Raw genomic sequence first — 54452 nt, 5'->3', positions numbered from 1 at the left:
TACGCAAACCCCGGTCGGGTCGGTCATGGTGCCGAAAATGCGGATCATGGTTACCCCTGATTGGTTTGGAACTTGTCATCACGCACAGCAATGACAGCTCGCTCCATCTGCAGCTTGATGCCAAGGTACTGAGCAAATGCCTGGAGGTGCAGCTGACCGCGGGCGGAGTTGGCGGTGTCGTCAGAGTCGCGCAGATAGGCGCGGTAGATAATCCAGTCCATGCAGGGGGTGAGGAAGGTGTCATCCACCTGCAGAGCAACGCCAGACTCCACCTGAGCCACGTCAACCGGCGCAGGTAGTGCACTGAGCACCAGATCCACTTTGACGCCAGCAGCCACCCCAGGGTACAGCCAGAAGGTGCGCGGGTTGGTGGGCTCATGAAGGTAGGCTTCTGCCGCCGCAGCCCCGGTGCCGGTCATCCACTCCGGATCAAGGTCATCCAGCTCACCGCGCTTGAAGAAGCGGATCTTGCGACCACCGGTATTGCGCTCCACCTCGATGAGCTTTACCGCGCCAGCCGGCATGGCTTGGCGGGTACCGGCCACACAGGTGAACTCCTGTGTTTGGGCGAATACATCAGGGCGATAGTTGGCGATCGCCGCGATGGCGCTGTTGTAGTAGCTCACCAGGTCTGCGACAGACCAACTCGTTCTGGTTTTGTCGGTGAGCTCGATAGAGATCCGCTCTAGCAGGGCTTTGATGGTTGACATGTGACTCTCACCTAAAAGAATTGCCGACGGCGCACCGGGTTCTGGATCTGGGCGTTCGGGGTTTGCTCCACGCGAAAGCGGTGCGCATCCCTCACGGCCTCGTTGAATCGCATCTGATTAAGCTGCGCCAGCTCCGGGCTTGCCCACGGCTTGCCTGGCTGGAGCTGCAAAATGGCCGCGGCACCGTCCGCCATCGCCTCGGCGTAATCCTCAACCAGCGCAGCGGGGATCAGCTTTGCTGTCGGTAGCGGCTCAATGGCACCAATGATGCAGACGCCCTGCAGCGTCACCAGAAACCGCACAGACTCGGCTGACTGAACGTGATAGTGAATGCCAGGCTGCAGCGGCACCCCTTGTGAGGTGATGCGGTGAATGACCGAGCCAGTTACTTGTGGCTCTCGCACATCCTGGCGGGCCTGTCGGTTGATGCTGCTCGCCTTGGCAAAGCTCACCGTCTGCCCCTCCAGCACCTCATCAAACTGGCGCTCGAGGTGGATAAGGGCGCTGCGTTTGCAGAAGTCGATAGAGGCGCGAATGATGGCCTGCCGGATAATGCTGTCGAGCGGGCCAGAAACCCGCTGGCGAACCAGCGGGATCAGGGTGTCCGGACTAACCAGACGGCTATCCAGAACCGGCACCATTACTCACCACCTTGACCGGCAGCCATCTTGATTTTCAGGGCGTCACGCACGCGAACGCGGAAGTCGTCCACCTTCTCCTGCGGCCCCTTCTGCTCGATACCCAGATCTTCACCTTCGGTCAGGGTCGCCAGCTGGGCAGAGGTGAGCTTGGCCAGATCGATATCACCGACCACCATGCTCTGCTCTTCGGCCAGGCGGGCAGCTTCGGCAGCAAGGCGCTCCTGCTCTTCCGCTTCCATTCGTGCGATGGTCTCCTGCCGCTCCAGCGTGCCAGCCAGCGCTTCTTTGCTGACCCAGACGGTGGGGAACTCCAGCAGCTGCATGGCGATGTGGCTCTCCACATCAACTGGCGTGTGGCGCGGGAACACCAGGCGGGATCCGGTCACGGTGTCTTTCTTGCTCGGCTTGTCGCCGATATAAACCACGGCAATTTTGTCGCTCACGGCAATATCTCCAATCCAGAAATGAAAAAGCCCGGCGCTGGGCCGGGCGTGGCGTGACGGGCAGCCTTACAGGTTGCCGATCACCTCATAGTGCAGCTTGAGCTTGACCGTGCCCGTTGCTGCTCCGCCGCCGACGGTGAGGGTGATCTCCTGGTCGGGCAGCGTCATCAGATCGTCCACCGGGAAATACTTGGATACCGCCGTTGCCGTGCCTTCGGCGTTGATGATGGTGGTATCGCCAATCTTGACGGTCAGCGTGGTGCTGGCGCCCAGCGCGCCGCTGATGAGGGTGGCGCCGACCACTTTCAGGTTTGGCTCCACCTTGTCACCAAAGGCGATAACGTCGCCGGACGGCACCGCCGCCAGCTTGGCCACCAAGGTCGGGGAGATAGAGAGGTTGCCGAACGAACCAATAAACCAGCGGTACGCTCGGGCGATCAGGGTAGTTTTGGCCATGATAAGGCTCCTTGTCTGGTCAGATTTCAACAGGAGGGGGCATCAACCCCCTCGCTCGGGTGGGTGGCTTAGCGGCCGACGGCGCTGACGGCGGTATCCAGCACCATGCAACCATGGTCCTGAACGTTGCCGTTGCGTTGCTTGAAGCGGATCTTCTGCAGGCCGGATACCCAGCTGATGGAGATCTCGGTGCTGTTGCCGTGGTCGGTTTTCTCTTCGTGCATGCCGAAGTGACTACCCTGTTCGCCGGAGCCGAAGGCGTTGGCCAGCGCCTGACCGCCCAGCAGCACGGCGCGGTCGATGGTGGTACCGGCAACCTTGTCCACTTCCACGCCGGTCGCGGAGTTGGCTGCGCACACCTTGACGGTGCTGCCCTGGTTGAAACGGATCGGCATGCCCTTGTATGGCTTGACCAGAATGCCACGCCACATCGCACCTTCACCGCGGAAGATGGGGTGATTCCAGCCCTTGCTGCGCTCCATCGCGGACGCCAGCATCGCTTGCCAGTCTTTGCCGGAGCTGGAGGTGTAGAAGTCGTGCCACTGGCGCGGGGTGACATAGAGCACGTAGAGCGGCTCGCCACCGGACGGATCCGCCACCATGCGGATCGGCTGGATGGGGTTGGCCATCTCGGACAGGAACAATGCCATATTGTCCACGCAGCCAAGATTGAAACGGTCAGCCGCGTCGATGGCTTCGAAGCTGGTCGCATCACCGCCGAAGAAGTGGCGTTCGTAGGTTGGGGCGGTCAGAGGGTTGATCATGATGTCGGCAAATTCCGGGTCATCCGCCAGCGGCAGAATGATATCGGTCGCGGAGTAGTCGCCGCGGGCACCTGCCAGCTGGGTAAAGCCACGCTGGTCAACCAGGCGGCCGTAGTAGCCATCAGCAAGCAGTGTGCGAGCTGTCTTGATCAGATCGTGCCGAGTGCGAGACTGACTCATCTTTCCAGCAGCATCCACGCCGTGACGGGTCTGGTTGACCTTGAGGCCGAAGTCAGCGAAGGACAGGGACTCAAGGCGGCCATCCAGCTTCTTGTCGCCCATGGTCGGGCGGCCAGAGAGCTGATGGAACAGCTGCATATCAACGGACTCGCCTTTCTGTTTGGTCAGGTCAGTGATGCGAACCACCGGAGCGCCCGGGCTGGTTTGCTTGCCGCCGTTGACCTTGGCATCCTTGTGAGCCTCGTCAGTAAGCATGTTCACCAGCGAGTGGGAGCGGTTTGCCGCGGTAAACAGGGCAACCTGCATAATCTTGTTGGCTTGCGCCGAGGTGACTTGGGTCATGATCCTCTCCTACATGAAAACAAAAACCCCGACACAGTGGCCGGGGTTGGTTGATGTAAACGGGGTTGTTGGTTAGAACCCGGACTGCGCCAGCAGCGCCTCGATCTGGGCCTCTGTCATGTTGCCCATCTCGCCGATTAGATCGGCTTGAGACATGGCACCATAGCGCTCGATGCCAGTTGCCGGTGCGTGATGGGTTTGGCCGAGTTCTGAAGGGCTGGACGGGATATGATCGGCTGGTTTCTCTGCCGCCTTGCCGGGTGCCTTGGCGGGAGGCGCTTCAACCTCGTCGCCAAAGGCCAGCTTGGTGCGGCGAGCCACTTCTGCGAATCGCTCCGCCAGCGGCTTGTTGCTCCACGCGGGGTCGGCCTGCAACTTGTCATCGATAGTGAGGGCCATATCGAAGCGGTCTTGGTCGCCATCACGCCACGCCACCAGATCGGGGATCGTCTGCATCGCATCCCGCGCCGGGTTGGCAGATGGCTGAACCTGTTGCGGCGCGGCTTGCGGCTCCAGCTTTTGGAGCTTGCTGGCAACGGCCATCAGGGCCTTACCGATATCCGGATAGTCCTGCGCCAGCTGCTCAAGCTCTTCCTTGCTGATGTTGTCAGGGTCAACAGATGGGTCGATCCCGTTCTTCTCCAACAGCGCCTGCAACTTATCCCGCTCCGCCTGGGCCTGCTGCGCCTGAGCCAGCTGCTCACGCAGTTGCTTGGTCTCGTTGCGCGCCTGTTCCAGCACTTCATACGGGATGGTGTGTTGACCGTTCTTGGCCATAACGACCTTTTCAGGTGCGTTGGCCTGTTCCTCAACCTGATTGGCCGCGGCTTGTTCGTTACCGGCTGCCACCTCGCCCGCCGACGGCGCGGGTTCTACGTCCGTTTGCTTGGTGCCAGTGCCATTGTCCAGCTCGACATCGGGCGCTTGCTCAATCTCGGCCAGCATGGCTTCCAGTTCGTCCAGGCTTTCAGTTCCGGTCAGGTTATCGATGCTTGTATTCATGGTCGTCCTCGTGGGTTTTCAGTGGGTGGTATCGCTGCCCAAGCGGGGGAAGGCTCTCGGTGAAAGCGCTCCCCGGCTGGGGCTGGGCATAAAAAAGCCCGCACAAGGCGGGCAAATGCTGCTGTCGTCTATCGCTAGGGATTTGTTGCGCCACCGACTCGCGGCCCGCTCATTTCTTCAAGGTGGCACTTGAGTCGCCAGCCTTCCAGCTTCCACAGCTCTTGGCGGGCCTTTGCTTCGGCATCCTTGATGGCGTACTTGGCGCCAAGCTCTGCATTGAAGTTGGCCGGGTCGGCGCAGGCGGTCATGCCGATGGCAAGGGTGAAGCCGTTGGCAGCAATGGCGGTGGCCAGCGTGGTTGTGGTGCCTGGTACAACCTGCACCTCATAGCGAACACCGCGCATCAGTGCCTCGATCTGGTCAGGGGTAACGCGCGGAGCTGTCAGTCCGAGCGCCTCAATGTCTCGCTCCATTTCGGCATCAATCTGCTGGCGGTCAGTCATGGCATGCTCCAAATAAAAAACCCGGCGCTATGGCCGGGTCTGGAAATGAAAAAGCCCAATCTCGAAAGACTGGGCCATGATGGAGAAATCCTAACGCTGGGCGATTAGGAAAGCAACTATCAGAGCGCGATCGCGTCTATCTGCTGCTGAATGGTGTCCAACAGCTGGGCCTGCAGGGCTGCCTGTTCGGCCTGCATCGCCTGCTGCTGGGCTGCCAGCTGCTCCATCTCCTGCAGGGTCTTGCCGGTCTGGGCCTGCTTGAGGCCGTCATCGTAGCGAATGGAGTCGGTCAGCTTGGTGATGCGCTGGGCCTCTGCCTGCAGCTTGGCAGACTTTCCTTCCAGCTCCGCCAGCTTGGCCTGCATCTCGCGCATGGCCATCTGCTGCTGCATCTGGGCAAGCTGGGCTTGCTGCTCTGCTGCGGCGCGTTCCTCGTCACTCATCTCGTCAGGGTCTTTCTGGATGTTCAGAGCGTTGCGGATCCGCTCCACAAACTCAGCTTTGCGCGGTACATCCATCAGCTCGACCAGCAGATCAAAGCAGGCGGCGGCGGCCTCTGGCGGCAACTGGGACATGGCTTGCGTCATTCGCTCGGCCAGCTGCTGCTTGTAAGCGGCAGTCTGCTGGATCGGCGCTAGGGCGATATGAGCTCGCAGCCTGGTCACGTCGTTGGTCAGCTTGCCGTCCTCTTGCTCCACGTTGACGACCACCGCCTTGCGCCGGCGCGGGTCGTCGCGATTGATGGTCACCTTGTAGTTGCGCTTGCTGGCCATATCCTCCAGCAGATAGGCCAGTGCCAGTTGCCCAACTTGCTGGCAGCCCATCCGGTAGTTGTCGTTGATCTCCGACAGGGTGGTCGCGCCCTGCTCCACCAGGTTGCTGATGGCAACGCCAGATTGGCCGGTCGAGCCCTGCCCCAAGAAGGCGGCATAAACCCCCATGGTGTCCTGGATCAGCTTCACCGAGTCTTGCATCACCTGGAACTGCTGGGCCGCCACGTTGAAATCCTGCTCCACCTTGAAGGCGTCGCTCACGCTGGTTTTGTTCTGGCGGTCAGGGTTGAGCTCGATATAGCCATCCGGGCGTTCTACCTGCTCCAGCACCTGATCCCGGCTCATGTTGGTGGCGTCCTTATCCATGATGACGCGCTTGGCCTGCAGCAAGAAGGTGAGCTTGATACGGCGCAGGTTCACCTCATCCTGTGCCGGCATGGCGCGGGCAATCAGGCCATAGGGCTCGCCGGTGCGGTCCTTGCGGTACCCCCAGAACGGCACCAGCGGATACATGTTGTGCGGGGCGGTACAGGGGCGATCGACCAGATGATGGGGGCCTACGAACCATGATTCGCGGATCGCGGCTACCGGACGGCGCTCCAGCCTTGCTCGTCCGATGGATAGAGCGGCTATATGCAGCTGATTGGTCTTGTCGAACTCCAGCGCCCGCCCGGAGTCGAGCAGCAGCACCTCGCGCAGGTCATAGGTGCGGTAGTAAACCACCTGCAGCAGGACGCGATCCCGCTCTCGGCTGCACCATTCAACCTCCTTGCCGCTGAACTGGCTCCATTCGTCATAGGCGCTGACAAGGTTGGGTTCCAGCCCCTCTATGGCGGTCAGGCTGACCATACCGGCCCAATCGTTGACGCCCCACTCCAGTGCCTCCGCCTTGCTCGGGAACATGGTCTTGGCCTCATCCAGATCAACCCAGCGGCGGCGCATCAGCCAACGGCAGTCGCTCAAATCGGGCTCCCGGCTGTACCAATCCCAATACACCTCGTCCCGGTGGACGCTGCTGAACTTGTAGCGCGGGCCGAACGGGTCACCGCGGCGGCTTACCTCCACCCAACCCAGCCCGGTCTTGATTTGGCCGCCATATGCCTCGCCACGGGCGCGATCCAATCCACCAAGGCGGCACATGTCGGAATATTCGGCATTCACGGCCTCGGCCAGCTGCTCGAGCTCATCATCGTGATCATCAGCGACAACCATCAGATCGGTGCGGCTCTTGGCCTCCATCCCCAGCACGCCGTCGATAGTCGGGGCGACCAGATTGTGGATGGTAATGGGTTGCCCCCGCTCTTTGAGCACCTTAACCACCTCTGGCGGAAGCTGATCGCCGTCATAGTAGGCACAGGCACGATTGGCAAGGCTTCGCCAGTCAGGCTGGCCATTGATATCGCTCATCATCTTGAGCAATTGCTGGGTGTCGAGACCGCCTTTCTTGGGGGCCTTTGGTTTGGCGTTGATCATCAGTTGGCCATCCAGTGCTTGGGTTTACGGGAGGATTCTGGTTTGACGATGCGGGCTGGCATGCGGGCGCGCATCTCTTGGGCAATCATGTAGCTCATCAACTGGTCGTCGTAGCAACCGTCCTGAGCGTTCATGCTGCCGCTCTTGTCGTAGACGTAGGTGGTTGCTTCTGAAATGGTGCCTATCCAGCGGATCCCGGCCTGACCGGCTCGCAGCAGGGCCTTGAGGCCATCCACCACGATCGGCTTGGATTGGCGTGTGGTCAGCCAGCCGAGGCGCTGGGTCTCATCATCCCGATCCCGGTCGATATACTCCTGGGTGTAGATGCGGCGGGTAGGGTAGAGCTCGCGCAGCTTGAGTAATACAGCGTGGCCGTGGTTGTTGCGCTCGGGGCCGATATAGGCAGGGCCATGCTCTGCACTGCCGTAGAACTTGCCGACGTGGGCCAGCAGCTGGGCAAAGAGACCGGGATCCAGATGGCCGAACCAGTGGGCCACCTGACGCCCGTCACTCTTGGCGATCACATCAAAGCTGGAGCGGTCGCCGTGCTCGAGACCTTCCGCCACGTCGGCGCCAATGGCGTAATCCTCATCGGGATCGGGCAACTCCCACACCAACAGCATGTTTTCGAGGGAGCGCTGTCCCTGCTCGTCCAGTTTGTCCGGCTTGCGGGCCTTCTCACGCTTGCCGGTAACGGGATCCATGTCATAGACGATGAGAGGCGGCATGCAGTCGCCCTCTGCCTCCATTGTGGCGATGGGGTCAAATACCCTACGGCCAGAGGTCAGAAACGCTTCCAGCGGCGTGCTGGGGAACTCCTGTTTCATCTCTGCGCCCAAGGTGGACTCTTTCAGCACGTACCACTGACGCTGCTCATCGCTGATGGTGCAGTTCATCGCCTTCTCAACCGCGGCGAAGTATTCAAGCTGTACCTTGCTTGCCACCACGCCAGACACCGGAACGTCGGCGCGATACTTGGGATCTTGCCACCAGGCGAAGAAGTGGAACTTCCAATCCAGCTTACTGAGTTCACCGGATGCACGGGCCAGCTCGAGGGACTTCATGCTCATGGCGTGGAAGTCGCCGCCCACACCTTCGGCGGTGGATTCAATGAAGGCCACGGCGCCCGGGTGAATGGCCTGCAGGGTACCGGTTCGCACCTCCTTGGCCTTCTCCGGGTACTTGGCGCAGATCTTGCCGTGCTCTGACACATGCAGGCGCTGGACGGTGCCGGAGCGGAAAGAGGTGGCCACCTGAATGCTGGAGCCATGCCGGAACAGGATATGACCGCCATTGGCCCCGCCGCGCCGAGTAACCACCTTGAACTGGGCCTTGAGCCAGCCGGGCAGGTTATCGAAAGGGACTTCAATCTTGGTGCGGTATATCTCGCCTGCGGCAGCCAAGTCCTGGGCGATGATCCCGCACTTGAGGTTCTTGTTGAACAGCGCCTCATCCAGCAGATAGATATCGATGGCCGTGGAGAGCCCGAGCTGACGCGCCTTGAGGATGATGTTCAGCCACCACATGGTCTTGAACAGCAGCTCTTGCGCCGGACGCAGACGAAAGCGCACCAACTGGCCTTGCTCATTCTCGATCATGTAGAGGTTGTTCATCCGCCACCACTTATCGCTGAGCTTTTCGCGGATGCAGGCAATCTGCTCCTGCTCAGTCATGGCGGAGATGTCGAGTTCGATCATTGGATGGTCTCAGGCAATAAAAAACCCGCCGAAGCGGGTTGGGCTTTTAACTTATCTTTATATGGTTACACCACTTTCCATCCATCAACATTTGAAAAGTCTAGATACTTTTTCATTTTTATTTCCAAAACTTTTAGTTTCATATTAAAAAGAGGGTATGAAGTATTATATGAATCAAGCAGGGTTAATAAGTCACTACGGTCTTCAACGTTCTTTGCATCACACTCTACCCTTCTCTTGATATAGCATGACATGCTGCTGCCATGGTCTTGCATTTCCCCAAGAACCTCATATATACCGCTATCTGTGTCGAATAGAAACTGTGCTTCCCTATAAGCTTTCACAAAAGCAGCATACTTCAAATTGATATCTTTTACGCTGTCCTCAGAAAACTCTTGCCACAACGACTGATAATAATCGAGTGCGACCAAGTATATTGAAAATCGTTTATTGTAAAGATCCAACCTTGTTTTAGCGCTTGCGATTCTCATCTGAGAAAACGAAACCAATAATGTACATATACTGACAAGGAGAATAGCTAGGCTCATATATTCTGATTTCATGTGTACCATTCCAGTGATTGGGTTCTTGAATATTAACAGAATCATTATGAACTCATCACCCCGCCAGTTCCCATTATCTGCAGCTCGGTGACCATCTCGCTGACCGGAGTGGTATCACTGCCGCCATCCTTCTCCAGCCGATCGGCTTCGGCCGTCAGCTTGCGGGTGGCCGCCTTGATGCGCTTGGTGTCTGCCTCAATCTTGGGGCCGGTTACCGCATCAATCATCAGGGCGCTCAGAGTGCGCTCGATGGACTCAATCCGCTGAATGTTGCGATCAAGGGCCTGCTCCGCCCGCAAGATCTTGTCATAGAGCCCAATCCGGTCGGTCATCTCGGTGGCATCGACCAAATCCTGATGCAGGTTCTTCAAGGTCTTGGTGACAGAGATAACGCGAGCCCGGGTGAATATCAGCTCATCCCGCAGCCTCAACTCCTCGGCCTGGTCGAACAGCTCAGGCGAATCGAGGAACTGAGCGTAACCGCCGTGGGTCAGCGCGGGGCGATCGCCTGGCTTCCACTTTGCGACAGGGCTCGGATTTCCGGGGTTGCCGACGGACTCACGATTGCCCACGCCAAAGCGGCCATCTGGCTGGCGCCCCGATTTTCTTTTCGGGTTTTGACCTGAGTCGTCAGGGGTTTGTGTGGATGAGGATGACCTTTCCCCTCTTCCCTCTCCCCTCTTGGCCTTGCCTTCATTCCCCTTGGGTTGCGCACTTTGCGCAGATTGCGCAGTTTTGCGCACTTCGGATTGCGCAGATTGCGCAGCTACGCGAGATTTTTCAGGTTGTGCAGGGGATTGCCCCCGAGATTTCAAATAGCGACGCGCCGAGTTGTAGTTCAGGCCGCGGCTGTCACACCAGTCTTTTGCACTGATGCCGGTCGCTTCGTGCTCCTGCAGGAATTCTGCATTGAGCTGTGCCCAGTCGGTCTTTGCCATTTAGAGAGATAGCTCGCCTTCGACAACGGTGTCGCCGGGTACGGGCTGATGGGTTGCCGGTACCACTACGGAAACGCCGGTATTGAGAACAACCAGGGCATGACTGCCGTCATACTCCTTCACATGAGTGATAACCCCGGTCACGGTAACGCCATTAACCACTTCACTACTCCAATTCATCTGCATCACCTCCTCCCTCGCCCCAGAAAGACAAACCCCGCCGTTATGGGCGGGGCTTCATGGTCTCAGTGCGCAGGAAGTCATAGGCCCGCTCGCAGGCTAGTCCTGATGCTCGAGCTCGGTCATACGCTGCTGCCAGCTCACCCGCTCTTTCGTCAGCCCGGCTGAGCAGGTCGGCGAGCACCACGGCAGGCTGTTCGGCTGCCGGGCCTCCTTGGGCAGTGCTGGGACTGCTGGCGCACTGACTTGCTCGGGCTGCCAGTCGGCGGGCTTGCTCGCGCAACCGACCAGACTCAACGCCAGCAGCAGCGGCATCAGCTTGTGCTTGGGCGATTTGTTCTTGTGCATGGTCTCTTACCTCATCGATTTCTGCCTGCCGGCGCAGCTCTTCCTCCCGAGCCTTCAGCTCAGCCTTGGTCCTGGCTGTGGCGAGGCGGGCAGCCTCTTCATTCCACTTTGCCTGCCAGGTCTTGCGCTCCCCCTCCTCCCCAGCAGCATGACCGGAGCGATAGATCGCCATCCCACCGCCGGCCAGGGCGGATATCACCAAGGCGCCGGCTAGGAACGGCAACACCTTGCTCTGCGGGGTTGTCGCCATCACTCCCCCTTACACTTCGCATTGAGGCGCAACCGGTCTTTCCAAAGCCCAGGGCATGTCCGGTTACCCGGCGCCGAGCAGTCCTGATTACCGGAGCGCTTGAACAACAGGATCGCCTCGCAGGCACCGGGGTAGTCGCCGACGTTCAGGCGTTTCACGATGGTTGAGCGACAAAAGGCTCCTGGGCCGATGTTGTGGGAGAGTTCGACGTAGGCATCGAACTCATACTGGTGAAGTGGCACCTTGATGCAGGTCTTGAGGGCATTCTCGAACACCCGCACTTCCCGAAGGCTCCTGTTCACCGCAGCTACGGGTGTGATGGTGTCACCCATCTTGACCCCTTCGGTACTCCCAAAGCCGATGGTTGGCAACTTGGTCCCGTGTACCGGGTCAGGGTAAGCCACCGGCTCAAACCCCTCCCGATTCAGGACACCCACAAAGCCTGCGGCGCTCAGTGTGAGAGCTGCGATTGCAATGCGGACCTTGCTCACTATGCACCTCCCAAACGCGGCTTAATGATGTTCGACCAGACAAACCACCCCATCTGGACTGCAATCCACAACAGAGTGGCAACAAGCACCCAGTCATTGAGCGAATAGCCAGCCAGGGTCATGCCGGACACCACTACCGGCGGTGCGGACTTTGCCACACCGGCCGCAGCCGCAGCGGTCGCGAACTCCTCTTCCTTCCCCATTTACTCCCCCTCCAGAAACGACAAAGCCCGCACGATGGCGGGCCGGAAATGAAAAAGGCCAGAGTCCCGGTGGAATCTGGCCATCTTTGATAGATACTAACGCTGGGGCGACTGGGATTCAACCAGCAGCTTTACCAGTTAATCTTGCACAGCGATGTCGCTAAGTAGTCGATGGTGCTCCATCCGCAAACCTGCTGACCAGATATGCAGAATCCTCCATCATCAAAATAGCCATGGGCCATTGCATCATTTCCTACTTTTGTGACGAAGTAGACGGAGAACATGTCGTCTCCAGCAGGCTCTATGCGGATATAGTGAACCTCTTTCCCCTCACCCGCTGGCGGGATCAGCTTCACGCCTCCCCTGTTTGGCTTAGGTGTAACCTGAAATATCCGCTTTAGAATGGCAACTTCGACAATGCCAAGCTCCATCACTTCATCTTCCGATAGCGTTCGACCTGCTGCAGGAAGTAAGCCTGCATCTCACCCTTGTAGTTCCCGGCCTCACTCTCGGCTGGTGTTTTGATCTCAGGGTTTCGCTCCTTCCATACCGCATAGGCGGCAGCCTTCTCCACTTCAACACGCTCTTGCTGATCTTTCGGCAGGGAACACAGATTGAACGACATTGGCGACTCCACACTCTGAATTTGCCAAGATCTTACCTCAATCTGGAGTCGATCGCTCCATGATGATCTTCTTTACGGGGCCAGATATACTGTATTTATATACAGCACAGTAGAGTTCCAAACATGTACGCAGTTCCCGACCTTGACGCCCCAGCATTAGAAATCCCTTTGTTCCTCTCCCCTGCTGCCTGCGGCTTCCCATCCCCCGCTCAGGACTATGTGGAACAGACCATCGACCTGAATCAACTCTGCATCGCGCACCCGGCGGCGACTTATTACGTTCGGGCTGCCGGAGACAGCATGGTAGAGCACGGGATCCACGATGGTGACATGCTGGTTGTAGACCGCAGCAGCAAGCCAGTGCATGGCAGCGTGGTCGTTGCCGCTGTTGATGGTGAGTTCACTGTGAAGCAGCTCCAGCTCACCCCCTCCGTCTGCCTTCTCCCGGGAAACCCGGCTTATCGCCCTATTCATTTCAGTGACGGACAGCACCTGGAGATTTTCGGCGTGGTTACCTTCGTCATCCACAAGATGCCAGCTCCATGAACAAGTGCTGCGCAGTTGCCCTTGTCGATGTGAACAACTTCTACGCCTCTTGCGAGCGGCTGTTCCGGCCTGATTTGAAGGGGCAACCTATCGTTGTGCTCTCCAACAACGACGGCTGTGTGGTGGCCCGTTCGGCGGAGGCCAAGGCGCTCGGCATCAAGATGGGGGTCCCCTACTTCCAGATCCGCCAGTTCTTTGAGGCCATAGGCGGCACCTGGTTCTCCAGCAACTACGCGCTCTACGGTGACATGAGCCAGCGCGTGATGAGTATTCTGGAGGGTATGGCGCCAGCTGTTGAGGTCTACAGCATTGATGAAGCGTTTATTGAGCTGAGCGAGAGATGGGCTGGCGATCTGGTGGAGTATGGTCGCCAAGTCCGTGAGCGAGTACAGCAATGGACAGGTCTGACCGTAGGGGTCGGCATTGGCCCCACCAAGACCCTGGCCAAGCTGGCGAACTATGCAGCAAAGAAGTGGCCCGCCACGGGCGGCGTAGTGGACCTACGTGATGAAGCCCGGCGCGCTCGCCTGATGACCATCACCCCAGTGGATGAGATATGGGGCATCGGCCGGCGGCTGTCTGCCAAGCTGGAGGCCCAGGACATCAAGACAGTAGCCGACCTGGTAGCTGCCGACCCTAAGGCACTACGGAAGCGCTATGGGGTAGTCGTCGAGCGCACGGTGCAGGAGCTGCGGGGGATCCCCTGCGCCGAACTGGAGCAAGAGGTCCAGGCCAAGCAGCAGATCATCTGCTCGCGCAGCTTTGGGGAACGCATCACCCAAATTGGTCCCATGCACCAAGCGCTGGCAGGCTACATGGAGCGGGCGGCCGAGAAGTTAAGGGGAGAAGGCATGTGCTGCCGGCATGTTACCCTGTTCATTCGCACCAGCCCGTTCAGCGACAAGGCCCCCTACTACGGCAACCAGGTGAGCACTAAGCTGGCCATGCCCACCAATGACACCCGGGCGCTGCTGGCCCTGATCCCCCAACTACTTGCCCACATCTGGCGCGACGAGCAGCGATATCAGAAGGGCGGCGTCATGCTGGCCGACTTCTCCCCCATCGGCATGCAGCAGGGCGACCTGTTCGCAGCCGAGCAGCAATCACCGCGCAGCGAGGCGCTGATGCAAGTCATCGACAAGATCAACCAGGGGCGACTGGGCAAAATCTACTTTGCAGCCAGGGGGCAGGACACCAAGGAATGGATGATGAAACGGGAGCAACTCAGCCCCCGTTACACCACATGCCTCCAAGAACTCCCTATCGTTTCTGCATAGTCTCTGTTTGGGCTGTCTCAGAATGAATAGCCAGCACCTTGATGAAGATCCTGCGCGCTGACATCTTCCCTGGCTCTGGGATGCAAGGCCTGGTTTCGGCGAGCTTTTCAATATTGCGAAGCGACCTCAGGTACAGCATCACCTTGCCAGCCTCGTGATGTGGGATCCCCAACCTGTATGCCACATCGTAGAGGTCGAAGAACTCACCATGCTGCAGCCCCCACCTTGCCACCTTCATCGCCGGCCACTTCCATTTGCTGTCCATTGAGTCCCTCCATAGGCAACATTTTTCAATTTAGCGGGTGTGTGGCCGTTCGGCACACCCGGAGATGCTCGAAATCAGCTTGTCGTGATGTCACGATTGATGTCAATGGTGCCGCGGAAATCCCCCAGGAGGGCTTGGCCTCATGATGAAGGCATCATAACTGCGCTGAGTTCGAGATTGCAGGACAAATGCTGTGCGAAGAGACCGTAATCTTGGTGTGAGAAACGCGATCTGATTTGCCGCAGACACCAGCTTTCTGGTAGCTTCTGGCTATGGATTCAGTGGGGCCATAAAGCGAAACAAAGTGATTGATAATCATGCCTTGTCCCCGCTGACGAATGATCGGAAAATGCAGTGATTGGCCACAAGGCTTCAACAACACCAAACAGCGAGCGAGGTGAACATGATTTTGCATGAACGACTTTATCAACCGCCTAATAGAGAGGAACTATATGGCACCACCAAGACGTCCGAAAGGGCGAAAGCTTTCGGCTCACGCCGAAAAGACAAAGACCCCACAGCTCGCAACTGAAGGGTCTTCTAAACTAACTGATAAACTGCTCGCAACAGTTCAATCAGTTGAACAACTCCTCAAACTAGCCAGAGAGATTTTCAGACTTTACAGGCTAGCGCTCGAGTTTCTCGAGCAAATAAAGGAGACATTTCTGTAAAAACAGGGGCTTAGGCCCCTTTATTATTCATTGCTTCAAGCCAACAAAGCTGCCCTTGTTAAACCTGAAATATCACAATTTGTGATACAAATAATCGTACGGTTTGACGCCTCCGTCAACAGTAACTTTTAGTTGTGGTACGGTTATCAGCTAAAACTAGTAGTCCGCGAGTACACTTAGCACCTACGACTTACAGCCAGCCCATACCCCCCCCCGCACTAAAACTAATAGCCTACACATACATGCTACAAACCGCGCATCAGATTTTGATAAAAAGTGATTAATGCGGCCACTCATGCCGCCCGCATCTGGCGCACCTGTCGGTCCATAATCTTGGACAGGTCTGACGCCTGGTGGATCACCTCATCAACCAGTTGCTCTACGCGCTGGCGCATCTCCTGCCCGAATCGGCGCGCCACCATATCGGCATGGGGCACCACTCGCCCGGTGCCGTGGCACTTGGGGCACTCGTCACCCTTGCGGGGGCGGATCCCAGTCCCCTTGCAGTGCGGGCAGCGGCCGGATTGCAGCATCTCGGCGACACAGTGGTCGTGGGCGAGAGACAAGATCCCGTTGCGCTCAGCCAGCAGGCGCTGATATTCGTGGCCATTACCGGCCCGGTGGGCGCGCTTGGCCTTCTCCATCACCACGGCGGCGCGGCGGCGTTCCTTGTCGTAATGGGGGTGAGACAGCACCAGTCTGTCCAGCTGCTCAGGCAGCGGGCGGCGCAGCAGGATAGCCAACGCCATTCCGCCGACCTCGGCATTACCTGTCGCCCCCTCAAAATGCGCTGCCAGCTCAGAGATGGCGGCGGCATCGAGCTGGTGATCGGCCATCAGGAACTGGAGCCCCTGCGGGTTGTTTTTGGCGGCCACCTGCAGGGCGCCGATAAAGTCATCACGCCCCAGTGCGTTGAAGTTGCTGGATGTCGGCTCATGCAGCGCCCCCTTTGGTGAGAACAGGCGCAGTGCCATTTCCAGTGAATTGCTCATGGGTTGGTCCTCTTTTGGTCTTGGTCCTGATTGAAAGCGGCGAGCAGCCAAGCTCTCAGCTGGCCGGATTTGACGTGTTCTGGGGTAACTTCCAGCACGGTCCACCCCAAGAGCTGGGCTGAGTTCATTTTTTCCCTGTCTTTTGTGAACCCAGTTCCTCTGGTGTGCCTGCCACCAATGTGTACCCCACCATGGAATTCAATGGCCAACTTAATCTCGGGCCAGGCAGCATCAAAGCGCCACCTCCTTGACTGGTGGAATCTGTACTCAGTGCGGTATGGAGGAAGATCAGCAAGAAGCGGAGCAGCCTCCAAAGGAACACCTGGGTTGGCTATCTTCTTCCCTTTGCTACTCTTCGCGCTGGCTTGGATGAGGCGAGAGGCTTCTAATGAGGATAGATGTATCACACCATCCTCCCTACGGCCCTTTCTACGCACAGGGTAAGCCCAGGTTTTATTTTTTCTATCTCAGGCGACATGACGCTAAGGTGTTCAAGCTTTCTCCGCTTCCACGCCGCGTGCGCTTTATCGGGAGAATCAAACCTCCCTATTGACTCAACTTTTTTAGTGACAGGATTGTTGCATTTAGCACGAAATTTAGACGACTCTCTGTCAAAATAAACACCGATTGGATATTTCCCTCTGGTTCCTTTGCTGTCTGTGATGAATTTATTCAGCCAGCCTGGGATAAAAATACAATTGCTCGGTGAGTAAACCCTTGATCCTGACAGCATATCTTTGTCGAGCTGAAAACCATCCACATAGTTCTCATCAAACCATTTCTTAAATGACATGAAGTGGTGCCATTCATCACACACTGCAACCCCTATGTATGCTGGATATCTTGCTTGATAGACCTGCGAATACGCCCTCCGCAACATACTGTGCCATGCGCTGTAAGCTGGACATAAAACAGTTTTACCAGCAACCAGATGGCTAACCTGATAATCGGCATCATTAACTCCCACGCCGAAAACAAGACCTTTTTTACCTCTAGTCATGCGGCCCCCTTCACACTGACAAGCCCACGCACCACCCAGCTGTGCAGCTGACGGGTTAGGGCGCTATAGGTGACCTCTTCACGCTCCCCTGGCTGCCAGTCGTAGGCAATACGGCCATCAATGGCGTCATGGCAAGCGCAGCACGCCTCAACCGCCACCAAATCATCCCCCTTGAGGGCCATTCCATGCGGAGCACTGGGCAGGTGAGCCAGCACAGTGGTTTCAGTGCCACCGATGCAGACCCCGGCAAGCTGGATCTTGCAGAGCTGGCCGCGAGCACCATCGCGCAGGTCGCTGGAGCGGATTGGGCTGGTCTCGAATCTCATCCGGCAAACCCCATCAGCTGGGCGCAGGCGTTCTCAGCCTCCTCCTCGGTGGCAAACTGCTTGCTCAGCACATAGCGCCAGCAGACCCCGAACACTGCACGGTACAGGTCGGAGAACTCGGCCTGATCCATCTTGGCGAAGCTGACGCTCCTGGCCTCCTTGCGCATACCGCCATCAGGAAGCATCACCAAGGTGTAATAACCGGCCTCGACGGTGAGCCACTTGCGCATCACCTCAAACGACTTCTCAGCCTGGGGGCCATGGCGCTCAACACGACTACTGGCCAGTTGGTCGATAAACTCATCCTTGGCCTTGTCCAGCACGCTGCCTGCGCCAAACTGGGCGAGGTAGCGAACGAATCGGGACAGGATCCCCTGCTCGGCTGGCGAGACCATGCCGCCAGTTGGCTCCCAGTAATCGAAAGTCAGGTTGAGCAGGGCGAAGAAACGGCGATGAAACGCCAGATTGCGGCGCCCCTTGCCCTTGGCCAGGATGGTGGTACCGATCGGCATCAACTTGATGGCTTCGGCATCGGCCGGAGTGGACGGGGCGAGCACCCCGCCGGACATTTTCAGAAGGGTAAGCTCCATGGTTATGCCGCCACCTCGCCAGTCAGGTTCAAGCACAGCTGGAGCTTGGCGTGGATAGCTGCCTGCTCCTGGCTCAGCGCATACTTCTCGATACGGCGACGGGCCAGACCCTGTCCGTGCACTGTGCCGTTGGCAACGGATACCGCCTCTCGGCGGGTGAAGTCATGCTGCCAGTGGGTAAGCGCATGGGTGGTGCGGATCTGCTCAGCCATCCAGTTGAAAGCAAGAATGTAGAGCTCTTTGAGCTGGGCAGCCTGCTTGCCGGTGAATCCCATCACGAGGAAGACCATTCCGTCTTTGGTGAGGCTGTAATACTTCAACGGCTTACCGTTTTGTAACTCACTGTTTTCAAAGCAAACCTTAAAATTGAGTTCTGCAAACTCATCACTACATTCAAGGTTTTCAATAGCAGCGAGCACGTTGTCATGTCGCTTACCAAACAGCTCAGCGACTTGGCGGGAGGTGGTAAATACCTCCCCATGCTGAGCAATGACCAGCTCTCTGAAATGGGCTACTTGGGCTTGTGTTAGAGTAGTCATGCTGCCACCGCCTTAGCCGCAACGGCTTCAGCAGTGGGAAACGGGCTCAGGTGGTAGTGCCAAACCTGCTTGCCGTCGATGGTCTGGCAGTTGGAGTGTTTTACCCAGCCGTGGCAGCACACTTCGCGCAGGCGGGCGCTGATGGCGGCTTGGGTGTCAGCTTGGCCATAGCGGCTCCAGCACTCGCGCTCGATATCGCGCAGGGTACGGGCCTTGCCGTCGCTCATGATGGCGATGACGCGGCCCAGTTGGGTCGCAACGGATAGATCTCGGGTATTCGATTTTGCGGTCATGGTCGGGTCCTTTTGGTCAACGGCCGGGTGGTCTAGGTCCGGCCTGAAACATGTTACGGCGCGATATACCGATTGTCACGGGTTGGCAAGCGCCTCCTTTCCAGAGTTATCCACAGCTCCATTTGCAACACCACCTCTCAACACCAGCACTGGCGCGCCTCTCAGCCGTTCGGCCTCCTCCGCCACTTGCTCAGGCGTCGTGTCGAGCACCAGCCAATGCCCTGCCCCGCGCTGGCAGTCGGTGTGTCCCAGCACGGCGATCTCGTCTGCCACCTCCAGCAGCACACGCTCACCGCACCAACCCCGAACGGGCGGATAGATCACCACCCGGCAAAACTTCGCGGCCTTGACCGCGGCGATCACGTCTTGGTTGAACATCCCTAAATCCTCCCTGTGATGGTAAAACCGCGCTGGCGGCGTTCGGTGAGTATCCTGTCCAGCTCAACCTGCACCGCCTCGCTCGTCACGTCGCCGTCACGCTGCAGCACGATCACGGTCGCCTCCATCTCGCATGCCCTGATGGAGATCTCCAGCCGTGGCGCCCGGGTTGGTGCGGCCGTGACTGGCTGCCGGCGCAGTATCTCTGCCCGCACTTCTGCCGGGCGCGGAGCGAACTGGCGCTCCACATCGGCCGCCATGTCCTGCACCACCTCCCGGATCTGGGCTGGAGTGAATCCGCGCAGTACGCCACCCCAGGCCAGCGCCACGCCGCGGGCATTGGCATCCAGCTGGTTGGCACTGGCAGGCCAGCTCCCGGCCATCAGCGGCAGCAGCTCCTCAGCGATGAATGCGGCCATGCGGGCGCTCATGGCTGGCGCATCCTGGTTGGCTGGCAGTGCGGTCACGTTAGAGGGGAGTGTCGTCGTCATAGTTGACAACTCCCGATTCGATGAGACTGCGCGCCTGCTGCTGGGCGGCGGCAATGTTGGACAATGGGCGCTTGCTGGTCGGCGGCGCAGCGTTGCGCTTGGCCTGCAGCTTGTCCCACTGCTTGCGCAGGGTCTTGGGACACAGCACGTTGGCAGACCAGAACTGGTCGAGGTTGGCCCATTTGAACAGCGAGCAGATATCGTGATGGGTGTACCCCAGCTGGGTTCGCATCAGGCGGATATCGTTCGCCCACTGCGCCCAGTTGGGGGCCTTGGCCGTTGGGTTCACTACCAGCACCCTGCCGTGGATGTATTCAGCGCATGTCAGGTCATCCTGAGTGCCCCAGAATTTCCCGCTCGGGGTCTGGATGGCAGCATCTGGACGAATCTTCTCGACAACGGCAGAAACCGATTCAACAGCGCCGGCGTCGGGGAGCGCGTCAGCGTTCTTCGACGAAGAGATCTTTGTATTTTCTTTTAATGTATTTATTTCTTGTTCTGTTGTCGTACCGGTCGAAACACCGATCGGTACACCGGAGAGCGTATCATCAGTGTCGCTCAAGCCCATGCCTGGCGCGGCTTTGAGCGTTTCGGTGTGCGTATCGGTCAGCGTACCGGTCGGTGTACCGATCGAAACACCACTCGATTGAGTCTCTTTTTGCTCAATTGGAGCTGGTTTTTCTGGTGCTGAATCGGCAGTATCCACGGCCATAACGGCGGCCTGGTAGTCGTCGTAGTTGTTGACTGTTATCACAGAGCCCCATGGAGTGCCCTGAATGCTCACCATCCCCTCACGCTCAAACCACCCCAGCAGTCGATCGGTGGCTTGCTTGGACAGAGCGCGCCCACGCTCATCACGCAGCAGCGTGCCAAGCTCGGTAGTGCTGATAACCAGCTGGCCGCGCATCAGCGTCCACTCGCGCCCCTTGTAGCTCACTGCGCACTCTTCATAGGCGGCAAGGCTGATAAGACGCATCCACCCTGCAAACTTCACTGCGCTCTTTGCCCAGTCGGCGGCCATCAGTGACCGCCAGCAGATCACATACCCGCTGCGCCGGTTGGTGCTCACGTTGCTACCTCTGCTGATAGGTTTGGAAATGGGGGCGCCTGCCCCCGGGAATTTGATAACGGTGTTCATGCTGCCTCCACCTGCGCATCTGCGCACATCTCAGGCAGGTTTGCCCGCACCAGAGCCGCAGCAAGCGGCGGGCACACGGCATTGCCGCAGCGGGCCACCTGCGCTGTTTTGGTGAACTTCTTGCCGTTGGCGTCGTGGTCAATCACGTAGTTGTCCCGGAATCCCTGAGCAGCGAATAGCTCATGAGGTTCCAGCATCCGCATACCGATATCGACGATCTGGTAATCCACTCCGCGCACGGTGACCAGACCAAACCGATCCCGGGTTGTCACGGTATGCAGTGGCTCAGAGCAGGGGATAGTTGAGTCGTTGCCGTAATACTTGAGCAGGAAAGCCCGCACCTCTCCGACATGCAGCCCGCCAGCGGTGACGGTAGGCATGGGTTCGGTCACTGGCTGGCCGTCTTGGCAGGTGCCGCGCAGCTTTACCAGGTGACTGGTTACCAGTGCGTTATGGTCAACGGTGGTAACAGTCGGCAGTGGCTTGGTCAGCTCCGCTCCTACGACGCCGGTGTAGTGCTTGGCCAGAAAGGCGGTGACCAGCTGGCTCTTGTCTGCCTTGGCCATTACTGTCCCCAGCGGCTCCTCCACTGATTGGCCTACAGAGCGACCGAACTGGCGGGCGATAACCGGCGACACCAGCGCAAAATGCCCCCCTTTGACTTGGGCGCAGATGGTGCGCAGCGGCTCATCTGCTGGCATGTTGCGCTGATGACTGGCGTTGGCGTGCTCTGTGATAAATGGCGCAAAAGCAGACTTGTCATCTACCGGCACAATAAATGGCTGCTCAGCGTTGATAACAAACCGATCCAGCCCCTTGGCAATCCGGCGCAGTGTGTTCTCTGCCAACGGACGTTTGCGCTCAAAAATCGACGGGCAAGGGATCGACCAGTCAATGATATCGGCGGCAGTAGGCCATGGCAGCAACTTGCCAGCCTTCACCTCGGAGCTATCTGGCGCGCCATGGGTTGGCTTTGGCCAAACGATGGCTGCACCATCACGGCGGGCAATCAGAAACAGGCGCTTACGGATGGTGGGGGTGCCATAGTCGCATGCGCGGAGCTCCCGCCACTCCACCTTGTAGCCTTGACGGCGCAGGGCGTTAACGAAGCTGTTGAAGGTGCGTCCCTTCTTGGCTGGGTCCGGGCGGGCGTTGCCATCAGAGTCGATCAGCAGCGGACCCCAAGTCTGAAACTCCTCGACATTTTCCAGCATGATCACCCGCGGGCGAACAGTCGCAGCCCAGCGCAGGGTGACCCACGCCAATCCCCGGATCTTCTTGCTGACTGGGGTAGAGCCCTTGGCCTTGGAGAAGTGCTTGCAGTCAGGCGACAGCCAGACCAGCCCTACAGGGCGGCCTGCTACCACATCGCGCGGAACGATATCCCACACCGACTCGCAATAGTGCTCTGTGGTAGGGTGGTTTACGGTGTGCATGGAGATCGCATCTGGGTCGTGATTGATGGCAATTTCGGGGCTACGGCCCAGCGCCATTTCGATCCCGGTAGAGGCGCCGCCGCCCCCGGCGAAGTTGTCCACGACGATTTCGTCGAACAGGTTCAATGTGTTGCGGCAGATTGAGGCGATCGGTGATTTACGCATGGATCACCTCCTGCTCGGTGTATTCACACCCCGGGCATTCAAATGAGCGGTCATCGGTACCGGTGTGCAGCTCGCTGCCACACATCGGGCAGTGATCCAGATCGGCACAAAGGGGGTGGCCCAGCTGGGCCGTTGGGTTCATGGTCATGTTGAGGTCCTGATTAAGCCCGGTGGTGAGGCGGGCCTGATTGATAATGGTTATGCGCTTGGCTGCTTCTCGGCGCGTTCGATCTTGCGGGCCATCAGCTCGCGGGAAAGCCGGGTCGCAGTGCGATCAGTGCCAGCGGCCTGCGCAATGGTGATCACCGAGTCATCGTCCAGATGCAGGGCCAACTCGTGCATTACGGCCTTGAGGACTACGTTATCCCGATCGGTGACGTGCTCGGGTTTCGGGCGTGGTTTGGTATTGCTGAACATGATGGTTATCTCCCTAAAACGAAATTGATCAGGCCGATGAGCTTTTGCACCGGCTTCTTGGGGCGCTCCTCGTCATAGATGGCCTCATCTTGCGGCGAGAAGGTCAGCAGGCCGCGCTCTGGCAGGCCATCCCCTTTCAGGATCTCCTCGACAGTGACGGGCGGGTAACCCTGCTCGATCAGGCTCCGATTGGCCCGTTTGACGGCTCTCGCCAGGATCTGTGGCTCGTGCTGAGATATGGAGTTAAGGAGCATCAGCAGCGAGGTGCGGGCAAATGCGGTTTCAGTCATGCCGACTTCGGCGCCGACTTCCTGCCACACTTGTCGGTGGCCGACAGTGCCGCGCACCCGCAGGGGGGAAACGGCGTCCATTTTTTCGTGATCAGACAGTGCTGGTCGTCCCATTTGGTTGGTCCTCTGGTGGTCGGGGTAAAGCTGGCCGTTGGTCAGGCGGCCTGCTGGGTTTCGGCTTGATCCGGGCGGTAATCCTCAAGGCCGAAATCAAGTTTGCCGCCAGAGGCGAAGTGGATGCGCGTGGCATACTTGGCTGGGATAACCTCTGGCCATTCGGATACGGTGCTTTTGGTCACGCCAACTGCACGCGCCATAGCGTTACTGCCGCCAAAAAACTGGATGGCTTGGTCTTTCTTCATTGGTCGGGGTCCTTTTATGGATACTGGTAATACAGAACCCATTTTGGTTCGCTTTTCCGAACAAGTCAACCATCGGCATAGCGCACAAAAAATAGGACAAAATGGGGGAGTGTTTTTTTATTCGAACGAGTGCGACATGAACTCTTTCAGAGATCGACTTAAATACATGCTCAATGAGCGCGGCTGGAACCAGGCCGATCTAGTGCGCAAGTCAGGTGTGAGCAAGGCGGTGATATCCGTTCTGCTGTCTGACCCGCTCAAAGATCTGCGCGTCAGCAGCCTGCTCTCAATAGCTAAGGCGCTCGGCTGCGACCCGCTATGGCTCTATACCGGTAAAGAGAGCGGCACTTATGTGGCAGATACGCACCTCGGCAAAGTGGCTGTATGGGAAATGTCAGACCTCACCAAGTACCAAACCGATGCCCTATACACGCTGGATGGAAGGGATACCATATACAGCGATTACGATGGCCAGCTGATTGGCATCATTGCCAACGATGACAACCTCGCAGGATCCGGCATCAAGAGCGGCGACATCTGTGTTATCGATCTTGCCGACCGGACGCCGCGCCATAACGACGTGGTGCTGGCGAGGATAGTCAGCAGCGAGCAGGATCGGCTGCTTAAGGCGCTCGACGGCCTCTCTGGCATTACGCTGGTAACCGATGATCAGCGCCTGGGCGTGGTGCCCATCAAGGACGCCATTATCTTCGGCCGCATGGTTGAACTGCGCCGCAACACGAAAGAGTAACCACCCCAACCTCAATCAAGCCCGCATCGCGCGGGCTTTTTTGTGCCCACCATTTGGCAGCTACATCACCCACTAAAAAAATAGTTCGCAAAACCGAACATTTTCTATTGACGCAAGTGTTCGGGAATATTAACCTTTGCCTTGTTCGGTAAAGCAATCGAACAACCAAGACCGATAACAGCAAGGGGCGGCGTGGAAGGCGGCCAATCGTGGTGAAGGTCTTGGGGTGGTGACAAGGGGTAATGAGGCGGCACCTGTCATCGATCCCGCCTAGTTCGTAGCAACATGCGTCGCGTGTTTATCCGAACCGAGCTTGCTGGAAGGTGAGCGCACAACTGGGATTGCATTGGTAGGCGTCAAAAGCCGGTGACAAGCTAGGTCACTACAGCGATGACGACGCGAACTGGAGTAGCAACCAACAGTGCAATCCGCAGTTGTGGAGAATGCGCAGGCTGATGCGCAGCTGTTTAGGGCAGCGAACTGACTGAGGAATGAGCGCGGGTTGGAATACAGGGCTCGTAAATACCCCGAAAGCCGCGGCAGTCAGAGAAAGTTGGTGGACATCCTATATCCTCACTGAGAGGTGGAGCCTAAGCCAACCATAGTTCATGCCGGGTTCAGCGCCGGCCATCACAACAAACCCGTCATTCCGCTGGCAGCCTTTAACTGAAGCGAGAGACGCCGGATATGGTAACCGGCACCACATCCGCCTTTAGCGCAGTCTGGTAGCGCATCTGGTTTGGGACCAGAGGGTCGCAGGTTCGAACCCTGCAAGGCGGACCAACTTAGACACTCGGCAATCAGGACCCCGCCCCTAACCAGGGCATAAGTGAAAAGCGCCTGACCAGCGCGTAAGAACGACAAAGCCCGCACAGGGCGGGCTTTGAAGGACTAGGGTACCACCCCAAGTCAGAGAAAGCCGAGGGACCAACCCCGGCAATCAGGACCCCAACCAGTTGACCCGGTGGGAATTAGCGAGGACCAACTCGCCAACAGGAGTAAATGTACCATGACCAAGAGCATTTTTTCCAGAGCCGCGCATCACGCAGACCAGATCCTCTTTGCCATCGCTGACAAGTTCAATGGCAATGCCGCCCGCCGCCGAACCATCAAGCAGCGCTTGACCGTTGCCATGATGCAGACCGAGCAGCACCGAATTGTGGCAGCCCGCGCCGCCCAGCGCCGCACCACAAGCTTCACCAAGCACAGCGCCCTCCTCCACTGGCGCGCCGATTTTCACCGCAACGCCGTCTGACCCGGGTCTGGCGCTTCCCTTATAGCGCCGTAGCCAAAGCCTCTTTTTTAAGCACCTCAAGGATGCTTTGGCTTCTTGCAACCTGAATTCAGTGTTGCACCGCTCTTTAACAACTCGGAACCGGCTCACAACCACGAATCCCGATGCCGGTAGGGATGCGCCGATAACCCGTCAATTCGGAAAGCGGTGTGTGAACGTGAACGATTTATCACTCGACTATTGCGACCTCAACACAACAGGGAGTGCGAACGATGTTACCGAAAGCCGTTAGAAGCGGCCAATCCAAATAACCTGCCCGCTGGCAACAGCGGGTATCCCAAGGCGGCTCCAGTGGAGCTGTGGCCGCCTTCGGATAACCAAGAGGACCCCAACCATGAAAAATCTGACCGAAGCCCAGGTGATGGGCTTTCGCGGCTCCATGCCGCCCCGCACTGAACACCGCTACAGCGTGAGCGTCGAACCCAGCGCAGCAGAACGCCGCAGCGCCCACGAACGCACCGCCACCCGCCGCGCCATCGAGGAGTATCACGAGAAGCGCGCCCTGCAGCGTGAGTTGGAGTTATAGCCATGACCAGAGAATCCGCTCTGCTGGCTCTGCTCGAAAGCCGCGAAGCCGAGGCAAACGCCAAAGCCGAGTGGATCGCCGAGTGGGTAGCCACCAACCGACCGCTCCTGATGGCAGGCATGCTGAGCACCGACCCGGCCACCCTGCTGTGTGAGCTCAACCACGACCAGCACCGCCAGTACAACCAAGCCATCTGGCTGCTGATGAACGATGGCGACCACTCCCATCTGGTGCAGTTTATCCAGCAGGTGGTGGATGCCGGCCTTTCCGACCTTGCCCATGACGCATGGAGCAACCACCTCGCCGAACTTCAAACCGCCATGAGCGACGAGCAGTTTGAGCAATACCAGCACAGGAGCGCAGCATGAACGCCGCCGTCGATACCAGTCTGGCCCTGCCGCAAGGGCTGGTGCTGGGGCTCTCCAACGAGGAATACCACTCCGGACCCGGCATCAGCAAATCCCAGCTCGACGACATCGCCGAGAGTCCTGCCACCTACGTCTGGCGCAAGAGCGCGCCGGTCGATGAGGAAAAGCTCAAGGCGCTGGATATTGGCACCGCCCTGCACTGCCTGCTGCTGGAGCCGGAGGAGTTCAAGGACCGCTTCATCATCGCCCCTGAGTTCAACCGCCGCACCAACGCTGGCAAGGATGAAGAGAAGGAGTTTCTGGCCAACTGCACTGAGCTGGGCAAGACCATCATGACCGCAGAGGATGGGCGAAAGCTGCAGCTGATGCGCGAAAGCGTGTTCGCCCATCCTGACGCCCGCTGGCTGCTGGAGCAGGACGGGATCTGCGAGGGATCGCTCTACTGGACTGACCGCGAGACAGATGAGCTCTGCCGCTGCCGGCCGGACAAGAAGCTCAACAACTACCCCATCCTGGCGGACGTCAAGAAGGTGGACGATATGTCCCGCTTCGAGCGCCACGTCGAGGAGTTCCGCTACCACGTTCAGGACGCCATGTACTCCGATGGCTTTCGCGAGATTTACGGCGAGATCCCGGACTTCATCTTTATCGCGGTCAGCTCATCCATTGAGTGTGGCCGCTACCCGGTGCGGGTTCGCCCGCTGGAGCTGGAGTGGAAAGAGGCTGGCAAAGACCTCTACCGCCGCGACCTGAGCAAATTCCACGAGTGCCGCGTCAATAACGACTGGCACGACCTGATACCACTTACCCGCCCGGCATGGGCAAGGAGAGCAGCGTGAACAACGAGATCGAACCACTCCCGCTTGAGGGTAGCTCCGGCCACTTCTTTTCTATGATGGCCCCACAACTGAAAAGCCAGGGAATCGAGGCCCTGCTTCCATCCAATGTGTCATTCGACGCATTTGTGCGCGCCGCCGCCACCGCCATGGCACAAAACCCTGAGTTGGCAAACGCCGACCAGAAGTCAGTTATCCAGTCCCTCATCCGTTGCGCTACTCACGGCCTTGTGCCTGACAGCCGCGAGGCTGCTCTGGTCACCTTCAAGGAGAAACAGGGTAACAACTACATCATGAAGGCCCAGTACATACCCATGGTTGATGGTGTGCTTAAGCGGGCCCGCATGAGTGGTCAGGTAGCCGTCATTGCCGCCAAGGCTGTGTTTGATGGCGACACCTTCGACTATTGGATGGACGAGCAGGGTGAGCACATCAACTACCGGCCAACCTTCAAGGGCCGCGGAGAGTTCTCCTTGGCTTTCGCCTTTGCCAAATTGCATACAGGCGAGCTGATCGTGGAGGTGATGCCGAAGGATGATATCGAGCGCGTCCGCAGTGCCAGCAAGACAGGCAATAGTGAATACAGCCCATGGGCTAAGTGGTACGACAGGATGGCAGTGAAAAGCGTCCTTCACCGCTTGGCGCGCCGCCTTCCATCTGCTTCTGAGCTGGTTACCCTGCTGGAGTCTGGCGATGAGTTCGACTACAGCCGCCAGCAAGAAAAGTCGGTTACTCAGGCATCTGGTAACCGCACCCTCGATGCCATGCGTAAGAAACAGCGACCGGTGACTATCGAAGCTGAACCGCTGCAACAGGCTGAGCAGCACATCGAAACAGTAGATCAGATTGACCACTCTGGCGCATACGCCGACCACTGCGCGGCTATAGAAGGCTCTTCTTCCAAGGATGAATGGCACAAGGCCTACACATCGGCTTGGGAGTGGGCCAATGAGACTGGCGATCAGAGCATCATCGCCGGGATCAAGCAAATTGCCGGCGAGTGCAAGCGCAAATTCGACCAGCCGCAAGCGTAATCAACCACTTCACCCCATCCAGCCCGCCAACCAGCGGGCTTTTTTATGGCTCACCGCCACAAGGACCACGACATGACCGAACAAGCCAAGACCGACACCGCCCAGACCCAGCTGGTTGTCATCGAACCCACCACCGCCGTTGCCCTGTTTACCGAGGGGCAAGGTGTGACTGAACTGCTGGCAGACATTCGCCAGAAGGCATCCAGCCTGGTACCTGATGTGACCACCGCCAAAGGTCGCAAGGAGATCGCTAGCATCGCCTATGCCGTAGCCAAGACCAAATCACATCTGGATGGTGTCGGCAAAGAGCTGACCACCAAGTACAAGGAGATCCCGGCGCGAATTGACGCCAACCGCAAGCTGATCAGAGACACCCTCGACGCCCTGAAAGAGGAAGTGCGCGCCCCGCTCACCCAGTACGAAGCGGCAGAAGAAGCCCGGGTGGCCGCCCTCAAGGAGCGCATGACCGCCTTCGCCGATGCCAAGCAGGCCACCGCTGAGCTGCCGAGCACCGAGCTGGAGCACTACCTGCAGCAGATTGAAGCGATCGCCATCGACGACAGCTGGGAAGAGATGACCGCCCAGGCTGGTGTGGCCAAGGATGCCGCCGTGCTTCACCTGCGCGCCATCATCGAGAAGGCAAAAGAGCGTGAAGCGCAAGCCGCCGAGCTGGAGCGCCTGCGCCAAGAGGCCGCCGCCCGCGAGCAGGCCGACCGCGAGCGCCGCATCGCAGAGCAGGCCGTCGCCGCAGAGGCCCAGCGCCAAGAGCAGGCCCGCCTCGATGCCGAGCGCCGCGAACGCGAAGCCAAAGAGCGCGAGCAGCAAGCCATTCGCGATGCAGAAGCCGCAGAGCTGGCCCGCCAGGAGGCAGAGGCCCGCCGCATTGCCGAAGCTGAGCAGGCAGAGCAGCGCCGTTTGCAGGCAGAAGAAAATGCCCGCCGCCAAGCGGAAGAAGCTGCCGCCCGCGCCGCAGAGCAAGAGCGCCTGCGCATCGAGAATGAGCAGCGCTTGAAAGCCGAAGAAGATGCCCGCCGCGCAGCAGACCGTGCCCACCGCGGACGCATAAACAGCGCAATCCTGATGGATCTGATGGGGTTTGGCATCGACGAGGATAAGGCCATCAACCTCATCAAGCAGATCGCCAGCAACAAGATCGAGCACCTGAGCATCAACTACTAATCCTGACAGCCCCGCCACCAACGGGGCTTTTTCAATTCCAGAGGACCAACCATGACCCAAATCACCGATTTCGCCCCGACTATCGACCCCAGCAATACCACCGTTCAAGCCATGTTCGGAGCGGTCCTGCAGCAGAAAATTCAAAGCGGCGCGCTGGAGCAAGCGCTCAGCAAGTATGCCGACAAGCTGATTGATGACTGCGCCCAGGATGTCCTGCGCAGCTACAGCGATGTTGGCAAAGCAGTAAAGGATGCACTGACAAATGCAATCATGCCGCAAATCGACAGCATCGCCGACTTCCCCAGATACCACGACTTCGTGACCAAGCGTCTGCGCATGGCCGCACAAGATTTCTATGACCAGCGTCTGGCAGAAGTGTTGGATAAGGAAATTCAGGAAATCATGAGCGAGCTTCCCGAAGAAATTACCTTGTCATGGGTGCTCGATGCAGTTCGCAAGTCGATCACCGGTTACGGAGATTGTGATCACGTTGATGAGGAGATGACGCTCATCATCGAAGACGCCACATTCGGATATCGCCATATCTACATCGGCAAAGAAGCTGGAATGGACAAATACCGCTGCGAATACCAGATCGACATAGACAAAGAGGGTTGTATTTACTCCATGAAAATCGATGAGGATGACGTTAAACGCAAGAAGTGCGTTGGCCCGCTATACGGAGCTGAGCGCAAGTTGATGGCCGCCTACGCCATGAAATCAAAGGTGAAGCTGGATCAAGGTGAATACCCGCACAACTACGACCTTGTCATTGAGCGCTACGACGACTAACCAACCAAAGCCCGGCACTTACTGGGCTTTCTCTTTCCCAACAGGACCCCGACCATGACCACCGAACTGAACCCCAGCGAGGCAACCAGCCTTGCGCTAACCACCCTCACTACCCAGATCCGCGCCATCATCCAGATGCCAGACGGCCCGGCCAAGGCCGCCATCGGCAGCTTTGAAACCCTGCTCACCGCCAACCTGACAATGATCAGCGAGGCGGCCAACGCCCATATCGACGAGTTCAACGGACTCATCGACCAGCTGGAAGCCCGGGATGGCGAGCTCAATGACCAGATCGCACTGGTCAGCCAGCTGCGCCAGCAAGTAGCCGAAGCCGAGCAGCGCATCGCTGACGCTCAAGAAGAGGCCAGTGCCAAAGCTGAGCAGGCAGAAAATGCCGTCTACGCCGCAAACCGCAAGGCTGACGGAGCTCAGGCAGACCTCAACGCTGCCAACATCCAGATCCGCGAGCTGGAACGCACCATCAAAGCCTATAAGGCGATGGATCCGGAAGGCTTGAAGCGCAAGGCCGCAGAGCAGCGCAAGAAGCTGGAAGAGCGCCTGAACGCCATCAACGCCAGCAAGAACGAAATCAGCGGGTACCGCCGCGACAACACCAGGCTTTCCCGCAGCGTGACCGAGCTGACAGCCATCATCAACCAGCAGCAGGCCGATCTGGACGAGCGCCAGCAGGTCATCAACGACATGGCCCAATTCAAGGAGATCAGCCTGCTGTGGGGCAAACACCTGCGCAATCACTACCCTGACGGCAATGGCATCCGCTGGAATGTCTACCTGGTAGAGGGCGGCATCCAGTCTGACAAGAGCTACCTGCTGAACGATCTGGATTGGAAGCTCCACGCCATGCGCTCAGACGCCACCGGTTGCACTGTGATGCTGAGCGAGTGGATGAGCCCGATATTTCCGAGCGTCATCGCCAGAGATATCCCGATGGAGGCGATCCGCGACATTCACGCCTTCATGCTCGATGCCCTGGCCATCACCCACCCTCACCTGCAACCCCGCGCCGAGTGGGCGCAGACAGTCCACATCAGCGAAATTGGCCTCAACGCCAAGGTGCAGGGGCTACTGGAGGATGCTGGCATCACCGACCTGTGGAAGCTGATGGTTAACCAGAGCGACAAGCTGCTGGCAATCAAGGGTATTGGCGCCAAGCTGGCCGATCAGATCATCAGCGCCGGTCAAGCCGCGGTTCGCCAGTGGGAGAAAGAGCAGGCCGAGGCCAGCCAGCAACCGGAACAGCACAAGGAGGCGGCATGAAGATTGATATCAGCAGCACCAGCCGCAAGTACCGAGTGATCTACGCCGACCCGGCATGGCAATTCAAATCGAAGAAGTCAGGCGGCTCAATGAAAAGCGGGGCTGCGCAGGTGTACAGCGTCACCAAGATAGAGGATATGAAGGCGCTGCCGGTGGCAAAACTTGCAGAAGATAACTGCATGCTGGTCATGTGGTGGGTCGGCAGCATGCCACAAGAGGCCATAGACCTGTGCAAAGCCTGGGGATTCCGTGTCATGACCATGACCGGATTCGTGTGGGAGAAGCGCACCGTAAACGACAACCCGCACTTTGGCATGGGGTGGGCAACGCGAGCTGGCGCCGAGTGCGCCCTGATTGGCATCAAGGGCAAAGTCAGCAAGCTGGCAGTAGACAAGACCGTGCGCTCTGTCATTCGAGCCAAGGTTGGTCGCCATAGTGAGAAGCCTCACGAGTTCCGCGAAGCGATAGAGAAGTTGTGCGGTGATGTCCCGCGCATCGAGCTGTTTGCCCGCTCATACCACCAAGGGTGGGACTGCTGGGGCAATGAGGCGCCATCAACCCCAGAGCAGTCCGCAGCCTGATACCCACCAGTTACTAACCGCCTCCATCACAGTTTCTGTTGATAAGTCGAGTAACCCCATGAAAGACACAGATAACCCCTACTGCGGCGCGGTAGTCATCGGGTTGGGCGTCGTCATGCCCCACCCCAAGCTGCGCGGCAAGTTTGTACTGCCAGGCGGAACCATCTGCAACCGGTCACAAGCCGAGGCAGCCGCCAAGAAAATCCACGACCTGCTGGCAAAAGCCCGCACCTAACCAACCAAAAGGACCCCGACCATGTGGTTTAAAAACCTGCAAGTTTACCGCTTTACCCGCCCCTTTGACCTGACCGCGGATCAGCTGGAAACCCAGCTGGAAGCCTGTGCCTTCACCCCCTGCGGCAGCCAGGATATGTCCCGCTTCGGCTGGACTCGCCCGCTCGGCAAGTTCGGCAGCACCCTGACCCACTCCGCCAACGGCCAAATCCTCATCTGCGCCCGCAAGGAGGAGAAGATGCTGCCATCTACCGTTGTCAAAGAGCAGCTGGCCGAGAAAGTAGAGGCGATCGAGTTCGAGCAGGGTCGCCCCCTCAAGAAGAAAGAGAAAGAGGCGCTGAAAGAGGTGCTGCTGCATACCCTGCTGCCCCGCGCATTCAGCCGCACCGCCAACACCTACGCGTGGATCAACCAGGCAGACGGCCTGCTGATGGTCGATGCCCCATCCACCAAGAAGGCTGACGACGTGCTGGCCCTGCTGCGCAAGTCCATCGGCAGCCTGCCAGTGGTGCCGGTGGCGCTCAAGAACCCGCCAGAAATCACCATGACCGAGTGGCTGCAAGAGGGCAACCTGCCGGCAGCTTTCACCCTTGAGGATGAATCCGAGCTGCGCAGCGCCACGGAACACGGCGGGATCGCCCGCTTCAAGCAGCAGGATCTGATGACCGATGAGGTGAAAAACCACCTCGCCAACGACAAGCTGGTCACCAAGCTGGCCCTCTGCTGGGGTGAAAGCATCAGCTTCGTGCTGGGTGATGACCTCTCCATCAAGCGCCTCAAGTTCAGCGAAGAGCTGCGCGAGCAGAACGACGACATCACCAGCGAGGATCCGGTTGCCCGCATGGACGCCGACTTTGCACTGGTGACCGGTGAGCTGTCCCAGTTTATCCCAGCACTGTTCGCCGCCTTGGGTGGCGAGGAGGCTCCGCTATGAAACAACAACTCATTGCACCTGCCGAGGTAAAACGGGATGAGTCAGGGTTCTGGATCCACCCTGATTTCCCTGACTTCGGCGAAACGCTTGGTAGCCAATACACCGAATGGCTTGATAAGCAGGGGCTCGAGGCAAAGTTCGTCTCTATGGAAGATGACCTACCTGAGCACATGATCGAGCGATGGGATGCCGATGGCGACTACATAGACCTTGTTGCCGAGTGGAATCCAACCACACCAGCAGGAGCTGACTGGTTCCTGCTTGGCATCTGGGATACGGAGGATGGCGCAGTGGCGCTCTTCGCCCGACGCAACGAGGAGGTTGCAGCATGACCGAACACACCAAGGGCCTTCTGGCCCTTTTTCGTAACGGCCAGTCGGTCGGATCAGTTGATGGCTACGGCGTCTGTGAACTCTGGCCCCGCAGTGATGAAGGCTTTCCCAACTGCGAAGGCAAGGAAAACGGCCGCCGCATCGTAGCCTGTTGGAACCTGCTGGACGGCTACCCCACCAAGGAGCTGGAGGGCGTGACGCTGGCTGAATTTGTGGCCAGCCACCCCGAGCTGGCAGAGAAAGCCCTTATCGCCGCTTACGCCAGTCTCTTCGCTGAACGCGGCGCCACCAACTATCTGGAAGTGAAAGGGGCTCGGTCTGAGCTTGGCCCCTTCATCATCACCCTCCAGCGCACCGAAGGGCTCACGCCGGTTGAGAAACTGGAGGCCATGACCAAGCAGCGGGATGTGCTGCTTGAGGCGCTGAATGGTGTGCTTGGAGTGATGAACAACAGTCAAGGGGTAGCAGGCTGGCACCAGAACGGAGCCATTGCCACTTGGGACGAGCTGCTGCCGGAAGTGGCCACCGCCCTCGAATTTGTGGAAGGAGAGCAATCGTGATTCACGAACTCAAGATTAAACCTGAATACTTCGCCGCCGTCGTCTCCGGCGATAAGACCTTCGAGATCCGCAACAACGCAGATCGCAACTTCCAAGTGGGGGATACCCTGCTGCTCTGGGAGTGGGATGGCGGGTTCACTGGCCAGACAGCAGAGCGAATAGTCAGCTACATCACCGACTTCGAGCAAAAGCCGGGATATGTGGTACTGGGGCTGGCAAACAAGCGTGAGCAGGAGCTGTCCGAACAGCTTGCGGACGCCACCCGCCAGTGCGGGGTAATGGCGGATCTGCTGCGGGAGGCAATCGGCGAAGTTCCGCAAACTCAGTCATTCCCATCACGGTGCGACGCGGCGCTGGCTGGCAAGATGCCAGACCGACAAGACACCGAATGGACTGATGCCGCCACCTCACCGGTCGCCGCCGACTACCGCGAACTGCAGGAGCAGCACGACCAGTTGCAGAGCAAGCACAAGGGGGCGCTGGATCTCCTGCAGGAGTCGCATGAGGTGATGCGCCGCATTATCCCGCCATTGCCGCAAGACTGCTCCAATCGCAGCGATCTGCTGGATCGCATTGAGGTGGCGCTGGCTGGCCAGTTTTCGCTTCCTGCTTGGTATCTCGATGGAGCCAAAGACTTTAAGTCCATGATGCTGGATGCAAGCACTGCACTTTTCCACCCGCATATTGAGGGTGTGTTTGCGGTTTTCGAGCGGAGATTGGCGCTTGATGACCAGCCACAAGGAGGTGAGCTGTGCGCTACCGAGCCCCCATCATCCAGCCCGGCCTGACCCGGGAAGAAGCCACCGACGCCAGGGAGCGATACCTCAAGATCAACCCCGGCGCCAAAGTCACCATCGACAGCCAGCCAGATAACCCCCAGCTCAAGACCCTGATAGCCCACCTCCCCGTCCTACCACTCCGGCAGGTGCTGGCGCCGGGCTTTATCGGGTACCGCGGCTGGCGATGTTGAGGTGTATGCACTTTGACCGACACGTCAATTCTAAGGGGGTATACTGGCAACTCATTTAAACGGAGGTACATATGAGCACCATCAGTGACTACCTAGAAATGACCGAAGAGTCCTATGAGAGTCTGAATCTTGAGTGGCTCGAAGACACAGGAAGCAGCGATGAAATGGCGTACGAATACTACGCCTACATCCCAGAGGATGCAGATCCTGATCTGCTAGAAGAAATGGGGTGGAAACCTGGCCAGAAGATTACTGCGCCATTGTGGGCTTTCGATGAGCCAGATTATGACGACCAGTAACCAAGCGCCGCAGAAATGCGGCGTTTCACATTTCAAGCCCCGGCCTGTCCGGGGCTTTCTTTTGGAGATACCCATGAACATTGACTTGGAAAAGCTGCTGGAGCTGGCTGGCGATGCCACAGAAGGCGGCTGGAGCACCAATGGAAACACTGGCGTTATTGGTGGCGGAGAGGTAATTGCTGGCACCGAAAAGCAGTGTAACGCCAACTTCATCGCAGCTGCCAACCCCGCCACGGTCACCGAGTTGGTGAATATGGTCAAAGGCTCCACCTTGGCCTGCATCGCCGACGTTCAGGCAGAACCAGAGTTCCCAGGCGACGCGCCGCCCGAGCTGATGAAGTACATCCGCCAGTGCATTGAGGAGAAGGATGAGCAGCACCTGCTCCACATGATGCGCATGGCCGTGTCCATCACCAAGAAGGGCATTCAGGAGCGCATTGCCTCCCGCACCGGCATAGTCATCGAAGGCATATTTGGCCGCGTGGTGCGCGACCAGTGCAGTTGCGGCGAGCCAATCAGCGTCGAACTGGACTGCCCGCGCCGTACCATCCGCACCGACAAGAAGCGCCCATTCTATCCAGATGAGGGATTGCCTGATGGGCTGGATCCGCAGAACTACAGCGAACACGGCTCCAGCGTGTTCCGCTGCCGCAAGTGTGGCGAGCCGGTTGATGAGACGGTACCAGCTGCAAAGTATGGGGTGAACGCATGAAGCCACGCATCGAGAAGAAGCTGAGCAAGAAGCTCCACACCATCCTTGGCAACCTGATCGGCGAGGTCTGGATTGATACGGAGCTTGAGCTGCACCAGCCATATTATCGCTGGCACAGGTGCAAGGATTGCCCCCGCCTTACAGGGAAGCAGGAGCGCGAGAACCGGCAGGTGCGGGTTAGCGTGAACCACATGCCAAGCATTGGCGGAGGCACTGATTACTGGGGAGAGGGCCAAGACTGGCACTCAGTCCTGTATGTAGCGCAAGAAGTCCTGCTTTGGGCTTTTGGTGAAGAGACCGACTCCGAAGGTCCGCACTGCGGCTATCCGCTGTTAAAGGCCAAGATGACCGGGAGCTGGATCATCAAGCACGCCAAGCTGTACGCCATGCAGGAGCGGGCCAAGGCTGCCAAAGAGGCATACAACAAAGCCAGGATCGCACAGCTAAAGGAAGGCGGATATATCCAGTTTCAACGTGGCGAAGGCTGGGTTGGCAGGTGCATCTGCTGCGAACGGCTCACCCCAATCTACTGCAACGTTGCCGAGTTCGACCCGAATAGCCACTACTGCGGCGGCTCGCCGAGCTGCTGCCCATAGGAGCTGTAATGACCAAACAAAAGGCGGCCGGGATCGCAATCCTGGCCATTAACATTCTGGCCGTCATCGTGGCGGCAGACCTGTTTGTGAAAGGTGGCTGATGGCTGACAACAAGGAATTCGCCGAGCAGATCGCCGCCGCCATGGTGGCGATCGGTACCGAGGAGGTCCTTAGCTGCATGAGTCGGGTGATGTGCTGGGTCGCAGCAGACCACGGCCAGCCCATCCAGTTCGAGTGCGATCTCGGGGTGGTAACAATCGAACCAAAGCAGCAACCGCTGCAAAGTTGAGGGGTAGGCTGAATGTCAAAAGTAAGTTTCAGTATGAACGGCTGGCGCAGAAACCTAAGTGAAGAGGTTCGCTCGCTCAGGGATACGGCCAAGCAACTACTTAATGATGAGGAGTTAGATCGAGACGAGCTCAGGCGCGTAGTTGATGAAATCATTTGCATGAGCAACTCAGTCAACTGCGTCAGCATAGAAGGCGAAGAATTGTTCTCAGACATGTCTGATGTCTACGTGCCAATCCTTGATGAAGAGGATTAACGGCCCTTCCTTCAATCCAATTGGCGCCCCATCCTCAAGGACAGGAGGGCCACGCCATGCAACAGCTTCAACTCATCGACCAGAGCAGCCAACTGCTGGACGATCTGGTTAATACCGTACTCTCCCCCACCCTTTCCCAATCGGCCAAGCTCGCCGAGATCGGCCGCATCCTGGCTCACTTCGACCTGCCTATCGAAGCGCCTCGGGTAACCGGCCAGCTCTGGAGCGCAACCGACCTTGGAAAGGAACTGGGGGTGAGCGCCCAAGCCATCGGCAGGCTGGCCAATCAGCACAACCTGAAAACAACCGAACTGGGGGAATACCGCCTTGACCAGGCGGCCAACTCCCGCAAGCAAGTTCAAACCTTTTACTACAACCAGCTCGGGCGTCACCGGCTCGAGTCTCTTTTAACCGCGAGGACCAAACCATGCAGCAATTTGTCTACCCCTGCGCCAAGTGGGTAAGGCCAAAGCTTTTCGCTGCCCTAACCGGCATGTCAGAGAAGGCAGCCGAAGGGCGCCGCTTGAAAGGAGAGTGGCCAGAGGGCCTGGTGTGGCGACGCGCCCCTGACAACCAGATTCGTTACAACGTTGCGGAGTATGACAAGTGGGTAGAGTCAAGCATGATGATCTAGTGGCTGGCGTCACCGGATTGGAAGTTCATGGCAAAAAACTGCGCATCAACTTCACCTATAAAGGTGTCAGGTGCCGGGAGGTCTTGGACCTCCCCATCACAAAAGCGAACGTGAAATTTGCCGCCAACAAGCTGGCCACAATAAAGCATGAGATCGCCATCAACACCTTCAACTACGCCTCCCATTTTCCAAGCAGCGGAACGGCGGACAAGTTCGGCCCAGTGAGAAAGCGCCATCAGTTGGGGAGCGCCTACGCCGAGTTCTGGCAGCTGCTTGAACCGACTCTCAAGCCAACCACCAAAAAGATTTACCCGTATGGGTTCAAGTCCTGCCTTGCCATTCTCGGCGCCGAGCGGGATATGGCAAGCTTGAAGCCAAAGGATCTCGAGCGACTGCGCAACGAGCTGATGTTGCAACTGCGACCAGCCACGGTGAACACCTATCTGAAGCGCTTCTGTCAGTTTCTACTCTGGTGTGAACGCAACGACATCATGAAAGATGCCAGCAAGATGCTGGCAGCCGTCAAGTTGGTGCCATCCAGCAACGTATCACCTGCCGACCCGCTCGAATATTCAGAGTACCTGCTGGCGCTGGAGGCCTGCACCCACGTTCAGCACCAGCGCATGATCACCGTATCCGTTTATACCGGACTGCGCCCCGGTGAGCTTCGCGCTCTGGCGTGGGAAGATATCGACTTCGAAAAGCGAACGATCACGGTAAGGCGCAGCGTCGGCCCGGGTGGCGACTACTTCAAGTTGCCAAAGACCGGCTTGGTCAGGGTGGTGGACATGCAGCCCCCGGTAATAGATGCGCTATCTGGTCAGCGTGAACTCACTTACTCGAGAAAGCCGGTAGTGATCAGCGTTGACCAGGAGGTTGGCAAGGAAACCATCTCCGTTCGTCCGGTGTTCTCTCCAAAACTGACCTCGACGTTTGAGCACAACTCGGGAGACTGGTTCACCCAGTCTGGATTTGTGACCATGTGGGTTCGGGTTGTCGAGCGATCCGGGATCCGCTATCGCCGTCTTTACCAACTGCGGCATACTTTCGCCAGCTGGAATTTGACATCGCACGGAAACCTCGCTTATATCGCCGACCAGATGGGTCACGCAGATCTGGAAATGCTTCAGTCCGTTTACGGAAAGTGGATCGCGTCAGCCAGCAAATCGGAGGCTGCGCGGATCTGGGAACTGATGACGTCAAAAGGCCATTTTGCCCCAACCACGCCCCAAGAAAATGGCGAATAACTATAAGGCATTGTTTTTAAAGTGGTAAAAACTTACATCTACTACCCCGGCATGGAGGTACGCGACGAGCTCTGGCTCAAATTTGCCCTGCTCTATCTGGAGCGGCTCGCCTTCGTCTTCACCGTCAGCGAAAAGAGCGGCCTCACCGCCCTGCTCGATACCCTTCAACAACAGACCGATTTGCTGGCCGAACGGCCCGATGCCGCCTTCTTTGCCGCCATTACCCCGCAACTGGAGTGCCAGATAAGCGGCCTGGTGGCCCCCGATTTCGTCCGCCACAAGGTGTTTGGCAACAAGGAGCTGATTGGTCGCTGGCGTCAGGAGGCCAACCACGACTGCTTCTGCCCGGATCAGGCGGGGCTGGAACGGCTGCACGGCTTTTGCCTGACTCACGGCTTTGCGACCCGGGATGAGGGTGGGATCAGAATGGCACGACGCTTTGCCAATCTGCTCTCCATGCGTCTCGCCCGTGAGTGGGCACTCGCCAATGACGGGGCGCTTATTACCGATCACGACTATCTGGACCGCCTGCTCCATCTGCTCGAATCCCGCTACCACAATCGCGGTGGTCAGGATTGCTTCCACCTCGAGATCCCGTTGCAAGTGCCCACTCACCTGGCCGACATTCCGTTTGCAGAGCTGATTGCCCTGCGCGGGCGCAGCGGCTTTCGCCAGCAGTTGGCCGAATTTCATCTGGCCCTCGACAACCTGCTCACCATGCTGGGTAGCGGCTATGCCGACCCGGCGGCCCTGACCCGCTTTGAGCAAGCTCAGCAAGGGCTCAATCAACTGCTCGGGCCCGAGACCCTCAGCATGCCACTCACCACCCTGGTCAGCACCAGCCTGCCCGCCGTAGCCATGCTCCACCAGTTAAAAGCGAGCCATCCCGAAAGCAACCTCATCTTCCATCCCATCAAGAAGAGCCACTTTCACCAGCGCAAGAGCCAGCACTTCTTCACCCGGCTCGGCCATCTGCGCCAACCGGGCTGAATGGGCGGAATGAAAAAGGGGTTGGCGCCTGCCAACCCCTTTCGCTTTCTTCGGCCTACCAATTATCACCCCGGTGATTGGCCCGCTCTTGTGCGTCACGGCGCGCTTCCATCGCCCTGTCACGGCGGATATTGGCGGGGGTACAAGCAAACTGTTTCTGATAACAACGTACAAAACTCTCGGAAGCGGGTTCGAAAGGTGAATAGAACCCGGTACGTTCAGGAGAAACATGGTGATCACCATGATTGGTTGTGGCACAACCCGAACTCATCAGCACCAGCAAGGGACACAGAACACGCAGCAAAAGAGAACTCCCGATTGGATCTGAATGAATTCGTAATTATTCACAAATTAATTCATCCAATCAAATATTGATGCATTTCAAATAGTTAATTACATTCGTCTCAATGGCTGTCGGCAAAACGCTCAACGGGTGATGGTGCCGGCATCACCGTCAGGATGCACCACGCGAAACTCGATGCGATCGCTGTTGCCTGCTTCATCCACCACCACCAGCTGATAGCGCCCCGCCACACTCAGCACCTGATCCCCATCCCAGCGCAGCCGCTGGCCGTTGAGAAACCAGGCCGGCTTGCCGACACCGCCCAGCACTTGAGGTTGCAACCGGTAGCGCTGACTGCGGATAAGGTTGCCCTCCCCCAGCGCCACGATGCGAATGGGGGCCTGCAGCTCGGCGCTCTGCCTCTCACCTTTACAACCGCTGGCGAGCAGCGCCTGTCTACGCTCGCCGGGCGCCCGCCATGGCTCCAGCGACAGCGGCCACAGGGCCCGAAAACCGGACTGCGCCGCATCGTGGCAACGGGTCAAAGTCGGCTTGCCTTCGGCGGTCAATGCAACTTGGCGCAGCGGCGAGGGCCAGTCCATGGGGTCCGGCAAGGTGGGGGGATCACGCCCTTCCAGCAGCCAGGCGCTCTGGCGCTGCAAGCAAGCTTCAGGCAGGGTCGCGTTCACCTTGCGCCCCAGCGGCCAGCAGATCTCGGCTTCGCTCACCGTGTTGGGCTGCACCGGCAGAGGACTGTTGTCAGCCAGTCGCGAGTAGACCGAGAGCAGCAGCGGCACCGCCGCGCTCTGACCGTAGAAACCGGGCATGGGGGTGCCGTCGGGGCGCCCCAGCCAGACGCCGATGGTCCAGCGGCCGGAGACCCCCATGGCCCAGCTGTCGCGATAGCCGTAGCTGGTGCCGGTCTTCCAGGCCAGCCGGTTAACCCTACCGGTCGCCTCGCTGGCAAAGGGCTGATCCGCCCGTCCCTGGGCGCTCAGGATCTGCCCGATGATCCAGGCAGCCCCCGGACTCAGCAAGGGGCGCGACACCGCCTGCTGCCCTGCCAGCCAGACCGGCATCGCCACCTGCCCCTCCCGGGTCAGCGCGCTGTAGAGCGCCACCAGCTGTTCGAGCCGAATGCCCGCGGCCCCCAGCGCGATGGCTGGGTTGGGCTTGTCGGAGAGCGCCAGCCGCACCCCGGCGTTGTCGAGGCGGCTGACCAGTTTGTCTGCCCCAAGCGCCTCCAGCACCTGCACCGCCGGCACGTTGAGGGATTGCTGCAGCGCCTGGGCGAGGGTCACCGGCCCCTGAAAGGCGCCAGAAAAGTTGGCGGGGCGATACTCCGAGCCCAGCCTTGGCGCATCGGAGAGCAGGGAGGCCGAGTGTACCAACCCCTCGTCCATCGCCAGACCGTAGATAAAGGGCTTGAGGGTGGAGCCGGGAGAGCGGATCGCCTGCACCATGTCGAGGTAACCATGGCGGCGCAAATTGCCATACTCGGCGCTGCCCACATAGGCGCGCACCGCCATGGTTCTGTTATCTACCAAGAGCAACGCCGCTGAGGTCTGCTCGGGGAAACGGCGGATATAGCTCGCCACCCGTCCCTCCAGCCAGCGCTGCAGATCGCCGTCGATGGTGGTATGCACCAGCGCTCCCGCCTGATGGTCGGCGGCGAGACGGGCAAAGAGCGGCGCCTCCATCGGCGTGAAGTGACCACGGGCCAGCACCGGCTCGATCCGTCCCTCCTGCCACACCGGCTCGGGCCAGACGCCCTGCGCCACCAGTCGCTGCATCACCTTGTCACGGGCGGCACGGGCCCGCTCGGGGTGCCGGTCCGGCCGGTTGCGGCTGGGGGCCTGCGGCAGCACCGCCAGCAGCGCCGCCTCGGCATAGGTCAGCTTGGCCGCGCTCTTGCCAAGATAGGCAAAGCTCGCCGCCTGCACCCCCTCCAGATTACCACCAAACGGCGCTCGGTTGAGGTAAACGGTGAGCAGGGTACGCTTGTCGTAGTGCCACTCCAGCTGCAGCGCACGGGCCATCTGGCGCAACTTGCCGGGCACGCTCCGGTGGTAGGGCTCGATAAGGCGCGCCACCTGCATGGTGAGGGTCGAGCCCCCCGACACAGCCCGCCCATAGCGCAGCCACTGCCAGACCCCGCGCACCATGGCCACCGGATTAACCCCGGGATGACGCCAGAAGTAGCGATCCTCGTAACCCAGCAACGCCTCGATATAGCGGGGGGAGACCTGCTCCAGGGTCACGGGGTAGCGCCACACGCCGCTGGTATCGGCAAAGGCGCGCAGTGGCCGCCCTTTCATGTCGAGCACCACCCGCGCATAGGCGGGGTCGAGTGGCGGCGGCGGGAAAATCCGATCCAGCGCCAGCAATGACAGGAGCAGTGCTACAACTCCCAGCACCGAAAAGCGCAGCCAGCGCGGCAGACCGCCAAGCCAGCGCCAGCCTGCGCGGCCACTGCGACCCAGGCTCAGCCAACCACGCTGCCAAAAAGTGAGCAGGCGAACCCGCTCAAGGGAGGGTTTGTTACTCAGAGATACGCACCTCGTGGATATCCTCACCCACGGCTCGCAGCTCGGGCCGGTACATATCCTCCACCTGGGTCGGCGGCACCTGATAGCGACCCGGCGTCACCGCCCGCATCAGGTAGACCAGTTGCTGGTTGCTCCCCTCGCTCAGATCCAGCGCTGCCGTGTAGCGGTCATCGCGAAACTCCTGATGCTTGAGATAGTCGTTCCACTCACTCTGCCACGCCGGTTTCCCCTCGATGGAGAGCTCTTCGAGCTTGATGCTGTTGCCAAGGGCCGGGTTCTCCAGCTCAAAGCCAGCGGGCACCATCTCCACCAGCAGGGCATCGGGCACCGCCGATTCGCTGCTGACATTGAGCCGTACCACCACCAGATCGCCCACCTTCACTTTGGCCGGGTCAAAACGCTGACCGTCGCTGTTGAACCAGCTGCGGGTCACGCTTATCCCCTGACTCAACCGGGCAGGAGCCTGTTCGGGGTAACCGATTAGAGTACGCTGCACATAGAGGGATCCCTTGCCCTCATTGGTAACCACACTGGCCGCCAGTGCCTCGGGGGCACCCAGTTGCAACGGGGCCGAACCGTTCAAGGCTTCGATGCCAGAGGATGAGGCGACCTTGGCCTGCCAGTCGACGGCCGGATCGAAGCGGGCGAGTCGCAACAAGGCGAGCCGCTCTTGGGTGCTGAGCCACTGACGGTGAGCCAGGGTATCGGCCACCTTGGCGCTGAGATCAGGCCAGCGCTCCGCAGCCAGCTTGTGCTGACGCAGCAAGGAGAGCTCAAGGGCGTCATCGCGCAGCGGTGAGCCGTAATCACCCAGATAGTCATCACCGCGCTCGGTCGCCAATGCCCGGCTGAGGGCCTTGGCGGCGTTCTGCTCATCCCCCATGGCCGAGAGGGCCAGCGAGAGGTGCAAGAGCGGCAAACCGGAGCGGGCGTGATCGGCCTGCTGCTCCCAGATAAGACGCAGGGTAGCGAGCGGTGCCTTGCCTACTCGGGCCAGCACATAGGCGCTGTAAGCCTGATAGGCCAGCCGGCTGTGCTCGGGGGCACTGCTCCAGCGCTCGCCGTACTGACTGTCGGTGAGATAGCTTTGCAGCCGGTTCAGGGCCTGATTGAGCATGGCCTCCGGTACGGCGTCGCCCGCCTCCTTGCGCGCCAGCAGGTAGTCGGCGGCATAGGCGGTGAGCCACTGCTCCTCGTCGGAGCGACCATCCCACAGACCAAAGCCACCGCTTGGCAGTTGCAACCGCTGCAGCCGTTGCAGCAGGGCGCGTTGCACGTCCGCCTCGCTCGCCGCTTTCTTGACCTCTGCGGGTTTGCTCCAGGCGGCCCGCTCATCGGCCGTGGTCAGCAAGTAAGGCCAGGCACGGGACAAGGTCTGCTCCAGACAGGCGTAGGGGTAGTCGGCCAGCGCCTGCCACTGGGCTGCCGGATCCCAGGGGGGAGTGCCGGAGAGGCTGAGCAGCCCCTGCAGGTTGGCGCGATCCAGCCCGGTCAGCTCAGCTGGCGCAAAGCTCATCTGCTGGCCGGGAGCCAGCATCTGGTAGCGCTGGCGAGTCTCGGCAGGCCAGGGGGAGCGCAGCGGCAAAGTCCAGTCGCGGCTGATGGCAAAATCCTTGCCGCTGGCCGCCAACTGCAGGCTTGCCACGCCGCTTGCCCCGGTCACGGTGAGCGGCAGGGTCAGCCACTGCTCCTCGCCATTTTTAAGGGCCAGGGTGCGGGGCAGCTCGCCGTTTGCCTTGAGCCCGCCATTGAGGGTCCAGACAAGGGAGAGGGTCTGATCCTCGCCGCTCATGTTGCGCAGCTGCACCAGCGCCCGGGTCTCATCCCCTCTGGCGCCAAAGCGCGGCCAGCCAATTTCGGCCACCAAGGGCGCTACTACCTTGACGGCGCGCTCGGCCTCCCCGACTTGCTGTTCGTTCCAAGCCAGCGCCATCAGCGCCAACTCGCCGTTGAAGTTGGGCAGATCGAGCGGGATCACCGCCTTGCCCTGCTGGTCAAAACTCACCTCGCCGCTCCAAAGTGCGGCTATCTCGACCCGGCTCTCCAGCGCGCCGCCCTTTTTCAGCGGCGCCCGATCGCCCCCATAGTTGAGGCGGGCCAGCTTGCCATCTTGCGGCGGGATCACCTGGCCGTAGTTGTCGAACAAATCTTGGGCGAAGCGCTTGCGGCCAAAGAAGATCTCGAACGGGTCGAGGGGTTGATAATCGCTGATATTGAGCACGCCCCGATCCACCGCCGCCAGCACCACACGGCCTTGGCTATTGGGGGTGGAGGTTGCGGTCACTTCCAGCCGGGTAAGCGGCACGGCTTTATCAGGCGCGCTCAGGGTGAGCGGCAGACGGCGCGCTTCCCGATCCAGGGTGAGCGGCACCAGCCCGACCGAGCGCAGGCTCTGCCCCTGCTGCTTGCCAGCCGGTTTGGAGGAGCTGTCTGGCGCGGCGATCTGGGCCGAGATATGCAAGTCATGGCGCTGCCACTCGGGACTGACCGGGATCTCGAACTCGCCGCGGGCATCCTTGGCATCGCCACCGGCCCCCTTGAGCTCGATACGCTGCCACCAGCGCAGGCCGTCGCCATCTTCCACCAGCAACAACCCCTTGCCAGGGCGCGGGGCCACCAACGTCACTTTGGCCTTGTCGCCCGCCTGATAGGCGCGCTTGTCGAGGGTGATGGCAATCTTGTCAGGCCGCGCCTGCTCGCCACCGCCGCCCCAGGCGTAACTGCCGATCTCAACCCGCAGGCTGGATTGATGGCCCTGACTATTCTCCACTTCCAACCGATACCAGCCCGCCGCCAGTTGCAGCGTGAGCGGAGTCGGCCCCTTGCCATCCAGCTGCAGGGCCTGCTCCTGCTCCAGATAAGGCTGGCTGTTGAACTCGTACTTCCACCCCTCGCCATCGGCGTAGTGCCAGTAGTAGTCGCGGTACTCGTTGATAAGGCGCACCTTCACCGCCCCCGCCACCGGTTGGCCTTGCTCATCGAGGTTGAGGATCTGGAAGGGGAGCGGCTTGCCCCCTTCCACCCGATCCGCCACGAAGTCGGCCTTGAGTGCCGGCCACTGGCTGCCCGCGGGCCAGCCATACTGGGTGCGGCTGCGATTGACGGCGCGGCCACCGGGCTCGGAGAGCGACACCCGATAGGCCACCTCCAGCGGCCCGAGGGCGCGCACCCCATCTAGCTCATCAGCAAGCGAAAAAGTCCCCTGCCCCTGCGCATCGAGGGTGAGACTGCGCGCCTCGAGATCCTTGGCCTGCTCGGCGAGCAGTACGTCACCCAAAGTGAACTCCTGCCATTGGGTGAAAGGCATGGTAGCGCGGCTGATTTTTACCTCCGCCTTGGCCTTGGTTGCGCTCGCAGGGGCGCCATAGAGATAGTCCCCTTGCAGCGGCAGGGTGAGGGAGGCGTCCAGATCCGTCACTTCACCATCCGGCCCCTTGCCAAGCTGCAGTTTGAGCCGCTCCGGCAAAAACTCCTCCACCAAAAAGGGCCACTCGAAGCGGCTGCCAGCGGCGGTCTTGAGGCTGATGGTCCAGCGCCCGAGCGGCGCATCATCCGGCAAACGCAGACCGTAGTGGGCCGCGCCAAGATTGTCCGGTAGCAGCCGCTTTTGTTCGAGCAGCTGACCATCCGGCTGTTTCACCTCCAGCTCCACCGACATCCCCGGCAGCAGTTGGCCATCTTGGCCCTTGAGCAGGATCTCGCTGTCGAGCCGCTCGCCGGGGCGATAAAGGTCGCGCCCGCTAAAGAGATACAACTGCTGGGCCTGCCAGGGCTGGGTGCCGAGATCGAAGGTGGAGAGGTCGAGCGCAGCCCCATCGAGACGCAGCACCGCCAGATGGTTGCCCTGTTCAGCCAGCAGCAAGCGAGCCCCCTGCACCTGATCGAAGCGACGATGGCCCTGCGGATCAGTGGTTTGCACCTGCAGCCGGTTGCCCTTCTCGTCGAGCAGGGAGAGCTGCACATCCTTGAGCGGGTCGGCGCTGGCCAGGGAGCTCACGAACACCTCCAGCTGATCGCGGTAACGGCGGGCACTGAGCCCCATGTCGCTCACCGCGAAATAGGTGGTCTCCTTGCGCCAGTCGTAGTTGCCAAGGGGCGACATCACCGCAAAGTAGACGCCAGCCTCGGCCAGCTGCGGCTCCTTCACATTAATGAGGCGGGTCTCGCGCCGGTTGGCATCGAGCTCCAGCGCATAGCGGCCGCTGAATACCCGCTTGGCCCGCTTGGTGATCTGCTCAAGCTCCCAGTTCCCCATGCCAGCACCGGGGCGATATTCCGCCAGAAAACGGGGTAGATACTCGGCATCGACCCGAAAGAAGTCGATATTGACCTCATCCACGTTGACCGCGCTGATGGGCAGGCGCAGCTCGTCGCGCAGCGGCAATACCATGCCGCTGGCGGTAAACGAAGCCCCCGCCTCCAGCGGCCGGGTTTTGAGGGTCCAGCTCTGGGGGGATGGGCCCAGCCCCGCCTTGAGGCTCACTTCATAGCTTTTATCGGGCTGAACGTTCGGGAAATAGAGGGTGCGACCATCGTCGGCGAGGATCCACTCCCCCTGCAGCTGCTTGCCCCCCTCGCTGACCGAAAGCCAGCTCTGCCAATTGGCCTTGGGCGCCAAGGAGCCGGAAAAGACCAGCGCCAGCGCTGGCGCATCGCGGTATTGGCGGGCATTGGCCTGCACTACAGAAGTTGGCGCCCCGGCCTCCTGCTGCGCAGTGGATTCTGTGGTCGGTACTTGGCTGGCGGGCTTGTCAGGGCCACAACCAGCCAGCAGCAAACCGGCCAACCCGGATAGCAGCAGGGCCGAGCAGCAGCGGCGCAGAGCGCCGGTTCCAGCGGTAGAGCGGTGAGAAGCAGAGGGAGAGTCGAAGAGGCGCATAAGTTCCATCCCGAGTTGGAGCGCTGCAAACGCAGCGTGGCTGGAAACAGGATAAGGCATCCTGCTCACCCGACACAAAGCTCATTACCCGAATGGGCACAATTCCGCCCCCCTGCAGCACGAGAACCCCCTTGCCCACTGATCCAGTGCGGCAAGGGTTGTCATCTAGTCGTGGCTGGTCTCGTTTTTTGCTCCGCCTTTGAACCAGCGAAACAGGATGGCCATGACGGCCGCCAGAAACAACACCAGTGAGGTAATCAGCAGGGCCCGGGTCAACAGTTCGCTGTGGTGGAGGAAGAAGGGGGTATTCATCGCCAGCTTGCCCACCAAACTGAGGCAGAGCGCCCACATAAAGGCACTGGCAAAGCTGGCCACGCACATCCGCAGCACGTTCAGGCGGCCAATCCCCATCAACATGGGGGTCAGCACCCGCACGAACGGGATAAAACGGGAGGAGAACATCGCCAGAAAACCGTACTTTTTCAGCAAGCGGGTCGCCTTGGGCAGGCTGTCGGGAGGCAACATCCGCTCGATATGATCCATAAAGCGGGTGCGCTGTAGTGCCCGTCCCTGCCAGTAGGCGAGCACAGAACCTATGCCAGCAGCCAACGGCAGATAAATAAGTGTTACTTCAGGGCCAAACACCCCCATGCCCACCAACCCACCGGCCAGCAGTACCAGGCTGTCCCCCGGCAGGGGCAGGAAGACGAATGCGGACTCCAGCAGCAGTACCAGCATCAGGCAACTGATCAGCAGGGGTACCGCCTGCATCTGAACCAGGGCGTCAAAATCCTGATGCCAAATGGCCATCAGCATATCCAGCATGTCACTCTCCCTACTACACGGTTCATCATGAACGAGGCAGGGGTTATAGCACCCATCCCCTGAACAAAACGTTAATTTTGTCCGGCACAGGAAATAAAGTGTGTCGAAATATTGCTGCAATTAGGGAATGCAAGGAGGGCGAAAAGCAGAAACAAAAAGCCCCTCATCTTGCACGCACAAGGGAGAGGGGCAAACAGGCACAGAAATAAAACGGTTACTCGGCGGTAGCCATCTGCCAGGTTTTGAAGCCGCCGGAGAGATTCTTCACTTTAAAGCCGTGCTGACTCAGCAAGCGGCAGGCGACATGGCCGCGCAGCCCGACCTGACAGCTGATCAGCAGCTCTTTCTCTTTGGGCAACTCATGGAGGCGACCACGCAACTCGTCGAGGGGGATATGCAGTGCCCCCGGAATGCGGCCCAGCTTGTCAAGCTCGGGGCCATTGCGCACATCCACCACTAGCTGATGGGGGTTACGAGCCTGCACCTCGGCCACGTGGCAGAGCAGGGTGTCCCCCTTCAGGTGGTTGCTTGCCACGAAGCCGGCCATGTTGATCACATCCTTGGCCGATCCAAAGGGCGGCGCATAGGTGAGCTCCAGATCCTGCAGGTCAAACACGGTGAGACCGGCACGCTGGGCCACCGCCAACACATCGATGCGCTTGTCGATGCCATCCTTGCCGATGGCTTGGGCGCCATAAATCTTGCCATCCGGGGCAAACAGCAGCTTGAGGCTGACCGGATGGGCACCGGGGTAGTAACCGGCGTGGCTGCCCGGGTGGACATAAACCTTCTCGAACGGCAATCCCAGTTGCACCAGTCGCTTCTCGTTGAGGCCGGTGCTGGCCACCGCCAGATCGAACAGCTTGCAGATGGCGGTCCCTTGGGTCTTTTTGTAGGTTTCGCTTCGGCCCAGCATATTGTCGGCGGCGATGCGCCCCTGCCGGTTGGCCGGGCCCGCCAGCGGGATCAGCACAGATTCGCCGGTGACGAAGTCAATCTCTTCCACCGCATCCCCCACCGCATAAATGAAGGGATCCGAGGTACGCATCCCGGCATCCACCTTGATGCCGCCCCGTGGGCCCAGCTCCAGCCCCGCCTTGGCGGCGAGCAGGGTTTCCGGCTTGACGCCGATGGCGAGGATCAAGAGACCGGTATCAAGATGGGAACCGTCATTGAGGGTCAGGCGCAGGCCACCGCTTTTGGCGGTCGGTACGGCGGAGGTCTTCTCGGCAGGCAGATCCAGACTCTCGATGGCGGTGAGGCCGGTGCGCAGGCGCAGGTCGATCCCCTCTTCCCGGATGCGGGCATGGAGCATGTTGGCCATCTCCTTGTCCACCGGCGCCATCACCTGATCGGCCAGCTCCAGCAGGGTGACATCCAGCTTGCGCTGATGCAGCGCCTCCATCATCTCCAGCCCGATAAAGCCGCCGCCCACCACAGTGACGTGGCGCGGCTGATCGTGGTGCAGGGCCGCCAGAATGCGATCCATGTCCGGGATGTTGCGCAGGGTATAGACATGGGGGCTGTCGATACCGGGGAAAGGAGGACGGATCGGCGCCGCCCCCGGGCTCAGCAGCAGCACATCGTAATGCTCGCGCTGCTCTTCACCGGTTTGCAGGTTGCGCACCAGCAAGGTCTTGCCCGCCTTGTCGATCTCAATCACATCGTGGAAGACCCGCACATCGACGTTGAAACGGCGCTTGAAACTCTGGGGAGTCTGCAGCAGCAAGGCATCCCGGTCGGGGATATCGCCCCCGATGTGATAGGGCAGACCGCAGTTGGCGAAGCTGACAAACTCGCCCCGCTCGAACATCACGATCTCTGCCTCTTCACTCAAACGACGAGCGCGAGCCGCCGCCGATGCGCCCCCCGCAACACCACCGATAATCAGGATCCGTTTCATCTGCAAGACTCCTCATACATGATAATGGGCAATAAATTAGACTTTTCTAATTTAGAATTCAATGAAATTTTGTTTCACACCATTTTGCAGTATTCTTGCAACCCCGACGGTTGCTTAACAGGATGTTGTTTGTTCATGTCGTCTACCGCACTCAGTCATCTTCCTCCTGCCCTCCAGACGCCGCTCTTTTTCCGTCTGGATCTGCGCAGTCAACGGCTGGTCGCCCTGACCGACGTGATGCAAACCCCGCTCTACTGGCTCGATGAGCCGCGCGCCCCCTGGCCTGCCCAGCTACCCGATGCCCTGCGCCTGCCCATCGAACAACTGCTGGCCAACGGCCATGGCGGCAAGATCACCGTGCGCTTTGCCAGCCAGCTCTGGCACATCGCCCTCGCTCACGAGCAGGATGGCTTCTGGCTCATCTGTCTGCAGAACCTTCGTCAGGAGCCCATCGCCGATCTGGCATTGCAACTGCCGCGCCTCAGCCAGATGGCGAGCCAGCAACAGTATGCGCCCCTGCTCGAGGCCCTTAAAGAGAGCTTGGGGGCCGATCGGCTCATCCTCTGGCACTATCAGGCCAACGGCGATCTCGGCAGCGAGCAACTCACCCCGGTGTTCACCCTGGGGGTCGAGGCGATCTATCCCATTCGAGGCGACAGCCGCTATATCCGCGCCCTGCGTACCCGCAAAGCGTTGAGCTTCTCGGAAGCGGCCCACCAACCGATGCTGAGCAATCACCTCTATCTGACCAGTGCCGGTGTGCGCTCACGCCTCGATGGTGCCCTGCTGGAGCAGGACAAGCTGTTCGGGGTGCTGAGTCTGGAGTATCTCGATCCCACCCCGCTTAGCGAGGAGATGTTGCAGCTGGTGCGCAGCAGCGCCCAGCTGCTCGGCCACTGGCAACCGCAACCGGAAGAGCACCGCGCCGAGCTGGCCCTCCCGCCCGAGCTGCACCAGCAGACCGGCATCGACTACTGCAAGACGCTGGTAAGCTGGGCCATGAGCGCCAGCGGTGCCCGGGTGGGCTGGATCGGCGAGTTCCAGCCCCGCGGTCAGGATCTCTGGATCATCCCCCGCTGCGTCATCAACGAGGAGATCTGCTCCACCCTCAAGCCCATCCAGCTCGACCCCGGCCCCGCTCAGGAGCTGTTCCAACATGGTCAGGCCATCTATGTGGAAGATCTGCCCGTGCGCTACCCCAAGGCGACCCGGCTGCTGGCCCTCAACGCCAGCGCCTACATCGGCATTCCACTTCATGGCCAGAGCGGCGCCCCCATTGGCCAGATCACCCTGCTGCTCGATACCCCCCTTGAGGAGCCCGAACAGTTGCTGGATCTGTTGAGCAGCCAGCATGAGCGGGCCGCCATCGAACTCAAACGCCTCGCCACCGACGATGCTCTGCGGCTGGCGGAAGTGGCCTTCAATACCCACGATGGGCTGATCGTGATGGATCACAACGGCATCATCCTCAAGGTCAACCACTCCTTCAGCCGGATCACCGGATTTGGCGAGGTAGAGGTGATCGGTCACTCCATTCGCAAGCTGCGCCCCACCTACTACGGGGATCATCTCAAGGAAGATGTCAGCCGCACCGTCAACGAGCAGGAGTTCTGGCTCGGGGAAGAGCGCTGCCTGCACAAGGATGGTCACCTCTTTCCGGTGCGCTTGATGGTGAACGGCGTCAAGGATGAGCAGGGGGAGCTCAGCCACTTTATCTGCAGCTTCTACGACATCACCCAGGAAAAAGAGGCGGCCAGACATATCGAGCTGCTCGCCTACTACGACGATCTCTGCGGTCTGCACAACCGCCGCAGCCTCAACCATATTTTGCAGCAGACCCTGAGCGCCCCCAACGGCCAATGGGGCGCCCTGCTGCTGCTGGATCTCGACAACTTCAAGTCGATCAACGACTCCCTCGGTCACGCCTGCGGCGATCTGCTGCTGCAGGCCGTGGTGCAGCGTTTCAAGGAGCTGCCCCAGGACAATCTGGTGCAGGCGCGCATCTCGGGGGATGAGTTTGCCCTGCTCTTTACCCAGCTCGGACAAGGCGAGGTCACCGCCAAAATTCTGGCAGAGCACTTCGCCCGCGAGCTGATGGGGCTGTTTCGCACCCCGTTCGACATCGGCGATCACAAACTGCACTGCAGCGCCTCGGTGGGGATCAGCCTCTTCTCCGGCAACGAGACGGATCATCTGGTCCTGATGCAACAGGCCGACACCGCGACCCACATGGCCAAGCGCGCCGGTCAGGGCCACTACGTCTTCTTTACCGAAGCGATGGCCCAGCACGAGAAAAATCGGCTGACCCTTACCAATGAACTGCGCGATGCCCTGCGTCATCACGAGCTGCAACTCCACTATCAACCGCAATACCGGGTCGACAATGGCTCATTGTCGGGTATCGAGGCGCTGCTGCGCTGGCAGCGCAGCGACGGCACCATGGTGCCACCCGGGGAGTTTATCCCCATCGCCGAAGAGACCAGCCTGATCCTCGAGATCGGCTACTGGGTGATGAAGACCGCCTGCGCCCAATACAGCTTCTGGCTCAACCGTGGCCTGCAGATCCCCCATCTGTCGGTCAACGTCAGCGCTCGCCAGTTCCACACCCAGGGCTTCGTACAACAGGTGGAGTACATCTTGCGCGACACCGGTGTGCCCCCCTCCCGCCTGCTGCTGGAGGTGACCGAATCGGTAGTCTTGGAGAATAGGCAGGAGAGTATTGCCAGAATGCGCCAGCTCAAGGAGCTCGGCATCCTCATCTCCATCGATGACTTCGGTACCGGCTACTCGTCGCTGGCCTATCTGCGGGATCTGCCCGCCGACGAGGTGAAGCTGGACAGAAGCTTCATTCAGACCCTTGTACACAGCGAACAGGACAGAGCCATCGTCAAGGCGATACTCGATCTGGCCCAGGTCTTCCGTTTTACCGTCACCGCCGAAGGGGTGGAAGAGGAGGCGCAGCTGGCCATCCTCAAAGCGCTGGGATGCCAGCATTATCAAGGGTTTCTCACCAGTCGGCCGCTCACAGTCAAGGGGCTGGAGCAGCTGCTTGGCAGCCGGGCGCCGGACTAAAGGTGTAGGATCAATAGGGGTTTATGTAATAAAATAACGGCCTGCTCGAATCGTTGGAGTTGTTTATGTCTGTCATTAATCGGATCCCTGCCGTTGAAATCAGCCAGCCAGCCGGAGCTCACGGCACCGTTGGCCGGATCCATTCCGTCGAAACCTGCGGCACTGTCGATGGCCCGGGAATACGCTTTATCGTATTCATGCAAGGCTGCCTGATGCGCTGCAAGTACTGCCACAACCGCGATACCTGGGATACCGAAGGTGGCCGCGAAGTGACCGTACCGGAGTTGATGAGTGACATCACCAGCTATCGCCACTTCATGAATGCCTCAGGCGGTGGCGTGACAGCGTCCGGCGGTGAAGCCATGCTGCAACCCGCTTTCATTACCGAACTGTTTACCGCCTGCAAAGAGAAAGGGATCCACACCTGTCTCGACACCAACGGCTTCGTCCGCCATCTCGACGAACAGGTAGACAAGCTGCTCGACCAGACCG

General features: G+C 59.4%; 66 protein-coding genes and 1 tRNA gene (2 of these 67 only partly in view). 29 read left to right on the top strand and 38 right to left on the bottom strand.

What is annotated here, in order from left to right; genetic code table 11:
* The 18 genes from AB5Y73_RS03990 to AB5Y73_RS03905 form a co-directional block, all read right to left on the bottom strand.
* On the bottom strand, positions 1-48 hold the 5' portion of the coding sequence (locus AB5Y73_RS03990; protein WP_368147305.1) for a hypothetical protein. It extends 1482 nt beyond the left edge of the window; the window shows 48 of its 1530 coding nt (coding positions 1-48); its start codon is at positions 46-48; the stop codon falls past the left edge of the window.
* Positions 49-50: 2 nt separating this feature from the next.
* Positions 51-710, bottom strand: a complete 660-nt coding sequence (locus AB5Y73_RS03985) for a DUF6682 family protein (RefSeq protein ID WP_139401804.1) — start codon at positions 708-710, stop codon at positions 51-53.
* A gap of 11 nt (positions 711-721) precedes the next feature.
* The gene (locus AB5Y73_RS03980) at positions 722-1351 is read right to left on the bottom strand and encodes a hypothetical protein (RefSeq protein WP_279499522.1); all 630 of its coding nucleotides are present in this window, start codon (positions 1349-1351) and stop codon (positions 722-724) included.
* Entirely contained in the window at positions 1351-1794 is a 444-nt protein-coding gene (locus tag AB5Y73_RS03975; RefSeq protein WP_279499521.1) for a hypothetical protein, read from the bottom strand. The genes AB5Y73_RS03980 and AB5Y73_RS03975 overlap by 1 nt, the downstream gene beginning before the upstream one ends.
* 66 nt (positions 1795-1860) lie before the next feature.
* Entirely contained in the window at positions 1861-2250 is a 390-nt protein-coding gene (locus AB5Y73_RS03970) for a hypothetical protein (RefSeq protein ID WP_279499520.1), read from the bottom strand.
* 68 nt (positions 2251-2318) lie between these two features.
* Positions 2319-3536 (bottom strand): DUF4043 family protein, encoded by a 1218-nt coding sequence (locus tag AB5Y73_RS03965; protein WP_279499519.1) that lies wholly within the window; start codon positions 3534-3536, stop codon positions 2319-2321.
* A gap of 72 nt (positions 3537-3608) precedes the next feature.
* A complete protein-coding gene (locus AB5Y73_RS03960; RefSeq protein ID WP_279499518.1) occupies positions 3609-4538 on the bottom strand; it encodes a hypothetical protein in 930 nt (309 codons plus the stop codon).
* 134 nt (positions 4539-4672) lie between these two features.
* Positions 4673-5041 (bottom strand): Gp49 family protein, encoded by a 369-nt coding sequence (locus AB5Y73_RS03955; protein WP_279499517.1) that lies wholly within the window; start codon positions 5039-5041, stop codon positions 4673-4675.
* Positions 5042-5160: 119 nt separating this feature from the next.
* Entirely contained in the window at positions 5161-7287 is a 2127-nt protein-coding gene (locus tag AB5Y73_RS03950) for a portal protein (RefSeq protein WP_279499516.1), read from the bottom strand.
* Complete coding sequence (locus tag AB5Y73_RS03945) at positions 7287-8984, bottom strand: terminase (protein ID WP_279499515.1); 1698 nt, start codon at positions 8982-8984, stop codon at positions 7287-7289. Before AB5Y73_RS03945 ends, AB5Y73_RS03950 begins: the two co-directional genes overlap by 1 nt.
* Positions 8985-9049: 65 nt before the next feature.
* A complete protein-coding gene (locus AB5Y73_RS03940; RefSeq protein WP_279499514.1) occupies positions 9050-9547 on the bottom strand; it encodes a hypothetical protein in 498 nt (165 codons plus the stop codon).
* A 44-nt stretch (positions 9548-9591) separates the two neighbouring features.
* Entirely contained in the window at positions 9592-10485 is an 894-nt protein-coding gene (locus tag AB5Y73_RS03935) for a terminase (RefSeq protein ID WP_368147304.1), read from the bottom strand.
* Complete coding sequence (locus tag AB5Y73_RS03930; protein ID WP_279499511.1) at positions 10486-10665, bottom strand: hypothetical protein; 180 nt, start codon at positions 10663-10665, stop codon at positions 10486-10488.
* A 43-nt stretch (positions 10666-10708) separates the two neighbouring features.
* Positions 10709-11263 carry a DUF2514 domain-containing protein gene (locus tag AB5Y73_RS03925; RefSeq protein ID WP_279499509.1) on the bottom strand — a complete coding sequence of 185 codons (555 nt, stop codon included), beginning with the start codon at positions 11261-11263 and terminating at the stop codon, positions 10709-10711.
* A complete protein-coding gene (locus AB5Y73_RS03920) occupies positions 11263-11754 on the bottom strand; it encodes a lysozyme (protein ID WP_322875181.1) in 492 nt (163 codons plus the stop codon). Before AB5Y73_RS03920 ends, AB5Y73_RS03925 begins: the two co-directional genes overlap by 1 nt.
* A complete protein-coding gene (locus AB5Y73_RS03915) occupies positions 11754-11957 on the bottom strand; it encodes a hypothetical protein (protein WP_279499508.1) in 204 nt (67 codons plus the stop codon). The genes AB5Y73_RS03920 and AB5Y73_RS03915 overlap by 1 nt, the downstream gene beginning before the upstream one ends.
* Before the next feature lie 131 nt (positions 11958-12088).
* The gene (locus tag AB5Y73_RS03910; RefSeq protein WP_279499507.1) at positions 12089-12388 is read right to left on the bottom strand and encodes a hypothetical protein; all 300 of its coding nucleotides are present in this window, start codon (positions 12386-12388) and stop codon (positions 12089-12091) included.
* The gene (locus AB5Y73_RS03905; RefSeq protein ID WP_279499506.1) at positions 12388-12582 is read right to left on the bottom strand and encodes a DUF3283 family protein; all 195 of its coding nucleotides are present in this window, start codon (positions 12580-12582) and stop codon (positions 12388-12390) included. The genes AB5Y73_RS03910 and AB5Y73_RS03905 overlap by 1 nt, the downstream gene beginning before the upstream one ends.
* 123 nt (positions 12583-12705) lie before the next feature.
* Here AB5Y73_RS03905 and umuD point away from each other — a divergent pair, with 123 nt between their 5' ends.
* Together umuD and umuC are read left to right on the top strand one after the other, a co-directional pair.
* A complete protein-coding gene (gene umuD, locus AB5Y73_RS03900; RefSeq protein ID WP_279499505.1) occupies positions 12706-13128 on the top strand; it encodes a translesion error-prone DNA polymerase V autoproteolytic subunit in 423 nt (140 codons plus the stop codon).
* Complete coding sequence (gene umuC, locus AB5Y73_RS03895; protein WP_279499504.1) at positions 13125-14405, top strand: translesion error-prone DNA polymerase V subunit UmuC; 1281 nt, start codon at positions 13125-13127, stop codon at positions 14403-14405. The genes umuD and umuC overlap by 4 nt, the downstream gene beginning before the upstream one ends.
* Here the strand turns inward: umuC and AB5Y73_RS03890 are convergent.
* From AB5Y73_RS03890 to AB5Y73_RS03815, 16 genes are all read right to left on the bottom strand, one after another.
* A complete protein-coding gene (locus tag AB5Y73_RS03890) occupies positions 14389-14670 on the bottom strand; it encodes a hypothetical protein (RefSeq protein WP_279499503.1) in 282 nt (93 codons plus the stop codon). The two genes, umuC and AB5Y73_RS03890, sit on opposite strands and share 17 nt — an antisense overlap.
* A 964-nt stretch (positions 14671-15634) precedes the next feature.
* On the bottom strand, positions 15635-16333 hold the full coding sequence (locus tag AB5Y73_RS03885; protein WP_323950268.1) for a TIGR02642 family protein: 699 nt from the start codon (positions 16331-16333) through the stop codon (positions 15635-15637).
* The gene (locus AB5Y73_RS03880; protein ID WP_323950270.1) at positions 16330-16740 is read right to left on the bottom strand and encodes a hypothetical protein; all 411 of its coding nucleotides are present in this window, start codon (positions 16738-16740) and stop codon (positions 16330-16332) included. Before AB5Y73_RS03880 ends, AB5Y73_RS03885 begins: the two co-directional genes overlap by 4 nt.
* A complete protein-coding gene (locus AB5Y73_RS03875) occupies positions 16737-17333 on the bottom strand; it encodes a hypothetical protein (RefSeq protein WP_257699099.1) in 597 nt (198 codons plus the stop codon). Before AB5Y73_RS03875 ends, AB5Y73_RS03880 begins: the two co-directional genes overlap by 4 nt.
* Positions 17330-17659: a nuclease domain-containing protein gene (locus AB5Y73_RS03870; RefSeq protein ID WP_042062766.1), complete on the bottom strand. Its 330-nt coding sequence runs from the start codon at positions 17657-17659 to the stop codon at positions 17330-17332. The genes AB5Y73_RS03875 and AB5Y73_RS03870 overlap by 4 nt, the downstream gene beginning before the upstream one ends.
* Positions 17656-18249, bottom strand: coding sequence for a DUF1367 family protein (locus AB5Y73_RS03865; protein WP_279499498.1), 594 nt, complete (start codon positions 18247-18249; stop codon positions 17656-17658). Before AB5Y73_RS03865 ends, AB5Y73_RS03870 begins: the two co-directional genes overlap by 4 nt.
* 2 nt (positions 18250-18251) lie before the next feature.
* Entirely contained in the window at positions 18252-18788 is a 537-nt protein-coding gene (locus AB5Y73_RS03860) for a Rha family transcriptional regulator (protein WP_139441055.1), read from the bottom strand.
* Positions 18785-19081 (bottom strand): hypothetical protein, encoded by a 297-nt coding sequence (locus AB5Y73_RS03855; RefSeq protein ID WP_279499497.1) that lies wholly within the window; start codon positions 19079-19081, stop codon positions 18785-18787. The genes AB5Y73_RS03860 and AB5Y73_RS03855 overlap by 4 nt, the downstream gene beginning before the upstream one ends.
* Before the next feature lie 75 nt (positions 19082-19156).
* The gene (locus AB5Y73_RS03850) at positions 19157-19459 is read right to left on the bottom strand and encodes a hypothetical protein (RefSeq protein WP_042878151.1); all 303 of its coding nucleotides are present in this window, start codon (positions 19457-19459) and stop codon (positions 19157-19159) included.
* 2 nt (positions 19460-19461) lie between these two features.
* Positions 19462-19950: a hypothetical protein gene (locus tag AB5Y73_RS03845; RefSeq protein WP_279499496.1), complete on the bottom strand. Its 489-nt coding sequence runs from the start codon at positions 19948-19950 to the stop codon at positions 19462-19464.
* Positions 19928-21088, bottom strand: a complete 1161-nt coding sequence (locus AB5Y73_RS03840) for a hypothetical protein (protein ID WP_368147298.1) — start codon at positions 21086-21088, stop codon at positions 19928-19930. The genes AB5Y73_RS03845 and AB5Y73_RS03840 overlap by 23 nt, the downstream gene beginning before the upstream one ends.
* Positions 21085-22689: a DNA cytosine methyltransferase gene (locus AB5Y73_RS03835; protein ID WP_279499494.1), complete on the bottom strand. Its 1605-nt coding sequence runs from the start codon at positions 22687-22689 to the stop codon at positions 21085-21087. Before AB5Y73_RS03835 ends, AB5Y73_RS03840 begins: the two co-directional genes overlap by 4 nt.
* Positions 22682-22837 carry a hypothetical protein gene (locus AB5Y73_RS03830; RefSeq protein WP_368147296.1) on the bottom strand — a complete coding sequence of 52 codons (156 nt, stop codon included), beginning with the start codon at positions 22835-22837 and terminating at the stop codon, positions 22682-22684. The genes AB5Y73_RS03835 and AB5Y73_RS03830 overlap by 8 nt, the downstream gene beginning before the upstream one ends.
* Positions 22838-22887: 50 nt before the next feature.
* On the bottom strand, positions 22888-23106 hold the full coding sequence (locus AB5Y73_RS03825; protein WP_042062778.1) for a hypothetical protein: 219 nt from the start codon (positions 23104-23106) through the stop codon (positions 22888-22890).
* Between the two features lie 5 nt (positions 23107-23111).
* Positions 23112-23510, bottom strand: a complete 399-nt coding sequence (locus AB5Y73_RS03820; protein ID WP_106843093.1) for a hypothetical protein — start codon at positions 23508-23510, stop codon at positions 23112-23114.
* 41 nt (positions 23511-23551) lie between these two features.
* On the bottom strand, positions 23552-23758 hold the full coding sequence (locus AB5Y73_RS03815) for a Cro/CI family transcriptional regulator (RefSeq protein ID WP_201998245.1): 207 nt from the start codon (positions 23756-23758) through the stop codon (positions 23552-23554).
* 16 nt (positions 23759-23774) lie between these two features.
* Here AB5Y73_RS03815 and AB5Y73_RS03810 point away from each other — a divergent pair, with 16 nt between their 5' ends.
* The 25 genes from AB5Y73_RS03810 (at position 23775) to AB5Y73_RS03690 (ending at position 40449) form a co-directional block, all read left to right on the top strand.
* Entirely contained in the window at positions 23775-24509 is a 735-nt protein-coding gene (locus AB5Y73_RS03810) for a helix-turn-helix transcriptional regulator (RefSeq protein WP_279499493.1), read from the top strand.
* Positions 24510-25215: 706 nt separating this feature from the next.
* A tRNA-Pro gene (locus tag AB5Y73_RS03805) sits at positions 25216-25292 on the top strand.
* Positions 25293-25518: 226 nt separating this feature from the next.
* Positions 25519-25764 (top strand): hypothetical protein, encoded by a 246-nt coding sequence (locus AB5Y73_RS03800; protein ID WP_279499492.1) that lies wholly within the window; start codon positions 25519-25521, stop codon positions 25762-25764.
* 373 nt (positions 25765-26137) lie between these two features.
* Entirely contained in the window at positions 26138-26329 is a 192-nt protein-coding gene (locus AB5Y73_RS03795; protein WP_139731030.1) for a PA3496 family putative envelope integrity protein, read from the top strand.
* A 2-nt stretch (positions 26330-26331) separates the two neighbouring features.
* Positions 26332-26697 carry a hypothetical protein gene (locus tag AB5Y73_RS03790; RefSeq protein ID WP_279499491.1) on the top strand — a complete coding sequence of 122 codons (366 nt, stop codon included), beginning with the start codon at positions 26332-26334 and terminating at the stop codon, positions 26695-26697.
* On the top strand, positions 26694-27536 hold the full coding sequence (locus AB5Y73_RS03785; protein ID WP_279499490.1) for a PD-(D/E)XK nuclease-like domain-containing protein: 843 nt from the start codon (positions 26694-26696) through the stop codon (positions 27534-27536). The genes AB5Y73_RS03790 and AB5Y73_RS03785 overlap by 4 nt, the downstream gene beginning before the upstream one ends.
* Positions 27533-28567, top strand: coding sequence for a recombinase RecT (locus AB5Y73_RS03780; RefSeq protein WP_279499489.1), 1035 nt, complete (start codon positions 27533-27535; stop codon positions 28565-28567). The genes AB5Y73_RS03785 and AB5Y73_RS03780 overlap by 4 nt, the downstream gene beginning before the upstream one ends.
* A gap of 72 nt (positions 28568-28639) precedes the next feature.
* Positions 28640-29746, top strand: coding sequence for a hypothetical protein (locus AB5Y73_RS03775; protein WP_368147293.1), 1107 nt, complete (start codon positions 28640-28642; stop codon positions 29744-29746).
* A gap of 51 nt (positions 29747-29797) precedes the next feature.
* A complete protein-coding gene (locus AB5Y73_RS03770) occupies positions 29798-30538 on the top strand; it encodes a hypothetical protein (RefSeq protein WP_279499487.1) in 741 nt (246 codons plus the stop codon).
* A 54-nt stretch (positions 30539-30592) separates the two neighbouring features.
* Positions 30593-31816, top strand: a complete 1224-nt coding sequence (locus AB5Y73_RS03765; protein WP_279499486.1) for a hypothetical protein — start codon at positions 30593-30595, stop codon at positions 31814-31816.
* Positions 31813-32397: an MT-A70 family methyltransferase gene (locus AB5Y73_RS03760; protein WP_279499485.1), complete on the top strand. Its 585-nt coding sequence runs from the start codon at positions 31813-31815 to the stop codon at positions 32395-32397. The genes AB5Y73_RS03765 and AB5Y73_RS03760 overlap by 4 nt, the downstream gene beginning before the upstream one ends.
* A 58-nt stretch (positions 32398-32455) precedes the next feature.
* Positions 32456-32632 carry a hypothetical protein gene (locus tag AB5Y73_RS03755; RefSeq protein ID WP_180342925.1) on the top strand — a complete coding sequence of 59 codons (177 nt, stop codon included), beginning with the start codon at positions 32456-32458 and terminating at the stop codon, positions 32630-32632.
* A 21-nt stretch (positions 32633-32653) separates the two neighbouring features.
* On the top strand, positions 32654-33565 hold the full coding sequence (rdgC, locus tag AB5Y73_RS03750; RefSeq protein ID WP_279499484.1) for a recombination-associated protein RdgC: 912 nt from the start codon (positions 32654-32656) through the stop codon (positions 33563-33565).
* Positions 33562-33897 carry a hypothetical protein gene (locus AB5Y73_RS03745; RefSeq protein WP_279499483.1) on the top strand — a complete coding sequence of 112 codons (336 nt, stop codon included), beginning with the start codon at positions 33562-33564 and terminating at the stop codon, positions 33895-33897. Before rdgC ends, AB5Y73_RS03745 begins: the two co-directional genes overlap by 4 nt.
* Entirely contained in the window at positions 33894-34457 is a 564-nt protein-coding gene (locus AB5Y73_RS03740; protein ID WP_279499482.1) for a hypothetical protein, read from the top strand. Before AB5Y73_RS03745 ends, AB5Y73_RS03740 begins: the two co-directional genes overlap by 4 nt.
* The gene (locus tag AB5Y73_RS03735; protein ID WP_279499481.1) at positions 34454-35245 is read left to right on the top strand and encodes a DUF3850 domain-containing protein; all 792 of its coding nucleotides are present in this window, start codon (positions 34454-34456) and stop codon (positions 35243-35245) included. Before AB5Y73_RS03740 ends, AB5Y73_RS03735 begins: the two co-directional genes overlap by 4 nt.
* Positions 35209-35427 (top strand): hypothetical protein, encoded by a 219-nt coding sequence (locus AB5Y73_RS03730; protein WP_279499480.1) that lies wholly within the window; start codon positions 35209-35211, stop codon positions 35425-35427. The genes AB5Y73_RS03735 and AB5Y73_RS03730 overlap by 37 nt, the downstream gene beginning before the upstream one ends.
* Positions 35428-35498: 71 nt before the next feature.
* Positions 35499-35726 (top strand): hypothetical protein, encoded by a 228-nt coding sequence (locus tag AB5Y73_RS03725; protein ID WP_279499479.1) that lies wholly within the window; start codon positions 35499-35501, stop codon positions 35724-35726.
* Positions 35727-35799: 73 nt separating this feature from the next.
* Entirely contained in the window at positions 35800-36438 is a 639-nt protein-coding gene (locus tag AB5Y73_RS03720) for a hypothetical protein (RefSeq protein WP_279499478.1), read from the top strand.
* A complete protein-coding gene (locus AB5Y73_RS03715; protein ID WP_279499477.1) occupies positions 36435-37034 on the top strand; it encodes a hypothetical protein in 600 nt (199 codons plus the stop codon). Before AB5Y73_RS03720 ends, AB5Y73_RS03715 begins: the two co-directional genes overlap by 4 nt.
* Positions 37035-37134: 100 nt before the next feature.
* On the top strand, positions 37135-37323 hold the full coding sequence (locus AB5Y73_RS03710) for a hypothetical protein (protein WP_279499476.1): 189 nt from the start codon (positions 37135-37137) through the stop codon (positions 37321-37323).
* Positions 37324-37335: 12 nt separating this feature from the next.
* On the top strand, positions 37336-37578 hold the full coding sequence (locus AB5Y73_RS03705; protein WP_139390128.1) for a hypothetical protein: 243 nt from the start codon (positions 37336-37338) through the stop codon (positions 37576-37578).
* Positions 37579-37634: 56 nt separating this feature from the next.
* Positions 37635-38042, top strand: coding sequence for a hypothetical protein (locus AB5Y73_RS03700; protein ID WP_106843116.1), 408 nt, complete (start codon positions 37635-37637; stop codon positions 38040-38042).
* A gap of 169 nt (positions 38043-38211) precedes the next feature.
* The gene (locus AB5Y73_RS03695; protein WP_368147290.1) at positions 38212-39459 is read left to right on the top strand and encodes a DUF3596 domain-containing protein; all 1248 of its coding nucleotides are present in this window, start codon (positions 38212-38214) and stop codon (positions 39457-39459) included.
* A 51-nt stretch (positions 39460-39510) separates the two neighbouring features.
* Positions 39511-40449: a hypothetical protein gene (locus AB5Y73_RS03690; RefSeq protein WP_279499649.1), complete on the top strand. Its 939-nt coding sequence runs from the start codon at positions 39511-39513 to the stop codon at positions 40447-40449.
* Between the two features lie 426 nt (positions 40450-40875).
* Here AB5Y73_RS03690 and pbpC read toward each other — a convergent pair whose 3' ends face one another.
* The 4 genes from pbpC to AB5Y73_RS03670 form a co-directional block, all read right to left on the bottom strand.
* Positions 40876-43308 carry a penicillin-binding protein 1C gene (pbpC, locus tag AB5Y73_RS03685; protein ID WP_205422038.1) on the bottom strand — a complete coding sequence of 811 codons (2433 nt, stop codon included), beginning with the start codon at positions 43306-43308 and terminating at the stop codon, positions 40876-40878.
* Complete coding sequence (locus AB5Y73_RS03680) at positions 43274-48160, bottom strand: alpha-2-macroglobulin (RefSeq protein WP_368147288.1); 4887 nt, start codon at positions 48158-48160, stop codon at positions 43274-43276. Before AB5Y73_RS03680 ends, pbpC begins: the two co-directional genes overlap by 35 nt.
* A 165-nt stretch (positions 48161-48325) precedes the next feature.
* Positions 48326-48985: a DedA family protein gene (locus AB5Y73_RS03675; protein WP_368147287.1), complete on the bottom strand. Its 660-nt coding sequence runs from the start codon at positions 48983-48985 to the stop codon at positions 48326-48328.
* Positions 48986-49199: 214 nt separating this feature from the next.
* A complete protein-coding gene (locus AB5Y73_RS03670; protein WP_005344666.1) occupies positions 49200-50888 on the bottom strand; it encodes an FAD-dependent oxidoreductase in 1689 nt (562 codons plus the stop codon).
* Positions 50889-51023: 135 nt separating this feature from the next.
* Between AB5Y73_RS03670 and AB5Y73_RS03665 the strand changes: the two genes are divergently transcribed.
* Both AB5Y73_RS03665 and pflA read left to right on the top strand, forming a co-directional pair.
* Entirely contained in the window at positions 51024-53960 is a 2937-nt protein-coding gene (locus AB5Y73_RS03665) for an EAL domain-containing protein (RefSeq protein WP_118853641.1), read from the top strand.
* Between the two features lie 65 nt (positions 53961-54025).
* A protein-coding gene (pflA, locus tag AB5Y73_RS03660) for a pyruvate formate lyase 1-activating protein (RefSeq protein ID WP_181497208.1) crosses the window boundary here: on the top strand, positions 54026-54452 show its 5' portion. It continues 371 nt past the right edge of the window; the window shows 427 of its 798 coding nt (coding positions 1-427); it begins with the start codon at positions 54026-54028; its stop codon lies beyond the right edge, outside the window.

Origin of the sequence: Aeromonas sp. s7(2024) (assembly GCF_040907825.1) — a bacterium.
Taxonomy (GTDB): Bacteria; Pseudomonadota; Gammaproteobacteria; order Enterobacterales; family Aeromonadaceae; genus Aeromonas; species Aeromonas veronii.
The sequence above is the reverse complement of the archived record's forward strand: the minus strand, read 5'-3'. Positions and strand labels throughout refer to the sequence as shown.

What these genes read in the sequence shown, in the direction of transcription:
- AB5Y73_RS03810 (WP_279499493.1), top strand. Translation starts at nt 23,775, where the DNA reads ATGGATACTGGTAATACAGAACCCATTTTGGTTCGCTTTTCCGAACAA.
- AB5Y73_RS03705 (WP_139390128.1), top strand. Translation starts at nt 37,336, where the DNA reads ATGTCAAAAGTAAGTTTCAGTATGAACGGCTGGCGCAGAAACCTAAGT.
- AB5Y73_RS03755 (WP_180342925.1), top strand. Translation starts at nt 32,456, where the DNA reads ATGAAAGACACAGATAACCCCTACTGCGGCGCGGTAGTCATCGGGTTG.
- AB5Y73_RS03745 (WP_279499483.1), top strand. Translation starts at nt 33,562, where the DNA reads ATGAAACAACAACTCATTGCACCTGCCGAGGTAAAACGGGATGAGTCA.
- AB5Y73_RS03720 (WP_279499478.1), top strand. Translation starts at nt 35,800, where the DNA reads ATGAACATTGACTTGGAAAAGCTGCTGGAGCTGGCTGGCGATGCCACA.
- umuD (WP_279499505.1), top strand. Translation starts at nt 12,706, where the DNA reads ATGTACGCAGTTCCCGACCTTGACGCCCCAGCATTAGAAATCCCTTTG.
- AB5Y73_RS03865 (WP_279499498.1), bottom strand. Translation starts at nt 18,249, where the DNA reads ATGGAGCTTACCCTTCTGAAAATGTCCGGCGGGGTGCTCGCCCCGTCC.
- AB5Y73_RS03950 (WP_279499516.1), bottom strand. Translation starts at nt 7,287, where the DNA reads ATGATCAACGCCAAACCAAAGGCCCCCAAGAAAGGCGGTCTCGACACC.
- AB5Y73_RS03970 (WP_279499520.1), bottom strand. Translation starts at nt 2,250, where the DNA reads ATGGCCAAAACTACCCTGATCGCCCGAGCGTACCGCTGGTTTATTGGT.
- AB5Y73_RS03965 (WP_279499519.1), bottom strand. Translation starts at nt 3,536, where the DNA reads ATGACCCAAGTCACCTCGGCGCAAGCCAACAAGATTATGCAGGTTGCC.
- AB5Y73_RS03760 (WP_279499485.1), top strand. Translation starts at nt 31,813, where the DNA reads ATGAAGATTGATATCAGCAGCACCAGCCGCAAGTACCGAGTGATCTAC.
- AB5Y73_RS03845 (WP_279499496.1), bottom strand. Translation starts at nt 19,950, where the DNA reads ATGACGACGACACTCCCCTCTAACGTGACCGCACTGCCAGCCAACCAG.
- rdgC (WP_279499484.1), top strand. Translation starts at nt 32,654, where the DNA reads ATGTGGTTTAAAAACCTGCAAGTTTACCGCTTTACCCGCCCCTTTGAC.
- AB5Y73_RS03840 (WP_368147298.1), bottom strand. Translation starts at nt 21,088, where the DNA reads ATGAACACCGTTATCAAATTCCCGGGGGCAGGCGCCCCCATTTCCAAA.
- AB5Y73_RS03910 (WP_279499507.1), bottom strand. Translation starts at nt 12,388, where the DNA reads ATGGAGCTTGGCATTGTCGAAGTTGCCATTCTAAAGCGGATATTTCAG.
- AB5Y73_RS03890 (WP_279499503.1), bottom strand. Translation starts at nt 14,670, where the DNA reads ATGGACAGCAAATGGAAGTGGCCGGCGATGAAGGTGGCAAGGTGGGGG.
- AB5Y73_RS03740 (WP_279499482.1), top strand. Translation starts at nt 33,894, where the DNA reads ATGACCGAACACACCAAGGGCCTTCTGGCCCTTTTTCGTAACGGCCAG.
- AB5Y73_RS03765 (WP_279499486.1), top strand. Translation starts at nt 30,593, where the DNA reads ATGACCACCGAACTGAACCCCAGCGAGGCAACCAGCCTTGCGCTAACC.
- AB5Y73_RS03855 (WP_279499497.1), bottom strand. Translation starts at nt 19,081, where the DNA reads ATGACCGCAAAATCGAATACCCGAGATCTATCCGTTGCGACCCAACTG.
- AB5Y73_RS03665 (WP_118853641.1), top strand. Translation starts at nt 51,024, where the DNA reads ATGTCGTCTACCGCACTCAGTCATCTTCCTCCTGCCCTCCAGACGCCG.
- AB5Y73_RS03860 (WP_139441055.1), bottom strand. Translation starts at nt 18,788, where the DNA reads ATGACTACTCTAACACAAGCCCAAGTAGCCCATTTCAGAGAGCTGGTC.
- AB5Y73_RS03670 (WP_005344666.1), bottom strand. Translation starts at nt 50,888, where the DNA reads ATGAAACGGATCCTGATTATCGGTGGTGTTGCGGGGGGCGCATCGGCG.
- AB5Y73_RS03770 (WP_279499487.1), top strand. Translation starts at nt 29,798, where the DNA reads ATGACCCAAATCACCGATTTCGCCCCGACTATCGACCCCAGCAATACC.
- AB5Y73_RS03915 (WP_279499508.1), bottom strand. Translation starts at nt 11,957, where the DNA reads ATGGGGAAGGAAGAGGAGTTCGCGACCGCTGCGGCTGCGGCCGGTGTG.
- AB5Y73_RS03775 (WP_368147293.1), top strand. Translation starts at nt 28,640, where the DNA reads ATGACCGAACAAGCCAAGACCGACACCGCCCAGACCCAGCTGGTTGTC.
- AB5Y73_RS03885 (WP_323950268.1), bottom strand. Translation starts at nt 16,333, where the DNA reads ATGAGCAATTCACTGGAAATGGCACTGCGCCTGTTCTCACCAAAGGGG.
- AB5Y73_RS03820 (WP_106843093.1), bottom strand. Translation starts at nt 23,510, where the DNA reads ATGGGACGACCAGCACTGTCTGATCACGAAAAAATGGACGCCGTTTCC.
- AB5Y73_RS03940 (WP_279499514.1), bottom strand. Translation starts at nt 9,547, where the DNA reads ATGAAATCAGAATATATGAGCCTAGCTATTCTCCTTGTCAGTATATGT.
- AB5Y73_RS03875 (WP_257699099.1), bottom strand. Translation starts at nt 17,333, where the DNA reads ATGACTAGAGGTAAAAAAGGTCTTGTTTTCGGCGTGGGAGTTAATGAT.
- AB5Y73_RS03785 (WP_279499490.1), top strand. Translation starts at nt 26,694, where the DNA reads ATGAACGCCGCCGTCGATACCAGTCTGGCCCTGCCGCAAGGGCTGGTG.
- AB5Y73_RS03870 (WP_042062766.1), bottom strand. Translation starts at nt 17,659, where the DNA reads ATGAGATTCGAGACCAGCCCAATCCGCTCCAGCGACCTGCGCGATGGT.
- AB5Y73_RS03700 (WP_106843116.1), top strand. Translation starts at nt 37,635, where the DNA reads ATGCAACAGCTTCAACTCATCGACCAGAGCAGCCAACTGCTGGACGAT.
- AB5Y73_RS03935 (WP_368147304.1), bottom strand. Translation starts at nt 10,485, where the DNA reads ATGGCAAAGACCGACTGGGCACAGCTCAATGCAGAATTCCTGCAGGAG.
- AB5Y73_RS03905 (WP_279499506.1), bottom strand. Translation starts at nt 12,582, where the DNA reads ATGTCGTTCAATCTGTGTTCCCTGCCGAAAGATCAGCAAGAGCGTGTT.
- AB5Y73_RS03955 (WP_279499517.1), bottom strand. Translation starts at nt 5,041, where the DNA reads ATGACTGACCGCCAGCAGATTGATGCCGAAATGGAGCGAGACATTGAG.
- AB5Y73_RS03945 (WP_279499515.1), bottom strand. Translation starts at nt 8,984, where the DNA reads ATGATCGAACTCGACATCTCCGCCATGACTGAGCAGGAGCAGATTGCC.
- AB5Y73_RS03675 (WP_368147287.1), bottom strand. Translation starts at nt 48,985, where the DNA reads ATGCTGGATATGCTGATGGCCATTTGGCATCAGGATTTTGACGCCCTG.
- AB5Y73_RS03835 (WP_279499494.1), bottom strand. Translation starts at nt 22,689, where the DNA reads ATGCGTAAATCACCGATCGCCTCAATCTGCCGCAACACATTGAACCTG.
- AB5Y73_RS03850 (WP_042878151.1), bottom strand. Translation starts at nt 19,459, where the DNA reads ATGTTCAACCAAGACGTGATCGCCGCGGTCAAGGCCGCGAAGTTTTGC.
- AB5Y73_RS03960 (WP_279499518.1), bottom strand. Translation starts at nt 4,538, where the DNA reads ATGAATACAAGCATCGATAACCTGACCGGAACTGAAAGCCTGGACGAA.
- AB5Y73_RS03680 (WP_368147288.1), bottom strand. Translation starts at nt 48,160, where the DNA reads ATGCGCCTCTTCGACTCTCCCTCTGCTTCTCACCGCTCTACCGCTGGA.
- AB5Y73_RS03925 (WP_279499509.1), bottom strand. Translation starts at nt 11,263, where the DNA reads ATGGCGACAACCCCGCAGAGCAAGGTGTTGCCGTTCCTAGCCGGCGCC.
- AB5Y73_RS03795 (WP_139731030.1), top strand. Translation starts at nt 26,138, where the DNA reads ATGAAAAATCTGACCGAAGCCCAGGTGATGGGCTTTCGCGGCTCCATG.
- AB5Y73_RS03790 (WP_279499491.1), top strand. Translation starts at nt 26,332, where the DNA reads ATGACCAGAGAATCCGCTCTGCTGGCTCTGCTCGAAAGCCGCGAAGCC.
- AB5Y73_RS03830 (WP_368147296.1), bottom strand. Translation starts at nt 22,837, where the DNA reads ATGACCATGAACCCAACGGCCCAGCTGGGCCACCCCCTTTGTGCCGAT.
- AB5Y73_RS03930 (WP_279499511.1), bottom strand. Translation starts at nt 10,665, where the DNA reads ATGAATTGGAGTAGTGAAGTGGTTAATGGCGTTACCGTGACCGGGGTT.
- AB5Y73_RS03985 (WP_139401804.1), bottom strand. Translation starts at nt 710, where the DNA reads ATGTCAACCATCAAAGCCCTGCTAGAGCGGATCTCTATCGAGCTCACC.
- umuC (WP_279499504.1), top strand. Translation starts at nt 13,125, where the DNA reads ATGAACAAGTGCTGCGCAGTTGCCCTTGTCGATGTGAACAACTTCTAC.
- AB5Y73_RS03690 (WP_279499649.1), top strand. Translation starts at nt 39,511, where the DNA reads ATGGAGGTACGCGACGAGCTCTGGCTCAAATTTGCCCTGCTCTATCTG.
- AB5Y73_RS03800 (WP_279499492.1), top strand. Translation starts at nt 25,519, where the DNA reads ATGACCAAGAGCATTTTTTCCAGAGCCGCGCATCACGCAGACCAGATC.
- AB5Y73_RS03815 (WP_201998245.1), bottom strand. Translation starts at nt 23,758, where the DNA reads ATGAAGAAAGACCAAGCCATCCAGTTTTTTGGCGGCAGTAACGCTATG.
- AB5Y73_RS03825 (WP_042062778.1), bottom strand. Translation starts at nt 23,106, where the DNA reads ATGTTCAGCAATACCAAACCACGCCCGAAACCCGAGCACGTCACCGAT.
- AB5Y73_RS03710 (WP_279499476.1), top strand. Translation starts at nt 37,135, where the DNA reads ATGGCTGACAACAAGGAATTCGCCGAGCAGATCGCCGCCGCCATGGTG.
- AB5Y73_RS03715 (WP_279499477.1), top strand. Translation starts at nt 36,435, where the DNA reads ATGAAGCCACGCATCGAGAAGAAGCTGAGCAAGAAGCTCCACACCATC.
- AB5Y73_RS03980 (WP_279499522.1), bottom strand. Translation starts at nt 1,351, where the DNA reads ATGGTGCCGGTTCTGGATAGCCGTCTGGTTAGTCCGGACACCCTGATC.
- AB5Y73_RS03725 (WP_279499479.1), top strand. Translation starts at nt 35,499, where the DNA reads ATGAGCACCATCAGTGACTACCTAGAAATGACCGAAGAGTCCTATGAG.